48 protein-coding genes (1 of these 48 running past the window's edge) are annotated in these 57,671 nt (G+C 38.9%); 21 read left to right on the top strand and 27 right to left on the bottom strand.

What is annotated here, in order from left to right; genetic code table 11:
* The 4 genes from AC4IF5_RS05790 to rsfS form a co-directional block, all read right to left on the bottom strand.
* A protein-coding gene (locus tag AC4IF5_RS05790; RefSeq protein WP_490732540.1) for a phosphatidate cytidylyltransferase crosses the window boundary here: on the bottom strand, positions 1-10 show its 5' end (the start). 863 nt of this gene lie to the left of the window's left edge; only the first 10 of its 873 coding nucleotides appear in the window; its start codon is at positions 8-10; the stop codon falls past the left edge of the window.
* A gap of 24 nt (positions 11-34) precedes the next feature.
* Entirely contained in the window at positions 35-616 is a 582-nt protein-coding gene (locus tag AC4IF5_RS05785; protein WP_490732538.1) for an LUD domain-containing protein, read from the bottom strand.
* Between the two features lie 136 nt (positions 617-752).
* Positions 753-2,774, bottom strand: coding sequence for an ATP-dependent zinc metalloprotease FtsH (gene ftsH / locus AC4IF5_RS05780; protein WP_490732536.1), 2,022 nt, complete (start codon positions 2,772-2,774; stop codon positions 753-755).
* Positions 2,775-2,791: 17 nt separating this feature from the next.
* Positions 2,792-3,160 (bottom strand): ribosome silencing factor, encoded by a 369-nt coding sequence (gene rsfS / locus AC4IF5_RS05775; RefSeq protein ID WP_490732534.1) that lies wholly within the window; start codon positions 3,158-3,160, stop codon positions 2,792-2,794.
* 87 nt (positions 3,161-3,247) lie between these two features.
* Between rsfS and AC4IF5_RS05770 the strand changes: the two genes are divergently transcribed.
* A complete protein-coding gene (locus AC4IF5_RS05770) occupies positions 3,248-3,964 on the top strand; it encodes a biotin--[acetyl-CoA-carboxylase] ligase (RefSeq protein ID WP_490732532.1) in 717 nt (238 codons plus the stop codon).
* On the opposite strand, the gene AC4IF5_RS05765 is transcribed toward AC4IF5_RS05770, so the two are convergent.
* The 4 genes from AC4IF5_RS05765 to AC4IF5_RS05750 all read right to left on the bottom strand — a co-directional run bounded on the left by AC4IF5_RS05765 (position 3,958) and on the right by AC4IF5_RS05750 (position 7,364).
* On the bottom strand, positions 3,958-5,070 hold the full coding sequence (locus tag AC4IF5_RS05765; protein WP_490732530.1) for an LptF/LptG family permease: 1,113 nt from the start codon (positions 5,068-5,070) through the stop codon (positions 3,958-3,960). The genes AC4IF5_RS05770 and AC4IF5_RS05765 overlap by 7 nt on opposite strands.
* A gap of 7 nt (positions 5,071-5,077) precedes the next feature.
* Complete coding sequence (gene tgt / locus AC4IF5_RS05760; RefSeq protein ID WP_490732528.1) at positions 5,078-6,208, bottom strand: tRNA guanosine(34) transglycosylase Tgt; 1,131 nt, start codon at positions 6,206-6,208, stop codon at positions 5,078-5,080.
* Positions 6,209-6,276: 68 nt separating this feature from the next.
* Positions 6,277-6,645 (bottom strand): DUF4296 domain-containing protein, encoded by a 369-nt coding sequence (locus AC4IF5_RS05755; protein ID WP_490732526.1) that lies wholly within the window; start codon positions 6,643-6,645, stop codon positions 6,277-6,279.
* A gap of 2 nt (positions 6,646-6,647) precedes the next feature.
* Positions 6,648-7,364 (bottom strand): polyprenol monophosphomannose synthase, encoded by a 717-nt coding sequence (locus AC4IF5_RS05750; RefSeq protein WP_490732524.1) that lies wholly within the window; start codon positions 7,362-7,364, stop codon positions 6,648-6,650.
* A 242-nt stretch (positions 7,365-7,606) separates the two neighbouring features.
* Between AC4IF5_RS05750 and AC4IF5_RS05745 the strand changes: the two genes are divergently transcribed.
* From AC4IF5_RS05745 to AC4IF5_RS05710, 8 genes are all read left to right on the top strand, one after another.
* The gene (locus AC4IF5_RS05745) at positions 7,607-8,275 is read left to right on the top strand and encodes a DUF4271 domain-containing protein (RefSeq protein WP_490732522.1); all 669 of its coding nucleotides are present in this window, start codon (positions 7,607-7,609) and stop codon (positions 8,273-8,275) included.
* Positions 8,276-8,287: 12 nt separating this feature from the next.
* Entirely contained in the window at positions 8,288-9,028 is a 741-nt protein-coding gene (locus AC4IF5_RS05740; protein ID WP_490733019.1) for a uroporphyrinogen-III synthase, read from the top strand.
* Positions 9,029-9,200: 172 nt separating this feature from the next.
* Positions 9,201-10,340 carry a T9SS type A sorting domain-containing protein gene (locus AC4IF5_RS05735; protein WP_490732520.1) on the top strand — a complete coding sequence of 380 codons (1,140 nt, stop codon included), beginning with the start codon at positions 9,201-9,203 and terminating at the stop codon, positions 10,338-10,340.
* Between the two features lie 126 nt (positions 10,341-10,466).
* Positions 10,467-12,515: a S9 family peptidase gene (locus AC4IF5_RS05730; protein ID WP_490732518.1), complete on the top strand. Its 2,049-nt coding sequence runs from the start codon at positions 10,467-10,469 to the stop codon at positions 12,513-12,515.
* Positions 12,516-12,652: 137 nt separating this feature from the next.
* A complete protein-coding gene (locus tag AC4IF5_RS05725; protein ID WP_047097439.1) occupies positions 12,653-12,994 on the top strand; it encodes a hypothetical protein in 342 nt (113 codons plus the stop codon).
* A 557-nt stretch (positions 12,995-13,551) separates the two neighbouring features.
* The gene (locus AC4IF5_RS05720) at positions 13,552-14,436 is read left to right on the top strand and encodes a hypothetical protein (protein ID WP_490732516.1); all 885 of its coding nucleotides are present in this window, start codon (positions 13,552-13,554) and stop codon (positions 14,434-14,436) included.
* Between the two features lies 1 nt (position 14,437).
* Positions 14,438-15,280 carry a phage tail-like protein gene (locus AC4IF5_RS05715; RefSeq protein WP_490732514.1) on the top strand — a complete coding sequence of 281 codons (843 nt, stop codon included), beginning with the start codon at positions 14,438-14,440 and terminating at the stop codon, positions 15,278-15,280.
* Position 15,281: 1 nt separating this feature from the next.
* Positions 15,282-16,109 (top strand): hypothetical protein, encoded by an 828-nt coding sequence (locus AC4IF5_RS05710; RefSeq protein ID WP_490732512.1) that lies wholly within the window; start codon positions 15,282-15,284, stop codon positions 16,107-16,109.
* Between the two features lie 111 nt (positions 16,110-16,220).
* On the opposite strand, the gene AC4IF5_RS05705 is transcribed toward AC4IF5_RS05710, so the two are convergent.
* Positions 16,221-16,718: an SRPBCC family protein gene (locus tag AC4IF5_RS05705; protein ID WP_490732510.1), complete on the bottom strand. Its 498-nt coding sequence runs from the start codon at positions 16,716-16,718 to the stop codon at positions 16,221-16,223.
* A gap of 199 nt (positions 16,719-16,917) precedes the next feature.
* On the opposite strand from AC4IF5_RS05705, the gene AC4IF5_RS05700 reads away from it, so the two are divergent.
* The 5 genes from AC4IF5_RS05700 (at position 16,918) to AC4IF5_RS05680 (ending at position 23,179) form a co-directional block, all read left to right on the top strand.
* A complete protein-coding gene (locus AC4IF5_RS05700) occupies positions 16,918-18,462 on the top strand; it encodes a sensor histidine kinase (RefSeq protein ID WP_490732509.1) in 1,545 nt (514 codons plus the stop codon).
* Positions 18,463-18,622: 160 nt separating this feature from the next.
* Positions 18,623-19,309, top strand: coding sequence for a response regulator transcription factor (locus AC4IF5_RS05695; RefSeq protein WP_002982671.1), 687 nt, complete (start codon positions 18,623-18,625; stop codon positions 19,307-19,309).
* A 72-nt stretch (positions 19,310-19,381) separates the two neighbouring features.
* Positions 19,382-20,041: a hypothetical protein gene (locus AC4IF5_RS05690; RefSeq protein ID WP_490732503.1), complete on the top strand. Its 660-nt coding sequence runs from the start codon at positions 19,382-19,384 to the stop codon at positions 20,039-20,041.
* A 19-nt stretch (positions 20,042-20,060) separates the two neighbouring features.
* Entirely contained in the window at positions 20,061-20,417 is a 357-nt protein-coding gene (locus tag AC4IF5_RS05685; RefSeq protein WP_490732501.1) for a hypothetical protein, read from the top strand.
* 65 nt (positions 20,418-20,482) lie between these two features.
* Entirely contained in the window at positions 20,483-23,179 is a 2,697-nt protein-coding gene (locus AC4IF5_RS05680) for a TonB-dependent receptor domain-containing protein (protein ID WP_490732499.1), read from the top strand.
* 237 nt (positions 23,180-23,416) lie between these two features.
* Here the strand turns inward: AC4IF5_RS05680 and AC4IF5_RS05675 are convergent, their stop codons facing one another.
* The 13 genes from AC4IF5_RS05675 to AC4IF5_RS05615 all read right to left on the bottom strand — a co-directional run bounded on the left by AC4IF5_RS05675 (position 23,417) and on the right by AC4IF5_RS05615 (position 45,361).
* Positions 23,417-23,914: a cupin domain-containing protein gene (locus AC4IF5_RS05675; RefSeq protein WP_490732498.1), complete on the bottom strand. Its 498-nt coding sequence runs from the start codon at positions 23,912-23,914 to the stop codon at positions 23,417-23,419.
* Between the two features lie 18 nt (positions 23,915-23,932).
* Entirely contained in the window at positions 23,933-26,215 is a 2,283-nt protein-coding gene (locus AC4IF5_RS05670) for a GH92 family glycosyl hydrolase (RefSeq protein ID WP_490732496.1), read from the bottom strand.
* Between the two features lie 21 nt (positions 26,216-26,236).
* Positions 26,237-27,097: an ROK family protein gene (locus AC4IF5_RS05665; protein ID WP_490732494.1), complete on the bottom strand. Its 861-nt coding sequence runs from the start codon at positions 27,095-27,097 to the stop codon at positions 26,237-26,239.
* A 131-nt stretch (positions 27,098-27,228) separates the two neighbouring features.
* Entirely contained in the window at positions 27,229-29,637 is a 2,409-nt protein-coding gene (locus AC4IF5_RS05660; RefSeq protein WP_490732492.1) for an endo-beta-N-acetylglucosaminidase H, read from the bottom strand.
* A gap of 60 nt (positions 29,638-29,697) precedes the next feature.
* Positions 29,698-31,845: an endo-beta-N-acetylglucosaminidase H gene (locus AC4IF5_RS05655; RefSeq protein ID WP_490732490.1), complete on the bottom strand. Its 2,148-nt coding sequence runs from the start codon at positions 31,843-31,845 to the stop codon at positions 29,698-29,700.
* Between the two features lie 110 nt (positions 31,846-31,955).
* Entirely contained in the window at positions 31,956-33,383 is a 1,428-nt protein-coding gene (locus AC4IF5_RS05650; RefSeq protein ID WP_490732488.1) for a glycoside hydrolase family 125 protein, read from the bottom strand.
* Positions 33,384-33,415: 32 nt separating this feature from the next.
* Entirely contained in the window at positions 33,416-35,647 is a 2,232-nt protein-coding gene (locus tag AC4IF5_RS05645) for a GH92 family glycosyl hydrolase (RefSeq protein WP_490732487.1), read from the bottom strand.
* A 126-nt stretch (positions 35,648-35,773) separates the two neighbouring features.
* Positions 35,774-36,745, bottom strand: a complete 972-nt coding sequence (locus AC4IF5_RS05640) for a glycoside hydrolase family 130 protein (protein ID WP_490732485.1) — start codon at positions 36,743-36,745, stop codon at positions 35,774-35,776.
* A gap of 105 nt (positions 36,746-36,850) precedes the next feature.
* Positions 36,851-38,143, bottom strand: coding sequence for an MFS transporter (locus AC4IF5_RS05635; RefSeq protein ID WP_490732483.1), 1,293 nt, complete (start codon positions 38,141-38,143; stop codon positions 36,851-36,853).
* A 165-nt stretch (positions 38,144-38,308) separates the two neighbouring features.
* On the bottom strand, positions 38,309-39,934 hold the full coding sequence (locus AC4IF5_RS05630; RefSeq protein WP_490732481.1) for a SusD/RagB family nutrient-binding outer membrane lipoprotein: 1,626 nt from the start codon (positions 39,932-39,934) through the stop codon (positions 38,309-38,311).
* A 17-nt stretch (positions 39,935-39,951) separates the two neighbouring features.
* Positions 39,952-42,912, bottom strand: coding sequence for a SusC/RagA family TonB-linked outer membrane protein (locus AC4IF5_RS05625; protein ID WP_490732479.1), 2,961 nt, complete (start codon positions 42,910-42,912; stop codon positions 39,952-39,954).
* Positions 42,913-43,264: 352 nt separating this feature from the next.
* A complete protein-coding gene (locus AC4IF5_RS05620; protein WP_490732477.1) occupies positions 43,265-44,143 on the bottom strand; it encodes an AraC family transcriptional regulator in 879 nt (292 codons plus the stop codon).
* A 225-nt stretch (positions 44,144-44,368) separates the two neighbouring features.
* Positions 44,369-45,361 carry an EndoS/ChiA family endoglycosidase gene (locus AC4IF5_RS05615; protein WP_490732475.1) on the bottom strand — a complete coding sequence of 331 codons (993 nt, stop codon included), beginning with the start codon at positions 45,359-45,361 and terminating at the stop codon, positions 44,369-44,371.
* Positions 45,362-45,678: 317 nt separating this feature from the next.
* Between AC4IF5_RS05615 and AC4IF5_RS05610 the strand changes: the two genes are divergently transcribed.
* The 5 genes from AC4IF5_RS05610 (at position 45,679) to fabF (ending at position 50,478) form a co-directional block, all read left to right on the top strand.
* On the top strand, positions 45,679-46,545 hold the full coding sequence (locus AC4IF5_RS05610) for a helix-turn-helix domain-containing protein (RefSeq protein ID WP_490732473.1): 867 nt from the start codon (positions 45,679-45,681) through the stop codon (positions 46,543-46,545).
* Positions 46,546-46,631: 86 nt separating this feature from the next.
* Entirely contained in the window at positions 46,632-47,051 is a 420-nt protein-coding gene (locus AC4IF5_RS05605) for an OsmC family protein (protein ID WP_490732471.1), read from the top strand.
* Positions 47,052-47,170: 119 nt separating this feature from the next.
* Positions 47,171-47,776: a TetR/AcrR family transcriptional regulator gene (locus AC4IF5_RS05600; RefSeq protein WP_490732469.1), complete on the top strand. Its 606-nt coding sequence runs from the start codon at positions 47,171-47,173 to the stop codon at positions 47,774-47,776.
* 10 nt (positions 47,777-47,786) lie between these two features.
* Positions 47,787-49,055 carry an acetyl-CoA C-acetyltransferase gene (locus AC4IF5_RS05595; protein ID WP_490732467.1) on the top strand — a complete coding sequence of 423 codons (1,269 nt, stop codon included), beginning with the start codon at positions 47,787-47,789 and terminating at the stop codon, positions 49,053-49,055.
* 181 nt (positions 49,056-49,236) lie between these two features.
* Positions 49,237-50,478 carry a beta-ketoacyl-ACP synthase II gene (gene fabF / locus AC4IF5_RS05590; RefSeq protein WP_490732465.1) on the top strand — a complete coding sequence of 414 codons (1,242 nt, stop codon included), beginning with the start codon at positions 49,237-49,239 and terminating at the stop codon, positions 50,476-50,478.
* A 184-nt stretch (positions 50,479-50,662) separates the two neighbouring features.
* Here the strand turns inward: fabF and AC4IF5_RS05585 are convergent, their stop codons facing one another.
* Together AC4IF5_RS05585 and msrB are read right to left on the bottom strand one after the other, a co-directional pair.
* Complete coding sequence (locus AC4IF5_RS05585) at positions 50,663-51,421, bottom strand: murein L,D-transpeptidase catalytic domain family protein (protein ID WP_490732464.1); 759 nt, start codon at positions 51,419-51,421, stop codon at positions 50,663-50,665.
* Between the two features lie 127 nt (positions 51,422-51,548).
* The gene (msrB, locus tag AC4IF5_RS05580; RefSeq protein ID WP_490732462.1) at positions 51,549-51,995 is read right to left on the bottom strand and encodes a peptide-methionine (R)-S-oxide reductase MsrB; all 447 of its coding nucleotides are present in this window, start codon (positions 51,993-51,995) and stop codon (positions 51,549-51,551) included.
* 141 nt (positions 51,996-52,136) lie between these two features.
* On the opposite strand from msrB, the gene AC4IF5_RS05575 reads away from it, so the two are divergent.
* Both AC4IF5_RS05575 and AC4IF5_RS05570 read left to right on the top strand, forming a co-directional pair.
* Positions 52,137-53,381: a DUF445 domain-containing protein gene (locus tag AC4IF5_RS05575; RefSeq protein ID WP_490732460.1), complete on the top strand. Its 1,245-nt coding sequence runs from the start codon at positions 52,137-52,139 to the stop codon at positions 53,379-53,381.
* Positions 53,382-53,415: 34 nt separating this feature from the next.
* A complete protein-coding gene (locus AC4IF5_RS05570; RefSeq protein ID WP_490732458.1) occupies positions 53,416-54,297 on the top strand; it encodes a hypothetical protein in 882 nt (293 codons plus the stop codon).
* Between the two features lie 96 nt (positions 54,298-54,393).
* Here the strand turns inward: AC4IF5_RS05570 and AC4IF5_RS05565 are convergent, their stop codons facing one another.
* The 3 genes from AC4IF5_RS05565 to AC4IF5_RS05555 all read right to left on the bottom strand — a co-directional run bounded on the left by AC4IF5_RS05565 (position 54,394) and on the right by AC4IF5_RS05555 (position 57,473).
* Complete coding sequence (locus AC4IF5_RS05565; RefSeq protein ID WP_490732456.1) at positions 54,394-55,431, bottom strand: quinone-dependent dihydroorotate dehydrogenase; 1,038 nt, start codon at positions 55,429-55,431, stop codon at positions 54,394-54,396.
* A 266-nt stretch (positions 55,432-55,697) separates the two neighbouring features.
* Positions 55,698-56,393 carry a pseudouridine synthase gene (locus AC4IF5_RS05560; protein ID WP_490732454.1) on the bottom strand — a complete coding sequence of 232 codons (696 nt, stop codon included), beginning with the start codon at positions 56,391-56,393 and terminating at the stop codon, positions 55,698-55,700.
* Between the two features lie 24 nt (positions 56,394-56,417).
* Positions 56,418-57,473 carry an alpha/beta hydrolase gene (locus AC4IF5_RS05555; protein WP_490732452.1) on the bottom strand — a complete coding sequence of 352 codons (1,056 nt, stop codon included), beginning with the start codon at positions 57,471-57,473 and terminating at the stop codon, positions 56,418-56,420.
* Positions 57,474-57,671 lie beyond the last annotated feature (198 nt).

Here is a 57,671-nt window from a genome sequence, read left to right as displayed (position 1 = left end):
TTTTGTCCAAAATTTAAAATTTAGAAGTGGGTGCTTAATCTTCAAGCAGCAATAAAAACAGTTTTGTACTGGAATTGGAAGAACTGTCCATTTTAGACTGGCTTCCGCTGATGGAAGTAAGGTTCTTGATATTCCCGTTTCTTTTTATTTTCCCCATGGCATCATTCAGGTTATTGACAATCTGTGAAACATTGGCAATGATAATAATTTTATCTGGAAGCCTTGAAGAATGATAATGAAGAATATTATTGTGTGAAAGCATGATTCTGCCATCATAGGCGATCAGGTATTCACAGGTGATGAAAGCCGCATCATTAGACGGCTCCAATTCTGAAGTATAAGAAGTTTTCACAACGTTCAAAAAGTTCTGAAGTTCTTTGTCCCAGCAGAAAAGGTTGCCGATACCTTCTATTTTGATAATTTGATTTAAAGTTTGTAGAGCCTCCGCCTCATCTGCACAATAATTAAAAAATCCCCCTGAATGCGTAAATAATTGCGCAAACTTGTAGTCAAGATCCGCGTTTTTCAGCGAATCCCCAAGCTTCTCCAGGCTCTGTTTTTCTTCTTCCTCAGGCTGGTTGGTAAGTTTGCTTACAATCCTCTTGAATAAATTCAACTTAATCTATTTTTAGTCAACTTTATACAAAAATAGAAAATAAATTACAATCGAGTCTAAAATATCTCTTTAAATATGAAAAAACCTGACAATTTTGAAGTTGTCAGGTTTTATTTATACTGTTTTATGAAGGATCTTAAAGCTGCGTCGGGCTTTCTGGTGCCTGTATTTCGCTTTCTTCTTCTTTATCTTTGGTCTGAGGGGTTTCCAATACTTCCGGCTGATCTTTTTCAGGGATCGTATTGGTAACGGGCTTCTCTGTCAGTTCAGGATCCCATGCTCTTTTTCCGAAAATTTCCTCAAGGTCTTCACGGAAGATCACTTCTTTTTCCAAAAGCTTGTTGGCCAGAGCATCCAGCTTATCTTTATTTTCAGTCAGGATCTTGATCGCTCTGTCATATTGCTCGCTTACAAATCTTTTAATTTCATCATCAATGATCTCCGCTGTTTTTTCAGAATAAGGTTTTGAGAACGAATAATCAGACTGACCTGAGCTGTCATAATAAGAAACGTGTCCTACTTTATCACTCAAACCGTATATCGTAACCATTGAATTAGCTTGCTTATACGCTCTCTCCAGGTCATTCTGTGCTCCTGTTGAATAGTCACCCAACGCTACCTGTTCTGCTGCTCTTCCGCCTAAAAGGGAACACATTTCATCAAGCAACTGCTCAGTTGTTGTGATCTGTCTTTCTTCCGGCAAATACCATGCTGCTCCCAAAGAACGTCCTCTTGGCACAATCGTCACTTTTAACAGCGGTGATGCATGTTCTGTCAGCCAGGAAACCGTAGCGTGTCCTGCTTCATGGAATGCAATTCTTCTCTTTTCAGAAGGCTTGATCGCTTTGTTTTTCTTTTCAAGACCTCCGATGATTCTGTCTACAGCATCAAGGAAATCCTGCTTCACTACAAATTCATGACTGTTTCTTGCTGCAATAAGTGCTGCCTCATTACACAAATTAGCGATATCCGCACCACTGAAACCTGGTGTTTGTTTTGCTAAAAAGTCTCGGTCTACACTATCATCAAGTTTGATCTTCTTTAAGTGAACATCAAGGATCTGTCTTCTTTCATGTAATTCCGGAAGGTCTACATAAATTGAACGGTCAAAACGTCCTGCCCGCATCAAAGCTTTATCAAGGATATCCGCTCTGTTGGTAGCCGCCATTACGATAACATTCGTATCTGTTCCGAAACCATCCATTTCAGTAAGAAGCTGGTTCAGCGTATTTTCTCTTTCATCGTTTCCGCCGGAGAAATTGTTTTTCCCTCTTGCACGTCCGATGGCATCGATCTCATCGATAAAGATGATCGCAGGAGATTTTGCTTTTGCCTGGGCAAAAAGGTCTCTCACCCTTGAAGCTCCTACCCCCACAAACATTTCTACAAAATCAGAACCTGAAAGGGAGAAGAACGGAACCTTGGCTTCACCTGCAACAGCTTTTGCCAATAGGGTTTTACCGGTTCCCGGAGGCCCTACTAAAAGGACTCCTTTAGGAATTTTACCTCCCAGCTTCGTATATTTTTCAGAGTTTTTCAGGAAATCAACAACTTCCTGCACTTCTTCTTTAGCTCCTTCCAAACCGGCAACATCTTTAAATGTTACCTGAATTCTTTCTTTTTCATCAAAAAGCTTGGCTTTAGATTTTCCGATAGAGAAGATTTGTCCGCCAGGACCTCCACCACCACCCATCTTTCTGAAAAGAAGGAAGTAGAACAATCCTAAAATCGCAATCCAGATCAATGCGGACACTAAAATGTCCATGAACGGGCTTTTACCGGCTCCATAGTCTTTAGCAGTCTTAATTGCCGGATTTTCAGCTTTAATCTGCTCAAATTTCTGAAGGAAAAGCTGCAGATCTCCATATTTCACAGAATAATCTGCTTTAGGAGCCATTTCGAATGCGGAAAGGGGATTGTTTTCTTTGCCTGTTTTGGTAACCACTGCCGACTTTGCCTCTTTTGTAAGGAAAACATCAGCTTTTTCTATGTCTTTGTATATAATTATATTCTGGACTTTCCCCGCCTGCATTTCTCTAAAGAAACCATCTTCATCAATAGATTTTGCAGTATCGCCTCCAAGGAAGTTGGAGCCAAAGAATAGCAAAAGAGCTATGATTGCAATAGGAAAGAACCAGTTGAATCCTTTATTATTCATTTATACTTTTTAAAATTTTATAATTCATTTTCAATTTTGGTAATGACCGCGTCACCCCAAAGCTCTTCTATGTCATAGTACTCACGTACCTGTTTTTGAAATATATGAACCACCACTGAAACATAATCCACCAGTACCCACATCGCATTCTCAGTACCTTCCACATGCCAAGGTCTTTCTTTCAGATCATTTCGCACTTTCTTCTCCACACCTCCTGCCAATGCTGCAACATGTGTATTTGAGTTCCCGCTACATATCACGAATGTTTCTGCCACTGAGTTTTCGATGTTGGAAAGATCGAAGATCATAATATCTTCACCTTTTACATCCTGGATAGCTTCAACGATTTTATCTAATAATTCTTGTTTTTCTGTTGTTTTATTCATTAAAAAAATACTATAATCTGCAAATTTATTGTTTTTTCTTTACTTTAACCTTACTTTTACCCCCTTAATGTCTTAAAGTTTTCTTAAATGAGTCAACTCTTCTATCTGAAAGAATGTTCTTCTACTAATGACGAAATATCCAAGTTTTTACTTTACGAAAATTCAGATTTTATAGGATTGCATACTTTTAATCAAACCAAAGGTCGTGGTCAGTATGGAAATGTATGGACTCAGACTGCCGGAAAAAACCTGGCTTATACGCTGGCAGTGAATACGCAAAACATCCTGTGCTCCGACTTTATATTCAATTATTATACCGCAATGCTTGTCCGGGATTTCCTTGCCAATTTGGCTGACTCAGAAGTAAAAATCAAATGGCCGAATGATATTATCCTTAAAGGTAAAAAAATCGTCGGAATTTTAATAGAAAAGAAAAAAATTAATCAAAATAATTATTTTATAATCGGAACCGGCATAAACATCCTTCAGGAAAATTTTGAGGAAATATCCAACGCAGGTTCACTTCTGATGCAGACAGGGCTACGATTTGACATGGAAAACCTTGCGTTCAGCTTTCACGAATTCCTTTGTGAGCAATTGAAAAATATTCCGTCCGAACAGGAAATCCTGGACAGGTTCAATCAGCATCTTTTCAGAAAAGATCAGATATCGGTCTTTGAAATTGGAAAAGAGCGACAAAATGGCATCATCCGGAATGCGGACGATAAAGGCGAGCTTTGGATCGAGATGGAAAACGGCGGAATGCGCAATTTTTATCACAAAGAAGTAAAACTCCTTTATTGATTGGCTCTTTTAATATAAAGATAAAGGGTAAGCGGCAGGAAAACCAGATTGGGCAACCACATTGCCAGCGCAGGAGATAAGCTTTTATTCTCCGAAACCACCTTTAAAGCTTCAAATGAAAATACAAAAATAAAGGCCAATGAAATTCCTAACGCAAGGTTGATTCCCAGCCCCCCCCTTTTCTTTTGGGAAGAAAGTGAAAGCGCCAGAAAGGTAAGGATAATGATGGAAACAGGCATTGAAGTTCTTTGGTGAAGCTCATTCAGGTAAGAGTTCAGGTTACTGTTTCCTCTTTCTTTTTCTCTTTCGATGAATTTTAAAAGCTCAGGGGTCGTTTTATTTTGTCCCAAAAGCTCATTAGGGAAAAGTTCCTCCGGCGAATGTCCGTAGTTTTTCCTCAGTTCTATTCCGTTATTAAGCTTCTCAGAATTGTCCTTATTGATCGTTTTTTCAAAATAGTTATTCAAAACGAACTGTTTTTTTGCTTTATCCCAGTAGACATCACTGGCTTTCAGCTCATAAATCATCCTTCTCTCCTTATCAAATTTCTGATAGACAAAGCTGGAACCTCTTTTTTCCCTTTTATTCCATGAGTCTACGAAGATATACTCCGTTTTACTCAGCTGTGAAGAAGCCGGGGATGTTCCTAAGATCTTTTCTTTATTGGCGGCATTATAGGTATAGGCCTCCAGTTCATTTTTCTTGATATTGGCCCATGGCAGCACCATATGATACACCATAAACGCGATCAGTGCAATCAGGATCGAAGTATACAGATAAGGCTTTGAAAACCTGTGAAAACTTGCTCCACTGCTGATGATGGCTACAATTTCTGTATTATTCGCCATACGGGACGTAAAATAGATCACCGAAATAAACACCAGAATGGAAAGGAATGTCACCACAAGATTAATAATCCAGAAAGGATAAAAATGGATCAGGAAATACATCAGATCAAGCTTCGGATCTATGGCTTTCGCATTTTCTATCCTTGGTATCTTTTGCTGAACATCAATCACAAGCACCACTATAGACAACAGTACCAACATGAAACTGAAAGTTCCAAGGTATTTTTTGATGATATATCTGTCTACAATTTTAAGCATAATCTCCTTACAGTCTTTGTCTAAGAACCGGTACTACAGAGTTTTTCCACTCATAGAAATCGCCTGCAATAATATGTTCTCTGGCAACTTTTACCAAATCAAGATAAAATGCCAGATTATGAATCGAAGCGATCTGTTTCGCCAGATATTCTTTGGATACGAACAGGTGACGAAGATACGCTTTTGAATATTCATGGTCTACAAAACTGGTTCCAAATTCATCCAAAGGCGAAAAATCACGCTTCCATTTTTCATTTTTAAGGTTCATCACCCCCTGCCATGTGAAAAGCATTGCATTTCTTGCATTCCTTGTAGGCATTACGCAATCCATCATATCAATTCCCAAACCGATAGATTCCAGGATATTCCATGGGGTACCTACCCCCATAAGGTATCTCGGTTTCTCTTTTGGAAGAATATCCGTCACCTCATCAGTAATTCTGTACATTTCTTCTTCAGGCTCACCAACGGAAAGTCCTCCGATGGCATTTCCTTCGGCACCTGCTTCAGAAATAACTTCGGCAGAGATTTTTCTTAAATCGGAATAGGTAGATCCCTGAACGATCGGGAAAAGCCTCTGCTTATGTCCGTATAGCTCAGGGTTATTGCTCGTCCAGTCAATGCATCTTTTCAGCCAGCGATGCGTAAGCTCCATTGATGATTTTGCCTGGTTGTATTCGCATGGATAAGGGGTACATTCATCAAAAGCCATGAAAATATCAGCTCCGATCTGTCTCTGGATTTCCATTGATCTTTCCGGAGAGAACATATGATAGCTTCCGTCGATATGAGATTTGAATCTTGCCCCTTCCTCAGTCATTTTTCTGCTGCTTGCCAGGGAAAATACCTGAAAGCCCCCTGAATCGGTAAGAATAGGAAGGTCCCAGTTCATGAACTTATGTAATCCGCCTGCATCCTGCATCGTTTCCATTCCCGGACGAAGATAAAGGTGATAGGTATTCCCCAGAATGATCTGGGCTTTAATGTCTTCTTTTAATTCTCTCTGATGAACTGTTTTCACACTTGCTACAGTTCCCACAGGCATAAAGATGGGAGTCTGGATCTTCCCGTGGTCTGTGGTAATTTCCCCTGCTCTTGCTTTTCCTTCAGAGGTTTTCTCTATATTAAAAAATTTCATCTGTATACTTCTTTAAATTCACCGATTTTACCAGTGATCCTGCGTACGGAATATCTGCCGCCCTGTGATTATCTCACCATAACGGGCGAGGTTCCGTTCTGCTTGATTTTATCTTTTATGTATTGATCTGCTTTGGGATCTTTTTTCAATAATATTTCCTGTGCATTATTCGCTATCCCCTCCATTTTTTCTTTAATCACATAATATTTGAAGCTTTCCACAAAGTCATCAGGCTTTACATGATGAGATTTAAGGATAAATCTTGTACCGGCTTCCAGGTTCCTGTCCTGATACATGAAGATAGCCTGGTCATTGATCGCAAGATCGGCAATAATCTCTGCCATCACTTCCTCTCCGACCAGATTTTTAGGCTTATCAATGTAATCGCCGCACGAAAACAGCCCCAGCAAAACGAAAATGAAGATCAGTTTTTTCATATTCATAATCTGTTAATGATGGATTTCCATTTTAAGTTTAAAACTCCAAATACCGCTTCATGAATAATGCCTCCGTTCATTTTGCTTTCTCCTAAGATCCTATTTGTAAATATGATAGGTACTTCTACAATGCTGAACCCTTTTTTGTAGGCTCTGAATTTCATTTCTATCTGAAACCCGTAACCTTTCAGCTTCACATTATCCAATCCGATCTCTTCCAGCACTTTTCTTGAAAAGCAGACAAATCCTGCTGTAGTGTCATGAATCGGAAGTCCTAAAACGAACCTTACATATTTTGAGGCAAAATAGGACAGCAATACTCTTCCCATAGGCCAGTTGACCACATTTACTCCTTTTGAATACCTGGATCCGATAGCCATATCAGCTTTCACACAGGCTTCAAAAAGTCTGGGCAGGTCATTGGGGTTATGTGAAAAATCCGCATCCATTTCAAAAATGTAATCGTATTTGTTTTCGATAGCCCATTTGAATCCATGAATATAGGCCTTCCCCAGCCCGTCCTTTATATGTCTTACAGACAGATGCAGGTAATGCGGATATTTCTTCTGCAACTCTCTTACTACTTCTGCTGTTCCGTCAGGAGAAGAGTCATCCACTACTAAAATATGAAAGTCGTCTCCCAATGCAAAAACTGCGGAAATAATATTTTCAATATTTTCCTTTTCGTTGTAGGTTGGGATGATGACGAGTTTTTTCATTTCAGTTTGCAAAGATAGTTTATTTAACCTTTTTATTTTATACAAAATAATCTATAATTTTGCAAAAATATTTCTCATGGATTAAGTAAATGATGCAGAAACTTTTATCCAATGGATCTGGGTCTGCTATAAGATCAGCGGGAGTAAATATTTAAACTGCAGTTTTCACAGTTCTGGCAATAAAAAATTCTATGCCATCCTGTGTTTTTTGAAGTTAAATAAAATATAAAAAAAATTAAATTTTGCCGTCATTACCAAACTACATCAATCATGTAAGAATACCTGAGAACAATGACTGGGTAATCTTTATACTCGTAGGCTGTATCTTTTTATATGTTTTTATGATGAATATTATAGAAAGGGATGCCAGTCTTAAAGATTTTCTGCTTCAGAAATATTTTGATGCAAGCAATAACCTTCCGAGCTGGATCATCACCTCATGTGTGACGATACTTACCTTATCCGTTTTGATTTCACAATATATTCCTGTTGTACCTAAATATATTGCCGACCTGCAGCTTTTCGGGTATCAGCTCAACAAATTTGGCTATACTTTGCTGGCCGTTGTATTTTTTTACCTGACAAGATCTGCATTAGGGTTTTTATTTTATCAAAGTATAGGAGATGGAAAAAAATGGTCTATTTTTTATTTCACCTCCACCAAATTTTATTTTATTCTGTCTTTTTTGTTAATAATTCTGTGTGTAACCCATTATTACTTCCCTATAGACAGAAATAAAATGTTTTTATATTATTTCTTCTTCTTTGCTTTTGTGTTCATTTTCAAAGTCTTTTTCTATTTATTTCACAAGAACAAGATTCTTCCGGAAAAATGGTATTATAAATTTTTGTATATTTGCACCCTCCAAATCGCACCATTATTATTGCTTTGGAAGCTGTTATTTTTTTAATAAATGTCAATGATGAGAATAAAGTCTATATTGGTTTCTCAACCAGCGCCTAGTGAGTCTTCTCCATATCTGGATATAGCGAAGAAGGAAAAAATAAAGATTGATTTCCGTCCATTTATCCACGTCGAAGGGGTTGACAATAAAGAACTCAGAACTCAGAAAATAGATCTGACACAGTATACCGGTATTATTTTTACCAGTAAGAATGCAATTGACCATTACTTCAGGCTTGCGGAAGAACTGCGTTTTTCCGTTCCGGATACAATGAGATACATCTGTCAGTCGGAAGCAATTGCCAACTATCTTCAAAAGCATATCGTGTACAGAAAAAGAAAGATCAGCTTTGGGGAGAAAAACTTCTCAGACCTGCTTCCTCTTTTCAAAAAATTCCCAACTGAAAAATATCTGCTGCCATCTTCAGATGTTTTGAGTCCGGATATCGTAAAAACTTTAGATTCTGCCAATGTAGAATGGACAAGAGCGATCATGTACCGTACCGTATGCAGTGACCTTACCGATATCAACATCAAAGATTATGACATGCTGATTTTCTTCAGCCCACAGGGAATCAAATCCCTGCAACAGAATTTCCCGGAATTCAAACAGGAAGAAACAAAAATCGGAGTTTTCGGAAACACGACTTTAGCCGCAGCAGAAGAAGCAGGATTAAAAGTAGATTTAATGGCTCCTACGAAGGAAACCCCTTCTATGACAATGGCTCTTGAAAAATACGTCAAGGCCCTTCATAAATAGTCTTTACGATAAACAATATAATCAACCATCTTTTCAGATTGAAAGGATGGTTTTTTTATGTCAAAACACAATTTCAAACTAATATTTTTTCGCTAACTATCAAATAGTTAGAATATTATTTATTTTATCACATTGTGGTGATTTTTTATCTATATTTAAACAAAATTTTAGCATGAGAAAATTACTACTTTGTCTATTCTTATTCATAATTTCATTTGCAAATGCACAAAATGACGATTGCTTGGGAGCAATACCGCTAACTGTTGGAACAGATTTTACTTCCGGAGCAATTACTTCCAGTAATGAAGGAGCTACTACTGACGGGCCTTCTCCTTCATGCAATCCGGATGCTGTTGATAACGTATGGTTCACAGTATTGGTACCCCAAAGCGGCAACCTTAAAATAGAAACCCGGGAAGCTTCCGGCTCTTATTTTGATGACAGCGTGATTACTGTTTACAGCGGAACATGCGGATCATTAACTGAAATTGACTGTAATGACGATGATGGTCAAGGTTATTTTTCATTGGTATCATTAACCGGACAAATCCCTGGTACTACATTGTATATAAATGTCTGGAAATATGATTCAGATACGGATGGCGGTGAGTTCCGGATCTCAGCTTATGATCCTATTCCTCCTGCCAATGATGATTGCTCACAGGCAACACCATTAACGGTAGGAACAGACTTCAATTCAGGAGCAATTACTTCCAGTAATGAGGGAGCAACGACTGACAGTTCTCCACCTATATGCAATGATGATGCTATGGAAAATGTGTGGTTTACAGTTGTGGTACCGCAAAGTGGAAACCTCAAGATAGAAACCCAGGAAGCTTCCGGTTCTTATTTTGACGACACCGTGCTTACTGTTTATAGCGGAACATGCGGATCATTAACTGAAATTGACTGTAATGACGATGATGATCAAGGTTATTTTTCATTGGTATCATTAACCGGACAAGCCCCTGGTACTACATTGTATATAAGTGTATGGAAATATGATTCAGATACGGATAGCGGGGAGTTCCGGATCTCAGCTTATGATGATACCGCATTATCAACGCATGAAGTTTCCGGAAACAAAAAGAAAATCCAGGTATACCCAAATCCTTTCAGTGATGTGCTCACCATTTCTGATACATCCGGTGTAAAATCTGTTTCTATTACCGACACTTCGGGAAGATTGGTCAGAATGATTGAAAGACCTTCATCTTCACTTTATCTGAAGGATTTAAAAGAAGGGCTTTATTTCATTACTTTAAAAATGAATGACGGGAGTATAGAAACAATTAAAACAATTAAAAAATAACCCTATTATCCAATATTAATGAAAAGGCTATCAAAAATTTGGTAGCCTTTCTTATATTTGAACAAGAATTAACATTGAAATAACGTCCCTGCAAATATTCAGGGCGTAAACAACTAAAAATATAGGATGAAAGCTCCACAAGCAAAAAAAATAGAGAAAATATTAGAAACTCACGGTGACAGAAGAATTGACAATTACTTTTGGCTCAATGAAAGGGAAAATCCTGAAGTCATCAAATATCTTGAGGAGGAAAATGCTTACGAAGAATTCATCATGAAAGATACCGAAGCTCTGCAGGAAGAGCTTTTCGAAGAGATGAAAGCCCGCTACAAAAAAGACGATGAATCCCTCCCTTACATATTTAATGGATATTGGTATATCGTAAGATATGAAGAGGGTAAAGAATATCCGATCTTCTGCAGAAAGTATAAAAGTCTCGACAATCAGGAAGAAATTGTACTTGACGTCAACATACTAGCTGAAGGCGAAAATTTCTTTGAAGTGGGCAGTGTCGCTGTAAGCCCTAATAACGCACTGGCCTCTTTTTCTTCAGATAATGTGGGACGAAGAATTTATACATTAAACTTCAAAAATTTAAAGACCGGAGAAATTTTGCCGGATACGATTCCAAACACTACAGGTAAAGCGGTTTGGGCTAATGACAACCAACATGTTTTCTACATAAGGAAGGATAAAAACCTCCGTGCATTCCAGGTTTACCGGCACCAATTGGGTACGGATTCCGCTGAAGACGTGCTGATCTTCCATGAAAAGGATGAAACTTTTGATGTGAACGTTTTTAAAACAAAATCTTTACAATACATTTTCATTGCCAGTTCAAGCACGATCTCTGATGAGCACCGTTTTATCCCTTCTGATAATGTTTTTGCAGACTGGACCATAATACAGCCAAGAATAGACGACCTCGAATATTCCGTAGAGCATTATGAGGATGAATTCTATATCATCACGAATGCGGATGGCGCAACGAATTTCAAAATTGTAAAAACCAAGATCAGCAGCTGCGGCATGGAAAACTGGATCGATGTCATTCCTCACCGTGCCGAAGTTTTACTGGAAGGATTTGAGATCTTCAAAGATTACCTTGTGCTTGAGGAAAGAGAAAAGGGATTGCTTCAAATCAAGATCATTGATGAAAAAACACAGGAGTCTCATTACCTTCCGTTCTCCGATCCTACTTATACCAGCTATATTGGAATCAATCTTGAATTTGATACCGAGGTTTTGCGTTATGGCTATACTTCACTGACACAGCCAAGCTCCACATATGAATATAATATGAAGGAAAAAACGACCAGACTTCTGAAGCAACAGGAAGTACTGGGCGGAAAATTCTTTCCTGAAAACTATATTTCTGAAAGGATCTGGGCAGATTCCAGAGACGGAGAAACGAAAATTCCGATTTCCTTAGTATATCATAAAGACACAAAAAAGTCTGCTGATACGCCGCTTCTTTTATATGGATATGGAAGCTACGGACATACGGTAGATGCCAGCTTTTCAAATGTAAGGCTGTCGATCTTAGACAGAGGCTTTATTTATGCCATCGCCCATATCCGCGGAGGGGAATATCTGGGAAGGGAATGGTACGAAGACGGAAAAATGCTGTCTAAGAAAAACACCTTCTTTGACTTCATTGATGCCGGAAAGCACCTAGTAAAGGAAAATTATACTTCATCAAAGCATATGTATGCAATGGGAGGAAGTGCAGGAGGCCTTTTGGTAGGCGCAGTTGTAAATTATGAGCCACAGCTGTTTAACGGAATGGTAGCACAGGTTCCTTTCGTAGATGTTGTCACTACTATGCTGGATGACACCATTCCTTTAACAACCGGGGAATATGATGAATGGGGAAATCCGAATGATGATGAATATTATCATTACATGAAGGAATATTCTCCTTATGATAATGTAGAAGCCAAAGATTATCCTCATATGCTGATCACAACAGGATTCCATGATTCCCAGGTACAGTATTGGGAACCCGCAAAATGGACGGCAAAACTGAGAGAATTAAAAACCGATAATAATATTTTAATCTTTAAAACCGATATGAGCTCCGGACATGGAGGAGCAAGCGGCAGATTTGAATCTTTGAAAGAAGACGCATTGGAATACGCGTTTCTTTTAAAGATAGATGAAACTTCCGCATAACGAAGCTTACCTGTTATAAAATATTTTAAAAGATATAAAAATTAAAACTGAAGAAATACTAACAACAACTTCATGTAAAAAAATGCCAAAGGATTGATTGTATCATTTGGCAACTATTATTCATCATTTATAAAGTTATGATCAACGAGTCTGAATATTGGAAAAAAATAGAACAGTTTTTTGAAGACAACTTCCAAACTGAAAAGAATCCGCCTATTGAAACACTTTTGTTTTTAATAGGACTACAGGAACTGGGAAGCGGTCAGCAGAAATATACAAAAGATGACAAGGTAAATCTCATTCACATTGCAGTTTGCAGATTGCTGGAACCATTCGGATATTATAAATTCACACATTATGAAGACGGATGGCCGCAGTTTGAGAAATTGGAGGATCTTCCGGAATTGAAGCCGAATGAGCAGACCTTGCTGATGAAAAAGGCGATTATTCAGTATTTTCAGGAAGAAGAACTGATTTAATTTGACAATGAGCTGATTTGAAAATCTGACAATCAAATAAGGCAATAATTATCAAAAACAACCCCATAAAGACACTTTATTAGTAAAATAGAGGCAAGTTTCAGCTTGCCTCTATTTTTTTTCAAATAAAACCCAACAGTTAATTAAAAATATATTTAAAATTTAATAAAATAATTAATTTTTTAAACCATTTCATTATCAAATCGTTATCAATTTATTATTCTAAAACCAAGTATAATTCATATAATATTTCACATTTTGATTGGTACATACCACATTAGATTTGTATTTTAGTAACATACAGACCACATTCTTTTGACCCTTTATCCGGGTCAATTTCCCTCAGAATATTTTGGTCAATTTCTTCAGATTTATAATGGAATATAAGTCTGGATAAAACGACAGAACAAATGATCAACCCATTTCATGATATGAACCGGGAAGGATAAAGATTTGATAAAAACTTAACACAAGCCAAAAAAACTGAAAAACTATGTATTTCGAGAAAAATTATTCTTCTGGATAAACAGATTAAAAATTTAAATAGAAATCAGACCATGAAAAAAATTAACACTTCTTTGATGTTGCTCATTGTTAGTCTGGCTTTTTCGCAAGTAGGGATTTCAAAAAACCAGACAGTTGAAATTCACAGCAAAGCCATTTTACAGGTAGATGGAAAACATGAAGGGAAGAATTTCGGCATGATGCTTCCTGAAGTCTCTTCACCGGATCATCTTCCGTTGTATAATTCTCCTGCTGACCCTGACATGACAGGAATGATGATGTTTGAAAAAACACATGCTACCTTTTACTCTTATGACGGAGTAAGATGGAATAATGAACCTACAGCTACCGATTTTAAGATGAAGCAATCCCGGTTTTTATCTACCGAAAATGAGGAAACAAGCGTAGTCTGCGTTCTTCTTGGATGCGGAAGACATGTGGGAATTGGATTCAGCGCACCTGTTGACGGCCAGCAATCCTATAACAATCTTAACATCACAAGAGAAGCCGCAGTAGTTCCGGGAGGAGGACTTTATGGGGATAAAAGCTTTGATAATGCCAAATTCGTTATCAATGAACCGGGTGTTTATGATATCTACCTGAATATTCCCTCAAAAACAGGAGGAGCCGTTTCATTGACCAGCGGACCGCAGTATCAGCTGAGAGCGTACCTGAAACAGACTAGCGGAAGCTACAATGAAGTTAAACTTACCACATTCTTCCCTGATTACTATGGGATTTTAGGAATTGGGGGTGATACCAATACCGCCGCATTTACCAGTACCAGGATTCGTCTGAATCAGGGAGATTATATTGTATCCAGAATACACTCTCCTCTTGCAACAGTGTCTGTGATCGTTACCCTGACAGCAGCGGCAAACGCCAACATCGCCAAATACTATCCAAGAGAAATAATGTTTACCAAAGTAAGTGATTAAGATGATTAGAAAAACGATTACACTCAAGCTCCTCTTTATTTTAGCAGCCACAGGAAACCCGGGATATGCTCAGGTAAAAATCGGTAACAACCCTGAAACAGTACATCCAAGAGCTGTTTTACAGGTAGAGAGCAGCACAAAAGGAATCATGCTGCCCGTAGTGGAAAATCATACAGAGCTCCCTAATTATAATGCCGCCCATCCGGATCTGTATGAAAATAAACCGGAAGACAACGGACTCGTATTTTACAACAAAGAAATAAGGGATGTGGTAAAATATGACGGATACAGATGGATTGCAGCTACAGAAAGGAGCATTAAAAACTATAAGAATCTGAGTATTCTGGGATCTGACGCTCCCAATCAGTCAGTTGCCAATGTATTAGGAATCACGGCACGCCCAACCCTTCAGTTTAATATTTTAAATGATATTGACCGTAACAATGTAAATAATTTAGGATTGACTGTAAACGCCAACGGAGAGATCACCATCCCGGCAGACGGATTTTACAGAATCAACCCTTCTGTAAAAACAAGCAGTGCAGGAGGTCTTTCTGTGGGAAATGCCGCTACCATCATTTCTCTGCAAGCCCTCTATGCCAATGCTGCCGGAGACGGATGGCAGAAAATTCATGAAAACAGTTTCCTGCTGTCCGGATTGCTTGTAACCGCAGGCAGTGCCAATTCCGTAAACAGCTTCTCCACCACGAAATATCTGCATGCCGGCGACCAGATCCGTTTAAGAGGCGGAATCCAGGCCGACACCGGATTGAACGTAGGAACAGGAGTGAATTTTAAAATGAATGATAAGGATACCTTTTTATATATTGAAAAACTGAACTGATATGAGACAGAAAATATATATCACAGCATTTCTGCTTGCAGCTAAGATGGCATTTTCTCAAGTCATTATAGGTAGTGATGCCAATCCAAGCCCCAACTCTATGCTCAGTGTTGTCAATAAGGAAGACCATGCTGCCGGATCCAGGGGAATGATGATTCCAACCGTGAACAACGAGACCGAATTGCCGTTGTATCATATCAGTCAGCCAGACCGCTTTGGCAATGATCCCGACATGCAGGGAATGATCCTATACAGAAAAGACATAAAAAGAGTGGTGGTTTATGATGGTGAAAAATGGAAGCCAACTTTTTATGAAAATGGAGGAAGGACAACACGGGTTAGTATGAATCCCACGACCCCTGAAGCAGAGTTTCCTTCTGTAGCCTGTGTACTTATCGGCTGCGGAGAAAAAGATGTTCCTTTCGGGCTCTATAACAGCACACAGGATGAAGACAAGCTGGGTATTATTGATCCCCAGGGAGCTATCAATAATGATTTCAGCAATTTCACATTCAAGGAATCCGGGTTTTACAGGGTCCTGATCAGCTTAAAAGTAAAAACTTCAGGAATACATGTAAGCCCGCCAACGATTTCTTTCCGGGCATTGAAAAACGGTAATGTGCTTGCAAGAAACGATGTTTCTTTAAATGAAGCAATCTTAGTTACGGCAGGAGCCAACAGAGTCGGAACGATGGAATTCCTATCCATGTTTGATAAAGGAGACAAACTTAAAGTGCAGGTTTCAGGTGGCGTTTCCATCCTGACTGTAGCGGATGTTTACAAAATAGTCCCTACAGACGGAACCTTCATCAGTATAGAAAAGCTGTAATAGAGTTTTGAAACTGTAAGAAACAATAAAATAGAGTGCTCCGGTGGAGCACTCTATTTTTTATAATGCAAAATGAATCCGCCGTTGTTTCTTTCCTCATTTTTCAAATTATCACATTTTCAAATTTGCCAAGATTTCCTCCAGCTGGTTCAGCCCCATTGTAAAACCTTCTTCAAATCCCATATCAAACATCTTTTTCATTGCTTCTGAAGACTGGTAATGAATATTGACGGTTACCTTCGCTCCCTCTTCCACTCCCGTAAAGCCGATCAGCCATTTTGACTGTGGAAAATCTTCATTTACATTTCCATTCTCATCACAGAAGGCGCTCATCCAGTCAAAACTTCTATGCTCGATGATCTCTCCATATCTGGATTGGGAATACGTTTTTTCGCCATTGGGTCCTACCATTGCATATAGCCAGACTCCTCCTTCTTTAAAATCCTGACTGACCGTTTCGCATTTCCAGGGTTTCGGCCCCCACCACTGATCCAGTAGTTCGGATTGGGTAAAACAGCTCCATACTTTTGAAACATCAGCATCATAAATTTTCATGATGTAAGCAGTGTTTGAATCAAAATCTTTGTTAAAAATGATGTTAGAGTCCATAATAATTATTTTTAATAAAGTTAGCCTTTTATTTTCTGGCAGGACTTTTCATAGGACAAGTAAAAGATAATTCATAAATAATTGTTAAAAAACACTCTTTTAAGAAAAAAAAAACAATTTTTTGGCTCGTTTTTTGTTTAGCTAGTCTTAAAACAATTAATTTTAACATTCATTTTTCCAAAACATATATAATTAAATAATGAATAACAAATTCATCCCAATAATTTCGGTGTTTATGACAATCTCACTGATTGTCTTCGTGACGCTCCAATTTTATTGGTTGAAAGGATATTACGGCGTATTGGAACAGGATTTTTCGAACAAGGTTTATGCTGTTTTGGAAAGTACTGCAAAAACTATTGAAGAAATTGAGGCCGATAAGTATTTGAATCAGGATTATAAAGATTTCAGAAAGAATATTATTGCCAACAGCAAACAGCCCTCTCTGACCACCATCCAGCAGGTGGAAGATTCCGGAACACAAAGACAGATTATTTATTCTAAAAATATCATCGAAAAAACACAGCTTCCGATTTCTAAAAAAGGAGATTCTATAAAACTTACCACCCTATATACTGACGAAGCGGCCTACAAAATAAAGAGGGATACCACCAACCGTGAACTTCTTACCACAGATATCAATCAGGATATTGAAACAGGCGACTACTCTATGAAAGAGTTTGTAAAAGTATATGGAAACAATCTTCCTATTACCAAAAGAGTAGATCCTAAAGCGCTTGACTCCGTTATCACTAAAGAGCTCAAAATGCGAGGGATATCGGCAAAATTCGGGTACGGAGTTATTGACAAGGACAATAAGCTTACCAGCGTTGCGAATAAAGCCTATAAAGAGAAAAAAGACAGCAATACCTATAGCTATCCGCTGTTTACAGATAAAAAAAATACATTATACAGCCTCGCTTTGGTTTTCCCCAAAAAGGAATATTCTCTGGCGATGAACAACTGGCCGATGCTTTTGGGAACGTTTCTTTCCCTTCTTACCATTCTTGGAATCTATATCATATCCATCAATTATATGATGAGACAAAAGAAACTGGCAGAAGTGAAAACAGACTTCATCAACAACATGTCCCATGAATTCAAAACCCCGTTAGCAACCATTTCAGTAGCAACGGATTCTTTGGCGAATGACAAGATCGCAACAAATCCTGATAAGGTAAAATATTATTCAGAACTGATCAAACAGGAAAATTTAAGGATGAAAAAGCAGGTGGAAAATGTCCTTAATATGTCTAAACTTGAGCGGAATGAAGTTGAGCTATTCTTAAAGGAAACCAATGTAAGAGAGCTCATCAAAAAAACGACAGAATCTTTCAATCTGATCGTGCAACAAAGAAACGGAAGCCTTACACAGAAGTTCAATGCAACCCATTATAATTTTAAAATAGACGAGTTCCACATCTCGAATATGCTGGTGAATTTACTGGACAATGCCAATAAATATTCTCCGGAAGCACCGGAAATCCATGTGGAAACCAGAAATGAGGGCCATTGGTATGTGATTGAAATTTCCGATAAAGGAATGGGAATGGAAACCCACAATAAAACCAAAATTTTTGAAAAATTCTTCAGGGAGGAAACCGGAAATATTCACAATGTAAAAGGACAGGGATTAGGTCTTTCCTACGTTAAGAAAATTGTAGAGCTGCACAAAGGACAGATCATCGTAGACTCTCATAAAGGAAAAGGAAGTACGTTTACGATAAAGCTGCCGATGGGATAAAGGGATGAATGATAAATGATCATTGATTAATGGAAAAAAGAGTGAGTTCACACCCATTATCAGATCATCAAGCAATGATAAATATAAAACCAAATAACAAAATATAGAAGATAGAGTGAGTAAGTTCATTCTTAATTGTTAATTATTAATTACTAAAGTTATGAGCAACAGAATATTATTAGTAGAGGACGATCAGAGTTTCGGGGCGGTGCTTAAAGATTATTTGACGATCAATAATTTTGAAGTGACTCTTGCGACTGACGGGGAGCAGGGACTTAAAGAATTCACAGAAAATGAATTCGACATCTGCATATTTGATGTAATGATGCCTAAAAAGGACGGGTTTTCACTGGCTGAAGATGTGAAGAAGATTGATAAAAATACACCGATCATTTTCCTTACAGCCAGAAACATGAGAGAAGATATTTTGAAAGGGTATCAGCTGGGAGCGGATGATTATATCACAAAACCTTTTGATACTGAACTTCTTTTATACAAGATAAAGGCTATTCTTCAAAGAAGCTCTACACTGGAAAATGAAGAGCAGGAACAGTTCAAGATCAGCAATATCTTTTTCGATTCTATGCTGAGACAGCTGAAAGTAGGTGATAAGGAATACAAGCTTTCCCCTAAGGAAAATGAATTATTGAAACTTCTCTGCATCCACAGAAACGACTTTATGCCAAGAGACCTTGCTTTGAGAAAGATCTGGAAAAAGGAAAATTACTTTACAGCAAGAAGTATGGACGTTTATATCGCCAAGCTTCGTAAATTATTAAAAGACGACGAAGGATTGGAAATCATCAACGTTCACGGAGAAGGATTCAGACTTTTGGTGAAAAATTAAGGCAAAAATCTTATTATAAATATAAAATTAGCAAAACAATTGAAAATGTTTTGCTAATTTTGTTTCATACCCATGGATATGAAGAATACATTTATAGGTTTGATCACCATATCAATATTAGCTGCATCCTGTAAAAAGGATGAAAGAGCCACTTATTTAAAAGAAGAAGCAGGTTCCGCGCAACCCAATGTAGCATTGACCAGTGCCACTTCCAAAACCTCACTGATGAACCAGGCAGGAATACAATCCAGCGCTAGTCCCGCTCCTATGGCTACAGCTCCCGGCATGAATCCTCCACACGGACAGCCGGGCCATCGATGTGATATTCCGGTAGGGCAGCCTTTAAACAGTAAGCCAACTGCCGACGCCACTCCTGTATCACAAAACATAAGTGTAGACGGGAATAATGCTATTCAAATTGATCCTAACGCAGTATCTCCAGGAAAAATTGTCCTTGACAATAACGGAAAACAGGGAAAAACCGCTCCCGGTATGAATCCTCCTCACGGACAGCCGGGACACCGATGTGATATTCCGGTAGGACAGCCTTTAAGCAGCAAACCGGCTCCGGCTCCACAACCTGTTCAAAATACAGTACAAGCCACCCCCGCTCCGGTTGCCACAGCTCCTGCGGAACAAAACCTGGCTATGGGTGATAAACCCAAAGTAAACCCGGCACACGGTGAGCCCTGGCATAACTGCTCAGTAAAAGTTGGTGATCCTTTGCCATAAATTTCTTATTTTTGCAGATATGAAGCTGTTTCACCTACTTGCCATAGTATTCTGTTTAGGAATTTTTCTGATTCCTAAGGATAATTTCTATGCGCAAGCGCAGGATACATGCTGTAAGGCAGAGTCTAAGAAAAGCGACTGCTGCAAAAACCATTCTTCAGAAAAAGAAAGCAAAGACGGTACACAGTCGTCCTGCAATGATGACTGCTGCTCATCATGTATTACCTGCTATACTTTTATTGAAACTCCTTTTTCAAAAAATCTACGTTTGGAACTATCTTATTACAAAGCGAATAAGAATCCTCAGTTTCAATATTCAGCTCCTTATCTTTCAGACCGTTTAAAGGAAATCTGGCAGCCACCTAAGATAGGTTAATTAAAATAGGGTACGTTCTTCAGGTATTTGATGAACGGTTTTTAATTAATCTAAACTTTAAAAAAATGAAATTATATATTTCCAGGTTGATACTTGGTACACTATTTTTATTGACACAGTTCATATCTGCTCAGACACTTTCAAGAAATCAGTTCAAGGTAAAAGGGAACTGCGAAATGTGCAAAACAAGAATTGAAAATGCGGCTAAAAAAGCAGGGGCAAAAACAGCCGTCTATTCTATAGACCTCCAAATTTTAACGATAGAAACAGACAGTGTTTCTCCGGATGAGATTTTAAAAAAAGTGGCTGAAGAAGGTCATGATAACGAAAAATTCAAAGCTTCCAATAAGACCTATGAAGGACTTCCCGGCTGCTGTCACTACGACAGAGATCTACAGCCTGCTTCGGCAGAGGCACATCATGAGCATCATACCTATGCTAAAAAGGAAAACGAATTCTATGTAAGAGGAAACTGTGCTTCGTGTAAGGCCAGAATTGAAAAAGCCGCAAAAGGAGCCGGTGCAGATGCTGCGGAATGGAATGCAGAAAAGCAAACCGTTATGCTGGACTTTAACTCGTCAAAAACCTCATCAGATAAAATTTTAAAGACTATTGCTGACGCAGGCCATGACAATGAAAAGTACAAGGCTTCCGATGCTGTTTACAATGGTCTTCCAGGATGTTGTCTGTATGACAGGGATTTTACTTTTGGAGAAGCCAACCCAAAAGTTCATTATGAAGAAGAGGCGACAAAGCACGAAGATCACAAAGAGCATCAGGTACAGCCGGCTGATGGCTCTCACGGCAAACATGAAAAAGGCATTGACGGTGTAGTCGTTACAGGATCAAAGGCTGCCACAGCTTTAAGTAAGAAAGAGACAGGACTTGTTTTTAATATTGACAAGAAAGAGCTATTGAAAGCGGCATGCTGTAACCTGTCTGAGAGCTTTGAAACCAATGCTACAGTAGATGTTTCTTTCAGCAATGCCGTTACAGGAACAAAACAGCTTAAAATGCTTGGCTTGGATCAAAAATACACCAGCTTAACGAAGGAACTCCTGCCTGAAATCAGAGGACTGGCTTCTGCCTATGGATTAAACTTTATCCCGGGAAGATGGATTGAAAGCATCCAGCTGACCAAAGGCGGAAGTACCGTAACGAACGGATATGAAAGTATTACAGGGCAGATCAATACTGAGCTTTTAAAAAATGCAAAGACGCCTGAAACCTCGCTGAATATTTTTTCTGATTTTAACGGAAGGGCTGAAATTAATATCACAAATGTAGCTCCTATTAATGACAAATGGTCTCAGACTTTTCTTCTTCACGGAAACGGAACTTTTGGGAATACGGATATGAATCATGACGGCTTTCTGGACAGACCGAAAGGAACTCAGATCAATGCAGCTTATTTGCTTAATTATAACGATCTCGAGAAGTCAGGATTCGGGTCTCACTTCGGAATTAATTTTATCAGAGATGAGAGAACTGCAGGACAGATTGGTTTTGATAAAAAGCTGGCTCAGGATAAGCAACCTTTTTATGGTGTAGGAATCGATATTTCAAGGTTTCAGGTCTGGAATAAGACAGGTTATGTTTTCAAAGGAAAGCCTTATCAGAGTATTGGCTGGATGAACCAGTATGTATACCATCAGCAGGACAGCTTCTTCGGCTTGAGAAATTATGCAGGACAGCAGCACACCTATTATTCCAATTTAATCTTCGAAAGCATTATAGGAAATACCAACCATAAATATAAAGCAGGGGCAAGCTTTTTATATGACGGTTATCAAGAAACATATTTAACGGATGATCTGAGAAGAAATGAAATCGTTCCTGGTATTTTTGCAGAATATACTTTAACGGGGTTAAAATATACTTTAGTAGCAGGAACCAGACTAGATTTTCATAATCTGGCCGGGACACAGTTTACGCCGAGAGTGAATTTTAAATATGACTTCACCCCTCAGACCATTGTAAGACTTTCTGCGGGAAGAGGATTCAGGACAGCGAATATTTTTGCGGAAAGCCAGCAGTATTTTGCATCAAACAGAGCCATTGCTATTGTACCGAACGGAGGAAATATTTATGGTTTAAAGCCCGAAATTGCCTGGAACTACGGAGCCAGTTTACAGCAGGAATTCAAGCTTTTCGGAAGAAAATCAAGCATCATTGCCGACTTCTTCAGAACAGATTTCCAGGATCAGGTTTTAGTAGATTTAGACAGATCTCCACAGCAGCTGACATTCTATAACCTGGATGGAAAATCATTTGCCAACTCTTTCCAGACACAATGGGATTTTATGCCTGCCAAAAACCTTGAGGTAAGACTGGCTTATAAGTATTACGATGTACAGGCAGATTATATCGGAGGAAGGCGAGAAGTTCCCTTTATGGCCAAGCACAGAGGATTTGTCAACCTAGCCTATTCAACCCATAAAAATGAGAAGGGAGGATTCTGGAGCTTTGATACTACGTTAAATTGGGTAGGCAAGCAAAGGCTGCCGGATACTTCAGATAATCCTGCAGAGTTTCAGCTGCCGTCATATTCTGAATCTTACGCAGTTCTGAATGCGCAGATCTCAAGACACTTCAACAAAAAGATCAGAGCCTATTTAGGCGGAGAAAATCTGACTTCTTACTACCAAAAGAATGCGATCGTGGATTTTAAGAACCCTTTTGGAAATTATTTTGACGGCGGAATGGTATACGCTCCGATTATGAAAGCGAATTTCTATGTGGGATTGGATGTGACATTTTAAAGTAGGGAGCTGGAAGATGGAAACTGGAAATATTTTTTATCGGTTAGCTTCCTGATTTGGGCTTAATAAAAGTAATAAATAAAACCCTATAGTTTTATTTTTGTCTGCTAAATTTTAGTTGAAGCATAAATTTAATAGTTGAAATAATCCTTTTGAAAATCTCCAATAACTTTCTTCTCCCCGCTTCAGACTTCCTTCAAAATAAAAACAGCATCCATTCGATGCTGTTTTTTTATTTTATCTTCCAAAGTCATCCTGGACTCTTACGATATCATCTTCATCTGAAGGATTGGATGCGTCGGTATGCTGCCAGATTTCGGCTACGATACCCCAGTCTTTCAGGCCGATCAGCCTGTGTCTTTCTCCTTGCTGAAGCTTTACCTGATCTTTGGGACCGTATTCTCCAACGTCTCCTTCCTCATCCGTATTGCTTCTCTTAATTCCTACGATTCCTTCCACGATCTGCCAGATCTCAGCTCTTCTATGGTGATACTGCCAGCTTAATCTCGCTTCAGGGGCAACGATAAGGATCTTCGGGCTTAGCTTCCCTCCTATTCTCAGATTCTCTACATCAATCCCATCAAAATACTGGTTGGCAAAATCCTGTGCCTGATTCTCATCAATGACAAAAAATCCTCCCCAGGGTCTTGTCTCATCTTTTGCTGCAATAGTAAAACCTTGTGTCTGCAACATATTTTCCACTCTATCGAATATTTCTTTTTTTTCTGTACTCATACAGCTTGTATTTATAAATTATTTACTTGATCCTTCTTTTGACATTGAATACGGGAAATCTTTTTCCAGTGATCCTCTTTCTTTATTGGGCTTACTATCCATTTTAAAGTCCAGGACAGCTCCTTTTATAAGCTCTTTGTGACTCAGCCAGTTCTTTGAATAAGGTTGCTGGTTTACATTCAATGATCTTACATATAAATTATCTGCACTGTTTTCCGGTGCTTTTATTTCAATTTTCTTACCATTTTCAAGATGGATAGTTGCTTCTCTGAATAATGGCGCCCCCAATACGTATTGGTCTGTTGCAGGTGTCACCGGATAAAATCCAAGGGCTGAGAAAATATACCAGGCAGAAGTCTGCCCGTTGTCTTCATCTCCACAATAGCCGTCAGGTGTAGCATGATATAGCTTATCCATCACCTGTCTTGCCCAATACTGTGTTTTGTAAGGTGCTCCGGCATAATTGTACAGATAGATCATATGCTGAATAGGCTGGTTTCCATGGGCATACTGTCCCATATTCATGATCTGCATCTCTCTGATCTCATGGATCACTCCTCCGTAATAGCTGTCATCAAACACCGGCGGCAATGAGAACACCTCATCCAGCTTTGCTTCAAACTTCTTTTTTCCACCCATAAGTTCTGCCAGGCCGTCAATATCCTGGAAAACAGACCAGGTATAATGCCAGCTGTTTCCTTCGGTAAAAGCATCCCCCCATTTGAAAGGATTAAAAGGTTTCTGAAAGTTGCCATCTTTATTTTTACCACGCATCAATCCGAATTCCTTATCAAACAGATTTTTATAATTATAGGCTCTCTTTTTATAAATATCAATTTCAGAAGCCGGTTTTCCCAATGCCTTCCCCAGCTGATAGATCGAAAAGTCATCGTAAGCATATTCCAATGTTCTGGCGGCATTTTCATTGATTTTCACATCGTAAGGAACGTATCCTAAAGTATTATAGTATTCGACTCCCCTACGGCCAACAGCATCCATAGGACCTTCATGATTTGCGCCATGCTTTACTGCTTTCCACAGTGTTTCTATATCATATCCACGAAGTCCTTTGATATAAGCGTCAGCCACTACAGATGCGGAATTGTTACCAATCATGATATTAGAATACCCCGGGCTGCTCCATTCCGGCAGGAACCCTCCTTCTTTGTATGCATTCGCCAATCCTTCCTGCATTTCTACATTGATACCTGGATAAACCAGGTTGAGAAAAGGGTATAATGCACGGAAAGTATCCCAGAAGCCTGTTCCTGCAAACATTCTTCCGCCTTCAATTTTACCGTTGTAAGGGCTCCAGTGCTTTATTTTGTTCTGAGCATCGATTTCATATAATTTCTGCGGAAAGAACAACGTTCTGTACAGAGAGGAATAAAAGGTTCTCATCTGCTGATCTGTTCCTCCTTTTACTTCTATTTTTCCTAATGTTTTGTTCCAGATATTTTTAGCATCTGCTTTTACCTGTTCAAAGTTTCTGTTTCCGATCTCTCTTTTCAGATTCACTTCAGCCTGTTCAAAGCTTATGAATGAAGAAGCTACCTTAGCATAAACCGTTTCTTTATTTTTCAGCTTAAAACCTACTATAGCACCTGTATGATCGCTGGTGATTTCCAGCTGATCACTGACGAATTTATCATCTTTCCAGGTCTTTGTCAGTTCAAAATCTTTATCAAACTGAATGACAAAATAGTTTTTAAAGTTTTCGTATTTCCCTGTAGAATATCGTGTCGTATAGCCCAGAATTTTTCTTTCCTTAGGTAAGATCTTAATGTATGAACCTTTATTCAATGCATCAATGACTACATAGGCGCTGTCTGTTTCAGGAAAATCGAATTTGAAAAAAGAAGCTCTTTCTGTAGGGGTAAATTCAGTAGTTACATTGATGTCAGCAAGGTATACACTATAGAAATAAGGGGTTGCCACCTCAGCTTTATGACTGAACCAACTCGCCCTGTCATCTTCTTTGAATTTTAACTTACCGACTCCAGGCATGATGGAAAATGCTCCGTAATCGTTCATCCAGGGAGAGGGCTGATGGGTCTGCTTAAATCCTTTGATCTTATCTGCATCGTAGGTATATGCCCATCCGTCACCCATTTTACCGGTTTGCGGAGTCCAGATATTCATTCCCCACGGAAGTCCGACTGCCGGATAGGTATTTCCGTTGGATAATGAAGGTTTGGACTGAGTTCCCATCAACGGATTCACATAATCCACAGGAGACAAACTCTGACCGAAGGCCCATGCCTGTAATAAAAGTAAGCAGGTAGAAAATATAAACTTCATTGTATCGTTTCTTTTGTTAATTTATATAAGCTTTTTTAATGCATAGCTGGCTGCTCCCAGAATGGCAGCATCTTCAAAGATGGCAGAAATTTTGACCTGCAAGTTAATATTATTCTTTGTTACATTCTGAATAAATCTTTTCTCAAAATGAGGATAGGCTTTTGCTATATTTCCTCCTATAACTAAAACTTCCGGTTTATAATGATCCACATGCTTCACAATAAATTCAGAAAAGGAGTCAGCATATTCATCGAATATCTGCTTCTGTAGCTCTAAAGGCTTATCCAGCAAATCTTTGGTTCCTGAGATCTGCTCTCCTGTGAGCTCTTCATAACGTTTCACAAACCAGCGTGTTGCCAGGTAATCTTCAAAGATAGAATCTTTAAAAGGGGAATCCCACAGATCCTCATCAGTAGCAAACTCTCCATTATAAAAAGTTGTTCCCAGCCCTGTACCAAGAGTCACTCCAAAAATCCTTCTGAATCCCTGTGCACAGCCTCCGAATACTTCCCCTTCCATAAACGCTGCCGCATCATTCACAAAATGAATCTGATTATGGGAAACAGAAAGCCTTCTGGCCAGCTCTTCTCTAATGTTTACCTGATAGATATCAATGAACTTCCCTTGCTGCATCAGTGATATTCCGTTTTCATAATCAAAAGGTCCCGGCATCGCAACACCTATTAAAAGTTGATCTTTAATAAGATCATGAGCCGCTTTTTCAATGGCGGAAACCCATGCAGAGAAAATAGTTTCCTTATCATCAAAGGAATTGACATGCTCCCTTACATATGTAGAAGAAATGATCTCCCGTTTTTCAGGATCTACCTGAGCCAACGTGATATGTGAACCTCCAATATCGATTCCTAATATATTCTGCATTATTTTTTATTTTAAATTCAAGCCATTCTCTTTTACTGAAAAACAGACAAACAGGAATATGCAGCCTGTCCGCCTGTTTTACATTTCAGTCTTTATATTATTTTTCAGATAACGATCTTATTATCTGATTTTTACTTCACAATAATTTTCCCGGATGATATTATTTTATTATTTCCGGAGGTAATTCTGTAAATATAAGTACCGCTGATCAAATCCTGTGTATTCACTGCGTTATTATTTTGATCGATATTCTGTTTTTTTAATAGTTTTCCAGAGGTATCATACAAAGATACTTCAGTTGCAGAGCGATCATGAATCGTAAAGTGAATATCACTTCCTCTTTTCACCGGATTCGGATAAGCAGCACTGTTATCTTTTACAGATTCAATATCTGCCACAGATAAAGAAGCTGTACAAGGAACATCTGTTCTCCAGTTGGCATCTGTCATATTCACAAGGGTAGCAAAGTGAGTATTTGAAGTGGCATCCAAAGCTCCGTTACCACTGCCTTCATCCATTTTCCAGTTGGCCTCCAGATCTGTAGAGCCCGCTGCAACGTTACATTTATTATCCAGAATTTCCTGAGCGGTCAATGCTCTTTTCCATACTCTGAACTCATCCAGGAAACCATTGATCGTACGGGAATTATCATAATTTCTTCCCAGATAAAGAATACCGTTTGCTGTAAAATTACCTGTAGCAGGTACACTTGCATCAAGAGTACCGTTGACATATATCTTCATCGCTGCTCCGTCATAAGTAGCTGCTACATGATACCATGTATTGGTATTAAATGTCGTATTGGTATTAAGCTTCACCTGAGACGATCCAAAGCTCAATATGAACTGAAGCTTGTTATTGGCCAGGTTTCCATCTCCAAATCTAAGCATTGCCGAATTATTATCTCCGACTTCAATACCCATTACTGATGAAATATATGGGAATGCTGCTTTAAATGAATTGACCTTTACCCAACCTTCAAACGTCAAAGCATTTCCACTCAGATTAAACTGCCCGGCATTAAGGTAGTTCGTACTTCCATTGAACGCAAGGGATCTTGGGCCGGGGCTTGTAACAGGTGCAAAGCCACTGTTGAATGATCCTTCTCCGGAATAAGCACTTGTGGCTCCTCCGCTACATGCTGCCTGTACTTTCCATACATAATTTGTATTCGGGGTCAGGTTTTGCAATGAATAGGTATTGGTTGTGATATTCGCGATTTCAGACCATGTTGAAGCGGCTGTTGTTTTATACTGCAATGTATAGGAAGATGCAGTTCCCGCATCCCACGATAATTGAGCAGTGTTTCCAAGGTAGCTTCCGGATACCAGCCCTGAAGGAGTAGCACATCCGTTTCCTGAATTGAATCTCGGGGCAAATAAATAAGTACTGGTCAGTGTCGAAGAGCAATTGGACTGTATTCTCCAGTCATAATCTGTATTCAGTGCCAGGTTATTGACCACCACGTTACTTCCTGAATAGTTGCTGGCTACATTGGTCCAGACTGTTGAATTGGCCGGTTTATAGTCGATATTGTAGGTTTGTGAGCCGTTGGATGTCCAGTTTAATTTCGCAGAAGTTCCTGTTACATTGGAAACTTCCAGTCCTAAAGGAGGATCACAGGTCTGTCCCTGAGACCATGAATAAAGCTGCCCGCTTAATAATGTATTTTCGTTATACAGAATATTGGAGCCTGTACTCAGATAGTTCGCTACGTTGGTTCCTCCTAAATCGTACCACATGAATACTCCGTAACCATCATTTTTTGTGTTGGTTGCCAAAGTGCTCAATACAGAAGCGGGGGTAGACTGAGGATTTGTATTCTGTATCCAGGTTGCCGCAGCAGAAAGCTTTGAGTTATTAAGCGGCGGTACATTTGGAGCACTGTAGGTTCCATAATAAGGATTCCAGCTATAGTCTATATAATTTCCTGCCTGATCTCCGTTATAGCTTTGTCTTGAAATAGCCGGACCATAATAATAGAATGTGATCAGTTTATCAGGCATTGCCGCTTTAAGCTCCTGCAAAAGCATGACAAAAGAGCTGTTATTAGGCTGTCCCGTCCCGTTATTTCCATATCCTGCATATTCATCATCCAGGTCTACTCCATCCAGCCCATAAGTATAGACAGTATGGGCAACCTGTAAAGCAAAATCTTTAGCGGCTTCACGATTAGGGAAATTGGAAATTCCTGCTCCCTGGTGGTTTCCCAAAATATCAAGCAATACCTTAATTCCTTTCTGCTGTAAAGGTTTTACGTAGGTATTTACATCGTTCAGTACTTTGGTAACATTGTTATTGTTCGAGATATATGCCCTACTTTTAGAAACATCATAATTGATATTGGCAGCAAAGATAATAGCAACATCAAAAAGCTGCCTGCCGGTATTCTGCAAGGTATAAGAACCGGTATTCAGCATATTATTGTTATTCACTTCCACATAGCAGACTCCTAAAGGATTAAGCTGCTGGGCTTTGAGCTGAGAGCCCGCATGTAGCATCAGGGCCATCAGGGGAATAAAAAAGGATTTTTTTTTCATTGTATATTAATTTTTCATTGTTAGGAAAGTCATTGGGCCGGAGCCCAATGACTGATTTTTTTATTTTACCATTAATTTCTCGGTATGTTTCAATTTAGCATTCTCAGATTCAAACTGAAGAATATAATTTCCTGCTGAAAGCTTCGGCAATTCATATGAATTATCTCCTGCTGTCAGCGATTTCGTGTCTAAGAGTCTTCCGTTAAAATCATACACTGTTAATTTTCCTCTGCTGTATTCATCAGGAACAGAAATGGTAAGGGATGAAGATCTGCTTACCGGATTAGGGTACAGCTTTATTGGGTTCTTCACGCTTATTTCTCCGGAGTTTATTGCTTTCTGATTTCCTGATAATTTTGAAGTACCTGTTGTACACGGTATATCTGTTCCCCAGTTGGAAGAATCCACTCCGGTTAATGTTAACGTAACACCATTTCCTGAGCTGTCCTGAACTGTAGAACCGCTTCCCTCGTTAAATTTCCAGTAAGCAGCAAGAGAAGAAGCAGGAACTGATACATTACACATATTCTGACTGATCTCAGTCTGGCTTAGTACTCTCTTCCACACTCTGACTTCATCTATTTTACCGTTGAAATTTCTGGAAGTATTATACAGATATCCTACATTGAACGCTCCGTTAGAGCTGATGTTGCCGGTTTGTGCTTTGCTCGCATTCAAAACACCATTGATGTAAAGCTTCATAGTAGCACCATCATATGTTGCTGCAACATGATACCATGTATTGGCATTCAATGTTGTGGTTGAAGCCAGCTTCTGTTGTACATTATTGATGCTTAACACAAACTGAACTTTATTATTGGCCAGGCCGGCATCTCCTAATCGTAAAAACGCTGAATTACCGTCACTAACTTCTGTTCCCATAATTGATGAGATGTACGGAGACGCTGATTTGAAAGACGAAGGCTTGATCCAGCCTTCAAAAGACAATGCAGAACCGCTCAGATTGAGATTTCCGGCAGCTCCCGATTCACTGCTTCCATCCAGAGAAAGGGCATAGGAACCTGTAGGGTTTGTCGTACCTGATCCGCTGTTGAATCTTGGAGCAAACATATAAGCACTTTTCACACTGCAGTTTGTTCTGATTCTCCAGTCATACTCGGTATTGGCAGTCAATCCTGAAACAGTCACGGAAGTTCCGTTAAGTGATGACGCCACATTCGTCCATGTTGTGGAAGAAGCAGGCTTATAATCCACATCATAGGTATTCGTTCCTACTGCTGACCAGTTTAGTTTAACGCTGGTCCCTGTCAGATTACTGGTGTATAATCCGATAGGGGCGTCACAATTGGTTCCCTGCGTCCATGATTGTAAAGTACCGCTTAAAACTGTTGGCTGTCCATATAAAGTCTGGGTACCTGCTGAAAGCTGTGCCGTTTCATTGGTCCCGTGAAGATCATACCACATGAATACTCCGTAGCCACCATTTTTAGTTTGGGTAGCGAGACTGGTCGTTGTGGAATTGGAAGTATTTCCCATCCACACTGCCGCAGGGGAAATCTGTGCTTTGGTAAGCGGAGGGACGTTCGGGGCAGAAAATGTTCCGTACATGGCATTCCAGCTGTAATTGACATAATCTCCCACTCTGGATCCGTTCCATGAAAGTCTTGAAGCTGCAGGACCATAATAATAGAATGATATGATTTTATCCGGCAGCAATGCTTTCAGTTCCTGCACAAGCATTACAAAAGAGCTGTCATTGGGCTGTCCTGTACCGTTTTTTCCATATTCTGAGTACTCATCATCAAAATCAATTCCATCCAGACCATAAGTATTCACTGTATTGGCAAGCTGTAGTGCAAAGTCTTTTGCTGCTTCACGGTTAGGAAAATTACATATCCCTGCGCCCTGGTGATTTCCCAGAATGGTCAGCACCACCTTCATTCCTTTTTGCTGGAGTGGCTTTATATAGGTATCCGCATTCGTAAGGACCTTGGTAACGTTATTATTGGAATACAGATAAGCCCTACCACGGCTGGTGTCATAATTAATATTAGCTGCAAAAATATTCACAACATTGAACAGGTAGCTGTTCGATGTCTGTAGTTTGTACGCTCCTGCATTCAGGATGTTGTTGTTATTCACTTCCACATAGCATATTCCCGTAGGATTAAGCTGTTGTGCATTCAACAGAGAACCGAACTGAAACATCACTGCAATCAGAGTGGTAAAGATGGATTTTTTTTTCATTGTATAATTTTTTTAAGGTGTGTTGGTGTCTGAATTTTATATAGCATTCCCCTGGTACCTTCTTTTTAAAGAAAGTGCCTCAGATCAATGGACCATATAAAAAGGAAGGGCTATGTCAGTAGCTCAGGATTTTCATTAAAGGTTTTCCATAATAATTCGCCAAATAGCGTATTTGCCCATGCAAACCATTCTCTGGTGAATTTTTTGTCATCGTCTTTATGGAAGGATTCATGCATAAAGCCTGTCCCGCCGTGCGTTTTCTGTAAGGTATCTATACACCATCTGATCTCACTTTTGTCTTTTGTAGTGAGCGCTTTCATAATGATACTCATCGGCCAGATCATGTCAAGTCCTATATGTGGACCTCCTATCCCCTCTGCCAGCTTTCCTTTGAAAAAGAACGGGTTATTTTCCGACCATACAAATTTTCTTGTATTCTGATAAACAGGGTCGTCAGCTTTCACCGCATCCAGATAAGGTAATCCCAGCAAGCTTGGACAGTTCGCATCATCCATCAAATTGTAACTTCCGAAACCATTAACTTCAAAAGCATATATTTTCCCAAATTCAGGATGATTGTAAATTCCGTATTTTTTGATGGCTGCATCTACCTCATCAGCCAGGCTGTTAAGCTGTTGAGCCAGCGTTTTTTCATTTTTAATCTGGGAAACCATTTCCGCAGCCTGACGTAAGCTTACCACTGCAAATAAATTGGAAGGAATCAGAAATCCATAGATCGTCGCATCATCACTCGGCCGGAACATGGAGCTGATAAGACCTACCGGTTTTGTAGGATAGCCGTATCCTCCCATAGGAACTCCATCGGTAGCCCAGGCTGTCGTACGTTCGAATTTGTAAGGGCCTAAGTCTTTTTTTCTCTGCTGTTCTGTAAAGGTTTGTAAAGTAAGCTTGATTCCCTTAAGCCAATTCGCATCGAAAGGTTTTGTATCTCCGGTTGTTTTCCAGAAATGATAAGCAAGACGGATAGGATAACACAGGGAATCTATTTCCCATTTTCTTTCATGGGTTCCAGGCTTCATATCGGTGTGATCATATTCTTTCCATTTGCTGATCTTCTGGTCATCATTGTAGAAAGCATTAGCGTAAGGGTCTTTCAGGATGAATGTTGTCTGCTTATGGATCACTCCCGAGATCAGTTTGTGAAGCTTCTCATCTTTCTTTGAGAACTGCAGATAGGGGAAAACCTGTGCAGAACTGTCACGAAGCCACATCGCATCAATATCTCCGGTAATCACATAAGTATCCGGTGTCCCGTTGGATTCACTATAAAAAACAGTAGTATCTAATGTATTGGGGAAACAGTTTTCAAAAAGCCAGCTCAGTTCTTTATTTTTCACTTTCTTTTTAAAAGCCGCAATAGCACTTTCTACGGATTCACTGGTAAAATGCCTTTTATCTTTAGGAACACGGACAACAGGGAAACCCTCTATGACCAGGTTTTTAGCAAAAACATTCTGAGTAAACAGCAATCCGGCTCCTGCCAGTGCACTTGTTTTAATAAAATCTCTCCTTTCCATTGATACTTTTGTTTCGTTTATTTTTATTAGTCTTATTTTACAGGTTTGCTTCCCATTACAAATCTCAGCTCACCGCCATTCATGATATCGCTATGGTTCAGCTCCCAACTTTTGTATTCTTTTCCGTTCAGGAATATTTTCTGTACATAGATATTTTTGTCCGATATCTTGTCTGCAATCACCGTGAACGTTTTACCGTTCTCCAGCTTTAAAGAAGCTTTCGGGAACTGAGGAGTACCAATAGCATAGACTGGTTTTCCCGGAGTCACAGGATAAAATCCTAATGAAGAGAAAATATACCATGCAGACATTTGTCCGCAGTCTTCGTTATTGACAATCCCGTCTGGTTTGGCGGCGTACATATTGTCACGAATGTATTTTACCATTTTCTGTGTCTTGTACGGGCTTCCCGCATAATTGTACAGGTACGGAACGTGATGCCCCGGCTCATCTCCAAATCCCAAAGATCCGATAAATCCTGAGATATCTACATGTTGTTCTCCCTGCATATTAAGCGATTCAGTAAAGGTTTTATCCAATTTCTCCTCAAATCCTTTTTTACCTCCATACAGATTCATCATTTCATCAATCTGATGCGGAACAAAGAAATCATAGGCCCAGATATTCCCGGAAACCCAATGTGGCTGAAGCTTTTTCCAGTCATTAAGAGGAAAGTCTTCTAAGAATTTTCCGTTTTTCTGTCTTGGCCAGAAATGGTTATTCTCTTTATTAAATGTATTCAGGAAATTCATGGAACGCTTTCTGTAGACTTCTGCTTCCTCTTTTTTACCTAATTTTTCTGCCAGCTGCTGAATGCACCAGTCATCATATGCGTATTCCAGGGTTGCAGAAACTGAAGCTCCGTTTTCAGATGGTGTATACCCTAGTTTGATGTAATCATTAAGGCCTCCGCCTCCATCACTGCTGCTCATTTTATCTGTCAGAGAAGCATCCTTCATGGCAGCAAATGCTTTCTCAGCATCAATACCCGGAACTCCTTTGGAAATAGCATCCCAGATTACCGATACACTGTGATAGCCCAGCATACAGAAGTTGTCGTATCCGCACAGCTCCCAGATCGGCATATGGTCTTTACGGTCCGTATATCTGCTGATCAGAGAGTTCGCGAATTCTTTGGTATGCTTCTGATCCATAATGGTCAGCAGCGGATGAGTAGCCCTGAATCCATCCCAGTAAGAATACGTACTGTAATTGGTAAACCACTTGGTATTCATATTTTCTTCAGCAGCCACATAGTCTCCGTTGACATCCATATAAAGATTAGGTGCAATGAATGTATGGTAAACTCCTGTGTAGAAGATCTTTCTCTGATTATCCGTACCTCCTGTCACCTGGAATCTGCTGATAAGGTCTCTCCATGTCTTTTGTGCCGTTTCTCTGGCTTTTGCGAAATCTACATTCTTCGCTTCCGTATCGAAATTTTCCTGTGCATTCTCCGTGCTTACAGGGGATAAGGAAACTTTCACCTCAATGCTTTCGCTGTCTTCTGTAGAAAATCTTACAAAGGCTTTGGCATCTTTAGCAAGAGCAATCTTTTCGTTATTTTTTATTTTTCCTTCGGCATATACACCGTAAGATTTAAATGGTTTGGAAAACTCCATGACGAAATAAGCAAATCGTTTTCCTCCCCAGCCGTTGCTATAGCAATATCCTTTTATCTTGTTATTCCCTTCTACACTGACCAATGTATGGTAAATATTTCCGAAGATTTTATTCGTTGGATCAATAATGATATTGGCCTCGTCACTTTTCGGGAAGGTATATTTATGAAATCCGACTCTTGGAGAGGCGGTAAGCTCGGCTTTAATTCCATAGCTGTCCAGCATTACGGAATAATATCCCGGAGATGCCGTTTCTTTATCATGACTGAATGTTGAACGGTAGCCCGTTTCCGGCTTATCTTCCGATCCCGGAACCATTTTTACCTGCCCTACGGTCGGCATAATAAGAATATCACCAAGATCCGCCCATCCGGTTCCGCTAAGGTGATTGTGGCTGAATCCCATGATCGTCTTACTGCTGTAGTGATATCCTGAGCACCAATCCCAGTCACCGCTTTTGGTATTCTGATCAGGACTTAGCTGTATCATTCCAAACGGCGTGGTAGCCCCCGGAAACGTATGTCCATGTCCTCCTGTTCCTATGAAAGGGTCTACCCAGGATAAAACATCATTTTTATTTTGCTGGGCATTTGTCACAGAAACCAAAGCTGTAAAAAAGCATATAAGCAGTTCTTTTTTCATGATAAAAGGTATCAGAGGATTTTTAATTTAAAAGTTGGTTTAAAAATATGAAAACCATAACAAAAATCCCAATAAACAAAGTGATTAAGCCGGCTATCCTATTTTCAAAATTTTATTATTCCTTATTTAAATTGAATTCTTTTTCATAAAATCAATAATTTCTGAGATATACCCAAAGGCAATCGCTACTACGGTATCAGCGGCACCGTAATATACTGTTACTTTATCTCCTTCCGTCAAAGCGGCACAAGGGAAAACCACATTCGGAACGTCTCCTGTCATTTCATACAGTTCAGCAGGAGCCAATAAGTAAGGTTTCGTTCTGTACAATACTTTTGAAGGATCTTCAAGGTCAAGCAGAGCGGCTCCCATTGAATACCGGAATCCTCTGCAGGTATTGATCACTCCATGGTAGAAGAGCAACCAACCTTCTTCTGTTTTGATAGGAACCGGCCCTCCCCCGATCTTTGTACATTGCCATGCACTGTCTTCGAAAGGGGTTACTTTCATCACACATCGGTGCTCACCCCAATATTTCATATCAGGACTGTAGCTGATATAAATATCCCCAAAAGGCGTATGTCCGTTGTCACTCGGACGGCTCAACATAGCATATTTACCATTGATTTTCTCAGGGAAAAGAACTCCGTTTCTGTTGAATGGCAAAAAGGCATTTTCACACTGAAAAAATTCTTTAAAGTCAAAAGTATACCCAATCCCGATCGTAGGACCATTATATCCGTTGCACCATGTGATCCAGTAACGGTCTTCTATAAAAGTGACGCGGGGATCATACTTGTAATCGGACTCGATCATATCGGTATTACCCTCCTTCATTTCTATAGGATCATGATTGATATCCCAACTGATCCCATCCTTACTGAATCCTGCAAAAATATTCATCTGTACCGCTTTGTTATCGCAACGGAACACACCTGCAAATCCGTCTTCAAAAGGGATCACCGCACTGTTGAATATACTGTTGGATGTTGGTATCGCATATCTGTTAATGATCGGGTTTTCGGAAAACCTCCACATAATATCATTGCAACCTTCCGGGCGATCCTGCCAGGGGATCATTACTGATTGAGCTGTCATAAAGTATTTTTACTTTTTATTTTTAATTGTTTTATTGATGATGTGGCAAACTTTTATTTAAACCTAACAGGTTTTAAAAACCTGTTAGGTTGAGTGCCAATTTATTTAATTATGTTCTTCTTTATTTTCTGAATAAGGGAACGGAACCAGTAAAGTCACTACAAATGCAGGAATCGTAGCCACCAGAACCCAGATAAAGAACATTTTATATCCGATCCAGTCACTGATCATTCCGCTGAACATTCCCGGAATCATCACGCCAAGGTTCATAATCCCTGTTGCAAATGCATAATGGGCCGTTTTGTGTTTCCCTGGGGCAATCTGCTGCATCATATACAGCATCAGGCCTACAAAACCAAACCCATAGCCGAAGTATTCCACTACAATAGCAACTCCTACCGGTAAAAGATCAACCGGCTGGTAATAAGCCAGTAACGCATATACCACAAAGGGAATATTGAATGCGCAGCACAACCATATCAGAGATTTTTTCAAGCCTCTGGCTGAAATAAAATATCCCGCCAGGACAGATCCTAAAATAAATGCTGCAGAACCATAGGTACCATAGATAAGGCCAATATCCGATGTAGATAGTCCCAGCCCTCCTGACGTTCTTGGCGCTTTAAAAAACAGGGGCGCAATTTTGATCGCGAAACCTTCTGCAAAACGGTACAGAATAATGAAGAGCACAGACCACAGGATATTCTTTTTGGTAAAGAAAGAGGTAATAACCTCCAGCAATTCTTTACGGACATTTCCGGCTGTTTTTTCATTTTTCTGCACTTCCCGGTGTTCTTTCGGTAAAATCAGATAATGATAAACGGCTAATGCAAAGAACAACAATGCATAGATGCCCATAATGATCATCCAGGCATGAGTTACTCCCTTTGTTTTTTCCAAAACTCCGGCAAAATACACCAATGCCCCACTGCTGATAATCTTGGCAAGATTGTAAAAAGCACCCTGCCATCCGATATATTGAGCCTGTTCTTTATTGGTCAGGAAACCAATATACGTTCCGTCTGCCACCACATCATGGGTGGCTCCACAAAATGCAACTACTGCAAAAAGAGCAATACTGTATTTGAAAAAGTCGTGCAAAGGCAGACTTAATGCGATCAACGCAAACAGAATCCCTATGGCAAACTGGGTAGAAACAACGAAGAATTTTTTGGTCTTATAGATCTCCAGAAAAGGACTCCAAAGAGGCTTTAAGGTCCAGGAAAACATAATAAGGGCCGTCCAGAACGTGATCTGTGAATCCGAAACTCCCATGTCTTTGTACATGATCCCTGAAACCGCATTAATGGTTATAAAGGGAACACCCATTGCAAAATACAATGTGGATATCCAAAGAATCGGCTGAATCCGATGGGTTCCGGAGTTGTTTTTTCCCATATTTAAAATAAATTCTACATAAAAAGAGAACATCTCAAAAAGCTCATTCCGGCTAAAACGAAACTATAAATTTGGAGATCCTACTCTACTCTCCTGCCTGAAATGAATCAAATAAAAATCTGATTTTGAGATGCCTCTGTATTGTTGAGTGATTCTGATTACTTATTATTTTTTATCCCACCATAACTTCGTTCCTCCGGTATCCGGTCCGTTAAGCATCTGAGATGCCTGCTGGTAATTATAAAGTGAAGTTTTGGTATCGATAGTAAAAGGAATTCTTCTAATCATCGCTTCTGTACTGATTGCTCCTCCACTATCATTTTTTCTTACCTTGAAAAGGATAGGATATCCTGTTCTTCTCTGCTCTGCCCATGCTTCGGGTCCGTTCGGATAAAGGGACAACCATTTCTGGGTAATAATCCTTTCTAATTTTCTTTCGTTGGTATCACTGTTATTCCAAGCAATAGTGATGGTACTTAGCTGAGGATTTCCGGCAAGTACATTATTGTCTGCATTTTTAGGATCAATATAAGGCGCTTCCATAGATGTTGTATCGGCAAGATAAGTGCCCACATCTGCACTTTTACCCCATTCACCGAAAGACTGCTGAACACCCGTTTCATAATTGCTCTGAACATCACCGGCGCCAGCATATCCCCTTAAGGCAGCTTCAGCTTTCAGGAACCAGGTTTCTGCAGCAGTGAATAGTTTCATTTTACCGTCAGTAGCTGAAAAATAATCGCCATTTGCCGATTTCGCTTGTGGTTGTGAGAAAGCGCCATAGGTTGATTTACCATTTAATAAATCAATCCCCTGACGTATTCCTATATATTTCCCCTCAACTTCTGTATCTTTTGCAGGAATAGCATATGCAGGAAGTCTTGGGTCATTATATCCGTTCATATAAGCCATCAAAGGTGCCCCTATCAAACAGTCTCCCCAGGAATAGATGATAAAGCTCAGTTCAGACTGTCCCACACTGATCAATGCATTATCCGCGTTATCCGTGATCAATCCTGCTGACGAAGCTAATGCCTCTTCTGCATATTGTTTTGATTTGGCGGGGTCAGCATAGCTCATTCTCATGGCTAGTCTAAGCTTAAGTGAATTAGCCAGTTTCGCCCATTGCGCCATATTTCCGCCATATACCAAATCAGCATTTGTCAATGAACTTTTATCTTCTACATTCTGTGTCGCCGGAGTAGCCATTACTTTCTGTAAATCTGTAATAGCTGAAGTAAGATCAGCGATAAAATAATTGTAGGCTTCCTCCTGGGAATCAAAATCGGTAACTCCATTAGGATTCGGCTTTTCATATTTGCTGTATACTACAGGGCCATGATTGTCTGAAACTCTTGCTGCTGTAATAACTTTCAGAATTTTTTTCACAGCGAATGTTCCGGTAAAATCTACTCCCGGATAATTATTTTTAGCTGCGTTATCAATAATGATTGAGTAATTGAAAATATCCTGCTGCCTGGCAATAATCCTGTTATTCCATCCATCCATCATAGAGTAGGTAAGATTATTTACCCCACCGTTGAATGGAGTTGCCGTACTGAACATTCCACTGTACATGTCCGCACTAAGGTTGGGATAGAGCTGATAGTCTGCCTGCAGCCCTCTCTGTATAGATTTCATAGGGTTAACAACAGCGATAAAGTCTGCATAGAAATTTTCAGGACCACCAAGTTTTTCCTGATTATACTGGTCAAAATCATCGGTACATCCTGTTGCGGAAAGCATTAATACAGCTCCGAATACTAATATTTTAATATTATTGATTTTCATTTTTGTAATTGTAAAAGTTAGAAGTTAGCTTTTAATGATAATCCGATAGATCGGGTAACCGGTAGTCCGAATGAGTCTACTCCTACTCCACCAGGTGTGTTGCCTGATACCTGTTCAGGGTCAAATGGTGCTTTTTTATAGAAGAAAAATAAATTGGTTCCTACTAAGCTCACCGTTGCATTCTTCATATATTTTGAATTGATATCAAATGTATATGCAATGGAAGCCTGACGTAAACGTACTGTTGTAGCACTGTACAGATAAGCTTCGTCAATTCCTTTTCCATAACCTTCTGTAGTACCCACTGTCTTATAATAATCTTTTGGATTCGTCAAACCGGTATAAGCCTGTCCTTCATTAGGAGTTCCAGGTGCATATACAGCATTAGGAATGGATATTCCCCCGGCATCTCTTGCATCAGCGGAAGCCTGGCTGACGCCATACTGATCATTGGCCTTTTCAGTAAGAGAAAGCACCTTACCTCCAAACTTACCGTCAATAAGGAAAGAAATTCCCAGTTTACCAATATTAAATGCATTATTGAAACCCAGAATAAACTTAGGGTTCGGGTTCCCAAGGTAAGTAGGAATATTATCTGCTAATGGAACTCCTTTTTCGTTCACTAAAATACGTCCCTGATCATCTCTTTTGAACTTAATTCCGTAAAGATCTCCAAAAGACCCTCCCAGCTTAAGTCTCGTATACTCACCTCCTCCTGTCAATGAGAATAGCTGTTCTTCCGGAATGCTCAAGCTTGGTGGAAATAGCTCAACTATTTTATTTTTGTTAGCTGATGCATTCACGGTAGCAGTCCATCCGAATTTTTCTAAATCAAAGATTTTATAAGACAGGGAAGACTCAAAACCTGTATTTCGGATTTTTCCGGCATTGAGGTAATATGATCCCGGAGCTAACCCTCCTAAGTTTGAATAGACTGTTGTTTCCAGCAATTGATTACTTGTATTGGAATTATAATAGGTAATATCAAAATTTAACCTGTTATTCAATAACCTTAGCTCAGTACCGGCTTCAAAAGTTTTATTAAGCTCCGGTCTTGGAAGTAATGCTTCAAAACCAGGACCTGTAGCAAAAGAACTTTTAGGGTATACAATTGTTCCAGCATCTACTCCATAAGTATATCCTTTATTGTATTCAACCATTGCATTGGAAATATTGGTTGGTAATCCCAATCCTACAGTTGCATAAGATCCTCTTATTTTCCAGAAATTGATAACTTCCGGAAGTTTGAATATGGAAGATAATATGGCATTGGCTCCTACAGATTCATAGTCAAATCCGGTTCTTCCGGTTAAAGCTAAGGTAGAATCCCAGTCGTTTCTAAAGGTCATGTCTATATAGAACATATTTTTGTATCCTACAGAAGCGCTTGCAAAAACAGACTGCACCTGTTTTTTCATATTTGTATAGGTATGGTGATATCCGTCTCCAGGCGCTCTGTTTATATTCCACTGAAGGTTATTTAAAGTGAAAAGATTTGGATTGGCCAGATAAGCGTTATCAATCTGTGTTATCTTGTTTCTTGTAGTATTGATACTCCCTCCTATCGTAAAATCTAAAGAGATAGATTCACTCAGCTTAGGACTACCAACAAGCAAAACATCACCATAAGTAGAGGAATTTTCATAAATATTCTTAAGAATTCTGCCATTAGTACCATTAGCCAGTAAACTAGGCGCTGAAAAAGCGGCTATGTCACGCTGACTATCTGATATATTCCAGCTATAGTTTCCTCTTACTCTTGCAGACAACCACGGATTGATCTGATAAGACAAAGAAAGAGCTCCATATACATTCTTATTGCTCACAGTAACCGGATTTCTGTTTAAAATCCAATAAGGATTCTGCGTCACCGGATTTCCTTTGAAGCTTCCATCCGGGTTAACCTCCCACCAATTCTGAGCAGGCAAAAACCTTGTTTTATCTAAATAAGAATAGCTATTAGGTCCATACTGGTCAAAATCTACCCCTCTTGGTAGCCAATACAAACTTGTCAAAGGAGAAAAAGAGGCTCCCGGAGTCTGTCTGTTCTTACTTTCCTGTAAGGAACCGATAAAGTTTGCATCTAATGTTAATTTATCATCCAGGAATTTACTTGAATTCCTGAAAGAGACATTATACTGATCAAAATAAGACATAGGAACCACTCCCTTATTGGTTGTATTTCCAATAGAGAAATAACTGGTTGATTTTTCGTTCCCTGACTGGAAGGAAAGACTGTTTACCCAGGTAGTCCCTGTTTGCAGAAAATCTTTAAGATAATCCTTTGATTCCCCTTTAGCTCCCCAGCTGTCAACAGACTGTCCAGGCTGCTGACCCGGAACAGATGGATCATAAGACAAATAACTGTGTTGCAACTTTGGAAGGCTGTATGCTCTGTCCACTGTAAGACTGCTGCTGTAAGTAATTGAGCTTTTACCTGCTCGTCCTTTTTTAGTTGTAATCAGAATAGCTCCGTTTCCTCCTGCAGAACCATATAACGCAGAAGCAGAAGCTCCCTTCAGAAAATTGATACTTTCAATATCATCAGGATTGATCGAGCTCAATACATCTCCGGGATCCGGCATATTGGAGTATTGTCCGATATCTGCTGATTTTCCCGTTCCATTGATGATAGGAATTCCATCGATTACATATAATGGCTGGGTGTTGTTTACAGATTTATTACCTCTCATGATCACCCTTACGGAGCTTCCTACACCATTAGTTCTGTTGATCTGCACATTGGAAACTTTTCCGTTGATCGAGTTTAAAAGATTGGGCGTTTTCACTTCGGTCAGCTCATCTCCTCCAATCTGCTGACTGGAATACGTCAGAGAGCGGGCCTGCCTTTTGATCCCCAAAGAGGTGACTACGACCTCCTGAATATTGGTTGTCTTAGTAGTGTCAGCCGCTTTTTGCTCCTGTGCATTCGCAGAAAGTGAAAAAACGAACAGAACTGGTATAACTGCTTTTCTCATAAGGTTTAGATTCGTTAGATTTAATTGAGAATCAATTACATTACTTTATTTTCCAATACAAAAAAATTATTGTTTTTTAAGCAACATTTTGTCGTTTATGTATTAAATTATTTAAAGTTTGTTAAGATTTAATTCACATTAACAAATCTAAATTTTGTAACCAGTCAGATATAATACTATTTTATCATAAAACGATATTATTTTTTCAGTAATTTAATTTAAAAGCAAATAAAACACTGTATACCAATACAATACACCCTTATTTAAACGATTCAAAAATGAGGATATATCTGATATATATGTAAGATGAAGAAAGAAAATGATGAAAGAGAACATCAGCTTCCAACAAATACTATTCGATCTTTTTCACTCCTTTAAACTGTTCTTTAAATTCTGTAGGCGTTGTTTTTTTGATCGCTTTAAATACTTTGTTGAAATTGGCAATATTATTAAAACCGGCTTCAAAGGCTATTTCAAAAACGGTAAGATTTTTTTCCATCAGCCAACGGGCTGCATAGCTGATCCGTATTTCATTAAGATAGTTGATAAAAGTTTTGCCGGTTCTTTTTTTAATGAATCTGTTGAAGGTCACGTTGCTCATATTCACCAGTGATGCGACCTTATCCAGTGTTATCTTATTTTCAAAGTTATTATGTACAAAATCATGAACGATCTTCATTTTATCATTGTCCGCAAAGGTCTCAAGTTCTATGCTGTAGGATGACAACAGGGTTTTATCTTCTGCGATGGCCAGTTCATTCAAAATTTTCATAATTTCTATGAAGGACTCGAAACTGTTCATCTTTGACAGATTAAGAAACGAATCTTTTAGTTTTTCAGCGGTCTCTGTAGAAAACAGAATGCCTCTGATGGAATCTTTCATCAGATTATTGATCGGTTTCAGGATATTTTTCTGCATCATCGACTGGTTAAAGAAATCCTGATTAAACTGTATAGTGATTTCGTGAGTCTTCCTGTTTTTACATCTGTAATTAGCCCAACAATGTGGCAAATTGGGACCCACCAGCACCAATTCCAAATTTCCGATCTCGCCGGTATGGTCGCCTATCATCCTGCGGTAGCCTTTTCCTTTGTAGACGAAATTAATTTCAATTTCCGGGTGATAATGATAAGGAAAATCAAACGATGCTTTGATCCTGTCAAACACAAGGAAGCTGTCTTCAGGAGATAGTGGAGTTATTTCTCTCAGAATATTTTCTAATTCGCTCATGCAGACAGTTTTGAAAAAATTAAATGGAAGTAATCTATAATATTCAAGTAATTGAATTACTAAATTACAGTTATTTTTATAAAAACAATTATTACAGTATTATATTGTACTTTTATTTATAGAAACAAAGCCGCTTCACAAAATTTGTAAAACGGCTTTCATATTGAGTTTATGTTTTAGATTTTCAACTCAATATTGTGCAATAGAACTAACCATTATTTGTCCTTAATAAGTTTTAAGTTTTGTTATCATTTCCTCATAATACTTATAATTCAATTTCTTGTCAAAGTTAAAACCATAAGCTCCATAGCCACCTGCTTTCGATTGATATTTTTGGGAAGTATAATATTGTTTCAAACGCAACGGTCCCTGACTGGCATCAGTAGAAGAATAAGCCTCTTCAAAGTCTGCGGAGATCAGCATGATCCGCTCTTTTGGGAAGCCCGCCTGTAAATAGCCATCAATTTTATTGTCAGTATAAGTTTCGCTACCCCAATAATCCTGAATATACAGCAGATTAATTTTTGTAAGTGTTTCTTTTGATAGTTTCAATTCTGAAAATCCCACATTAGTATCAATAATCAGCAGTTTACCCGATTTAGATTTTGGACCGAAATATTTAGCAAAGGCCTGTACATACCGCTCTAAATCACCATCATTGAATCCTGTCACAGAGTATCCAGGCTCTATATCCAGGTCTATTCCGTCGAATCCCCATTGGCTTAAAGAATCAGATACCATTTTGGCATAAGCATCATAATCTTCCGGAGTATTTTGAAACTTCACAGTTTTCCTGGCATCTTTGTAGTTTTCGAAAATCTCATTGGCAAACTGAGTTTGAACCACAATTTTACTATTTGATTTCAGGTATTTAATATCATTTATAATCTCAGTCAGGGTTTTGGCATCTTCACCCGCTGCCCCCGGAGCTCTGTCTCCTCTCTTTAAATTACAGAGTCCTGAAAAACGATGAAACAGGTTTACAATATCCACACCATCAGGAATATCTCTCAGATTATAATAATCAGGAGTCATCCCTCCTCTCGTTAGTCCATTGAAATATCCAACCACTTTAAATTTTTTATTACTGATAGCTTCAAGCGGATCCTGTTGCTGTGGGTCAACTTCATTACCTCCTCCTGTACAAGATGTGAAATTGAAAGAGATTAGAAGCAGTAACAGCAGGTTCAAAAAAGAAATTTTAATTTTACTTTTCATAATTTAGTATTTTTTTTTACTGTTTTTAAATTCATTGAATAAGTTTTACTTATTTTAATTAAATAATATTTAATACATACAATGAATAATTAAAAATTTGTTAAGACTTAATTCATATTAACAAATCTAAATTTTGCAAATAACAGGAGATAATATTATTTTATCATTCAACAATATTATTTTTCACATTTCCAAATAATCTGTTTAAATAAGCAATCTATAGCCGTTATAAAATTTAAAGCCATACTTCATAAGCTTTAATAATTTAATGCATTCCGAAACCACGCTTTTTTGTATCTTTAAGCTAAAGTTAAAGTATGCCGCAACCGCTTATTTTTGAAGATCATTATAAAAGACTCGGACTGGAAATATTTTCGGAAGAGGATATGGAGAACTTCAACGGGAATCAGTTCAGAACAGACATCAAAGTTTTCTTTATCCCTTCAGGCTATGAACTTACAGTAGACTTTAATCATTACAAAACCGGGAAACCCTCCCTGTTTTTTCTCACCAACCAGCACATGACCCTGGAAAAAGGAAAGGAAGAATCCATGCTTCTTCACTATAACCGTGATTTCTACTGTATTCAGATTCACGATAAGGAAGTAGCCTGTGACGGACTTCTCTTCCATAATGTATTTGAAATTCCTTTCGTTGAGTTGAACCCTGCGGAAACAGCTCTTATAAAAGACCTTTTTCAGAACATCAGAGATGAACTTGAATGGAAAGATTCGTCTGCGGAAGAAATGATCAGAACCTATGTGAAACAGATCATCATCAGAGCAACAAGAATGTGGAAAAAGCAGAATCTGGATCATGATACGATAAAAATACCCGGCAGTGAACTTGATATCTTCAGGGATTTCAGCAGACATCTGGAAATCCATTTCAGGAAGAAACATAATGTTGCGGATTATGCGGAGCTGCTTCACATTGCTCCTAAAACCTTAACCCATAAGTTTAAAAATTTAAATCTGGATTCCCCCAATCAGTTTATCATCAACAGGATTTTATTAGAAGCCAAAAGATTGCTTTTCTATACAGATAAACCTGTCAAAGAAATCGCCTATGATCTCGGATATGAAGATCCCGCTTACTTCAACAGGCTTTTTACCCATAAAACAGGAAGTACTCCTGCCAATTTTAAGAAAAATTACTCTTCGGGAAAAAAGTACAATATTTAAGTCTTTTTATCTATTGAATCCGTCTTCCCGCTGATCTATCTTTGTAACATCAAAATCAATCAATATTAACAAAAAAAACAAACATTATGAGACGTAACGCAACTGCCGTTTGGAACGGTACTATCAAAGAAGGTAAAGGACACTTAACGACTCAAAGCACGACTTTAAACCAAACGCAATATTCTTTCAACAGTCGTTTTGCTGATGGTGTGGGGACAAATCCTGAAGAATTGCTGGCTGCAGCCCATGCCGGATGTTTCACTATGAAATTAGATGCAGAACTCTCCCAGGCCGGTTATAATCCTGAAGAGCTAAAGACTACATCTGTGATTACCCTTGATCCCAACATCGGAAAAATCACAAAATCAGAATTGACCTTAACGGCTAAGATTCCGGGAATATCAGAAGAAGAATTCCAGAAATATGCCAAAATAGCAGAGGAAGGATGCCCTGTAAGTGCAGCATTCAACTTTGAAATTACATTGAATGCCACTTTAGAACAATAATTTTTTTAAAGTTTATGACCTATTAAATCTGAGTTCCGTTATTGCTCAGATTTAATTTTCAAATAAAATATACCGATTGGTATATTTTTATATCTTTGTATTATCATTTAATACTTAAAATGTCAAAGGCAGAAAAAACAAAACAGTTCATTATTGAGAAGACAGCGGCTTTGTTCAACACCAAGGGCTACCTATCAACCTCACTGTCAGACATCACACAAGCAACAGGTCTGACCAAAGGCAGTATCTACGGAAATTTTGAAAACAAAGATCAGGTTGCCATTGAAGCGTATAAATACAATGCCGGCCAATTGAGCAAAATCATGAGCCGCTCTTTTGGTGATCATTATCCGACCACCGTAGAAAAACTTTATGCTTTGGTGGATTTTTACAGAAACAACTGGCACTCCGTCTTTTCAAATGGAGGATGCCCGCTGATGAATGCGGCAACAGAAGCTGATGATTCTTTTCCGGTTCTTAAAAATCAGGTACAAAGATCTTTTGAACTGTGGACTGCAAAAATAACAGCAGTCATTCAGCAAGGTCAGGAAAATGAAGAAGTGAAAAAGAACATTAATGCGGAAGAGTACGCGTCACTTTTTGTGATGCTTATCGAAGGGGGAATTCTACTTTCAAAAACCATGGATGATGAAAAATTCCTGAATCAGGCATTAGATAAGATCAGAAGTATGATCGACAACGAATTAATTATTCTTCCATCATAAATTTTATAATATGGAAACAAAAAGAGTGGCTATCGTAGGATACAACAGAATCCCTTTTGCCAGAATGAACACCGCTTATACAGAACAGGGAAACCAGGACCTTTTACTTGCTTCTCTGAACGGACTGATAGATCGTTACCATTTAAAAGGAAAACTACTGGGAGAAGTTGCCGGCGGTGCGGTTATCAAGCATATTTCTGAAAGTAACCTCATCAGAGAGACCGTTATGAATACGGCACTTGATCCCGCTACCCCTGCATGTGATCTTCAGCAGGCTTGTGATACGGGAATTGAAGCGGCTATTTACATCGGAAATAAGATTACCTTAGGACAGATCGAAAGTGGTATAGCCTGCGGAGTAGAAGCCATGAGCAATATTCCTTTTGAGTCTTCACCACGATTAAGAAAAGCACTTCTGAACGCCAATAAAGAAAAATCTGCTTTCGGAAAATTAAAACACCTTCTAAGTCCCAGGCTGAAAGACTGGATGCCCATTCCTTACAAAGGACAGGAGCCTAAGACAGGCCTGATGATGGGGGAACATACAGAAATCACGGCAAAATATTATAAAATTTCCAGAGAAGAGCAGGATGAACTGGCACTCAAAAGCCACCAGAACATGGCAAGAGCTTATGAAGAAGGTTTCTTTGATGATATGATCTCCTCTGCTTTCGGTCTGGATAAAGACAATAACCTGAGACGTGATACCAGTCTGGAAAAATTATCACAGCTGAAGCCTGCATTTGATAAACTGAACGGCACTTTAACGGCAGGCAACTCCACTCCTTTTACAGATGGTGCTTCAGCTGTTTTGCTAGCAAGTGAAGAATGGGCAAGAGCCAATGATCTGCCTGTTCTGGCCTATATCACTTTTTCAGAATTAGCAGGAATAGAATATGTGGAAAATCAACAGAATCTTCTTCTTGCCCCTGCTTTTGCAGCAGAAAGAATGCTCAAAAAGGCAGGCATGAAGCTGGAAGATTTTGATTATTATGAAATTCATGAAGCTTTTGCTGCACAGGTATTAGCTACCATAAAAATCTGGGAAAACGATGATCTGGCAAAAAGTTTCGGGTTAGAAAAAGCCCTTGGAGCAATAGACAGAAATAAGCTGAATGTGAAAGGAGGAAGTCTTGCAGCCGCCCATCCCTTTGCAGCCACAGGAGGAAGAATTATTGCAACCTTGGCAAAGCTGCTGCATGAAAAGGGAAGCGGGAAAGGTTTTATTTCGATCTGCGCAGCCCGTGGACAGGGAGTTACTATGATTTTAGAAAAGTAGTATGATAGCCGTAAAATTTTTTTAGACAAAATTATTTTTATTATGCCATAAATAATATGAGCAAATATTCGTCTTCAGCGAAAGAAAATCGATAATATTGCAAGCGAAAAGCAAAAATTGAGCATGGATAAATCCGATTTACTCCATGAAAATCTAATCTATTTAAAATTAATAACTAAATATGAAGAGAGTTGTCATTACAGGATTAGGCGCTGTGACGCCTTTGGGAAATAATGTTGAAGAATTTTGGCAAAACAGCATTAAAGGAGTCAGCGGAGCGGGATTGATCACCCATTTTGATACAGAAAAGTTTAAGGTACATTTTGCCTGTGAGGTAAAGAATTTCGATCCTAAAGTTCATCTGAATCATAACGAAATAAAAAGAAGCGACCTGTTTACACAATATGCGATGTATGCATCTTCCGAAGCCATTCAGGATTCCGGATTGGAGCTGGAAAAAATGGATCCGTTCGACACGGGAGTAATCTGGGGTACCGGACAGGGAGGCATGTGGACCTTTGAAAAAGAGGTAATGGATTTCTCTCAGGGCGACGGTACACCACGTTTCAACCCGTTCTTTGTTCCGAAGTTCATTGCCAATATGGCTTCAGGAATGATTTCCATGAAATATGGTCTTCAGGGAATCAATTATACAACTGTTTCCGCATGTGCCACGGGAAATACGGCATTGATGGATGCTTTCAATTACATCCGTCTCGGGAAAGCCAAAGTCATTATCAGCGGAGGCTCTGAAGCGGCAATTACTCCTGCTTCCATTGGCGGTTTCTCTATTATGAAGGCAATGTCTACGAGAAATGATGATTTTGCTACAGCAAGCCGTCCTTACGATGCAGAGAGAGACGGATTTGTAATGGGTGAAGGCGCAGGTGCTTTGGTGCTGGAAGAATATGAGCATGCTAAAGCAAGAGGTGCAAAAATCTATGCAGAATTAGCTGGTGCAGCCATGACGGCAGATGCTTACCATATGACCGCACCTCATCCTGAAGGAGCCGGGGCCATCAAAGCCATGCAATTGGCCGTAAAAGAAGCGGGAGCCAATATAGAAGACATCGATTATATCAACCCACATGCGACTTCCACCCCCTTGGGAGACCTTATTGAATTAAAGGCGATCAACAATGCATTTAAAGGAAGCAAGAACATTGATATCAGTGCTACAAAATCCATGACAGGCCACTTATTGGGTGCTGCGGGAGCTGTTGAAGCGATCCTTTCTATCAAAGCTATTCAAAACGGTATCATTCCACCAACCATCAATCTTCACAGCATTGATGAGCGTATCCCGAAGGATATCAATATTGTCTTTGGGGAAGCGAAAGAAAAGGAAATCAACTTTGCACTGAGTAATGCCTTCGGGTTTGGAGGCCACAACGCAACTGTAGTTTTCAAGAAGTTCAGCTAAGATCATTAATAAAATAAATTTTTACATCTCTGTATGAATATCATACAGAGATTTTTTATTTTCCCGCAGATAGTGCAGATTTATTTTTAACCACAGATTTTCGCAGATTAACACAGATGTTTTGCGCTTTATTTATTACCTCTGGTCTATAAATAAAAAAGCAGTCCGATTGGACTGCTTTTTCTTATGCTTTTAACCATTCTGAAGAGGAAAGATAGTTCTGATCCGGATAGTAAATGAACAGAAGGTTCCTTCCTTTTATCGTATTGATGATGGGTTGGGTAAGCTCTCGCGGTACAGCAGGACATCCCCAGCTTCTTCCGATTCTTTTGTGCATTGTGGCAAATTCATCACTTACATAATTGGCTCCATGCATTACAATAGCTCTTCTATATGCCGCATCATTGAATCCTTTATCCATTCCAAGCAGCTTCAGAGAATATCCGTTGTCCCCCTGATAAGTCGCATCCGTGATATAAAATCCTAAGCTGCTCTGCAACGAACTTTCCCTGTTAGAAAAATTCGTCGCAAATTCTTCGCCTGTATTTTTGCCGTGGGCAACCAACGAGTTGAACAGAACTTTTTTGTCTTCAAGATCAATTACCCAAAGTCTTTTGGTATTAGAAGACATAGAAAAATCGCAGATAGTTAATAAATGCGAATCCTGGTTAAGCAATCCTGCTTTCTTTAAATTTTCAAATCCCGTCAATGCTTTTGAGAATACTTCATATTTCAATTCATGTTCCGGCTCAAATACAATTGACTGGTATAATGCTTCTGATGAAGATACCGCTGTTGCATTCTTCTCAGATTTCGTGTCGTAAGCTACTTTTTCAATTTTTGTTGTATTGACATTTTCATTCTTTACCGCCACTCCCGGAGAAATGTAAAATGATGTCGTAACCATGTAAACAAGGCCTAATACGCTATAAAATCCTTTCATTCAATACTATATTAATTCCAAATTAGTGAAGCAAAATTATAAAAACATCATTACCTGCCTGCCAAAAACAAAAAAAGTTTAACGCTATTTAAGAAACTTTAACTTCCTGATTCTGTGAATTAAAAGATTATTTTTCGGCATCCGCCACAAACTCCAAACTTATAGAATTCATACAATACCTCAGCCCTGTAGGTTTTGGGCCATCATCAAAAACATGTCCCAGATGAGAATCGCATCTTTTACAAAGCACCTCTACTCTATCCATTCCATAGGATTGGTCTCTTTTATAATAAACTCCTTCTTTATCGGCTTCGAAAAAACTTGGCCAGCCACAGCTGCTTGCAAATTTTGAAGTGGAGCGGAAAAGGTGATTTCCACAAACAGCGCAGTAATAGTCCCCTACCTCGTCAAATTCGTTATATTTCCCGGTAAAAGCCCTTTCTGTAGCGGCTTCTCTGGATATCGCATAAAGATCCGGAGCAAGTATTTTTCTCCATTCATCATTAGAAACATTCAGTTTTGTTGTATCAGTTCTCGAGTAGTATGGATTGTTTTTTGCTTCTGTATTTTCCATAGGAGAGGTTTTAATGGGTTGATGTTTCTGCGTACATGCCTGCAGAATTGTTAATAAGGTTATTGAAACTAAAAATTTCATCGTAAATTTCAATCATTAACCACAAATGGTTTCATAACCAAATTTAGTAAATTTGAGAATATGAATGACGAAGCAAAAAGAAAACAGCTCAGAAAATATAAAGCATTCGCCACGGGATTATTTGTCCTGATGGCTCTTATTTTTATTGTGACTACAATTTTACAGAAGTCCAACAGTTCCCATTGGATCGGCTATGTACGGGCTTTTGCCGAAGCAGCAATGGTAGGTGCTCTGGCAGACTGGTTTGCTGTAACAGCACTTTTCCGCCATCCCCTCGGGCTTCCGATTCCCCATACCAATCTGATTGAAAACAGCAAAGAGAGATTAGGAGATAACCTGGGCAGTTTTGTGGTCAGCAATTTTCTTTCTCCTCAGAACATACGTCCCTATATTCAAAAGCTCAGGATTTCCAATTTTGTTGGGGAATGGCTGGGTAAAGAGAAAAATCAGGACATTCTGATTAAAAACCTTTCAGATATTGTTCTGGACATCCTGAATAAACTTGATGATTCCACGGTAAGCCAGTTTATCAGCAAAAAGGTCTCTGAAATGACGGGTGATCTCAAGCTCAACAAAGTGGTAGGAAACGGAATCGGCTACATCCTGGAAAAGAACGATCATCAAAGGATCATTACCAATCTTTCAAAGCAGATTAAGGACTATATTATTGAAAATGATGAGATGATCAAAGACCGGGTAAAGAAGGGCAGCTATTCATTTATTCCTTCATTTGTAGATAATAAAATTGCAGATAAAATTGCAGACGGTCTGTCTGATTTTTTCAAAGAAATAGAAGAGGATCCGCAACATGCAGTCAGAGAACTTATTACTCAAAAGATTCATGAATTCTCTGTTGATCTGAAAGAAGATCCCAAATGGGAAGATGAGTTTAAAACCATTAAAAACGGGCTTCTGAAAAATGATAAGCTGGATGAATATTCCAATGACATCTGGGTTTCTATCAAAAGGACGCTGATGAAAGAATTGCAGGAAGATCATTCCGCGTTGAAAAATTATCTTTCTAAAAACCTGAATGAATTTTCGCAGAATTTAAAAACCGATGAAAGCCTTCAGCATAAAATTGATCACTGGGTTCGGGTAACGGCTTATAAATATATCCTTAAAAATACCCATCAGTTCGGAAACCTCATCAGCACAACGGTCGGAAACTGGCAGGGAAAAGAGCTGAGTGAAAAGCTGGAGCTGGAAGTAGGTAAAGACCTTCAGTTCATCCGGGTAAACGGAACCCTTGTAGGAGGACTGGTAGGACTGATCATCTACACCGTTGCTCACTTTTTTATCTAAAAACTAAACCAACGATACACCAGCCATGAAACAAATGTTCACCCTATTATTTTCTTTCAGCTTTGCTTTTTTTCTCTGCCAGAAAGTTGAATTAAAGAAAGTAACTGATTCTTCACAGGTTTTCAAAGGAGAAATTGCAGGGGTACCCATCACCATTCAACTCAATTATACAGGAATTATAGACTGCGACCAGTATCAGCATTACGTAGATGGATGGTACTATTATGACAAATACCAAAAGAAAATTCCCTTAACCGGAATTTATGATTTTTATGGTAATCTTTCATTATACAACTTTGGAGCTAAGCAAAAACAGAACACCAAAAGTTTTAAAGAGGAAATCACTTCCCGACAGAAAGTAGAAAGAGCTAATGAAATAGTGCAGAAATTAACTCCTCAAGAGTCCATTATATTTGAACGACCTGATCCTAAAAAAAATACAATTTCAGGTTATTTTTATCTGAATAAAAAAGCCCAGCCTGCAAAGCTCTTCACAGGTAATAATATGATTTACCGTTACAACAATTATCTGATTCTGCCCAATAACAAAAAGATCAATACCTACGATTTCATTAATAAAGCTGGTGGCAATGAATTGGTTTCATACACATCCGGAGAAAATGGAAACAGAGTGTTACTTTATTTTGAGGAAGTTTCGAATTTTAATTTCTGTGGAATGTGTGGCGCCAGTGATGGAGAAAAGGGATATCGTGTTTTATATTTTACCAAAGACTGGAATTATAAAAATTATGAAGAATTTCTTACCGAAAGCTGTCGGGAGAACATCTATGACACTACACAAGTAAAATCAAAGGATGGTAAAACAATACAGTATAAAGTAAAAAAATCGGATTTTTCTCCGGCTTATACGCTTACTGTGAATATACAACATGCATCTGTGGTAAAGTCAAAATAAAAGTATTCACTCAAATTTTTCTTGCTACAAATACACAAATAAGAAATTCGTGCATCCGTGGCTAAAACAAAAAAGAGACCATCTGGTCTCTCTATATTATCTCGGTAATCTGCCTGCTCTTTTCAGAAGCTCCTGATTGATTTCATTGATCAGTTCCGGGCCTTCGTAGATAAATCCGGTATACAGCTGTATTAAACTTGCACCGGCGTCTAATTTTTCAATCGCATCTTTTGCGGAATGTATTCCTCCTACTCCGATGATGGGAAATGCCCTGTTGCTCTTTTCAGAAAGGTATCTGATCATTTTTGTACTTCTCTCACGGATAGGTTTTCCACTCAAACCTCCATTTCCTATTTGTGCTAAAACCTCCGGTGAAGTTTGTAAGCCTTCTCTGTTTACGGACGTATTGGAAACAATCACTCCATCTATTTTTGTCTCTGCAATCAGTTCGATAATTTCGTCCAGTTGATTATTATTAAGATCCGGAGCAATTTTCAGCAATATTGGTTTCTGTACAGGTTTTGACTGATTGATTTTCTTCACTTCTGTGATTAGCTCACGCAGATATTCCACATCTTCGAGCTTGGCATGGCTACCTACATTCGGGCAGCTTACATTCAGTACAAAATAATCTACATGAGGATGAAGCCCTTCAAAACATTCCAGATAATCCTGGGTATAATTTTCGGGACTTGTATTGGTGTTTTTTCCGATGTTTCCACCGATGATTATTTTGCCTTTATTGCCTTTCAGTTTTTCAATGGCCGCTTCAAGCCCATCGTTGTTGAATCCCATTCTGTTGATAATTCCGCCATCTTCTATCAAACGGAACAGTCTTTTCTTAGGATTTCCTGTCTGAGCTTTTGGTGTTACTGTTCCGATTTCTACAAATCCGAAACCCAGATCCCCCAATTCGTTAAACAAAACGGCATTTTTATCGAAACCGGCAGCCAGCCCTACAGGATTTTTAAATTTCAATCCGAAAACTTCTCTTTCCAGACGCTTGTCTTCAATAGGTTTTGGAAAAAACAGTCTGGTAAGAAATCCAAAATTTTTAAGCATTGAAAATGTAAAATGATGAACTTCCTCGGGATCAAATTTGAAAAGGATTGGACGAATGAGCGATCTGTACATTGAAAAAAAGTTTTACAAAATTACTCATTTTAAAATTAATCCCGGATTAACCTATGATATTTTATTAAAAAACATGTAAATAACCTTAAACGCTAAGATCGCAAAAGATTTATAACATTTGGAAATATTTTCATTCGCAAAGATGCTTCACTCAGCTAACCCCGCAATTTACCTTTTGCTGAACAGAATGCCTCATCGAACAGAAAAATAAAATTCCTCTTTTTAATACGGCTTTGCGAGCATTGCGTTAAAAAAAGAAATAATAGTTAAGAATACGAGCTCAAATCGAAATTCAAAATATCACCTACTCTTTTGAATTCTTCGTTTACCGTTGCATTCAGCATAATTCTTTCGTTGGTAATCGGATGGTTAAAAATCAATTGATGCGCATGAAGCATCATTTTTGTCATATTGAAAGCTTCCAGCCACAATTTATTTTGTTTATTGCAGCCATGTTTGCGACAGCCTAAAATCGGATGTAGAATATGTTTAAAATGTTTTCTCAACTGGTGCATCCTTCCTGTTTCAGGAATAGCTTCTACTAAACAATATCTCGAAGTCTGATGTTTTAAAAAAGGTAAATCGATTTCTGATTTTTGCAAAAGATGATAATACGTCACTGCATTTTGCCTGACTTCATTTTCATTAATCAAGTCGTAATCGATTGTTTCTTCTTCTCTCGTCCAGCCTCGCAGAATGGCGATATACTTTTTCTCCACTTCTCTGGCAGCAAAACGGTCGCTCATTATTCTAAGCGTATCTTTATCTAAAGTGAACAACAAAACACCTGAAGTTTTTCGGTCTAACCGATGTACAGGATAAACATACTGCCCAATCTGGTCTCTTAATTCCTGAATGGCATAGGTATCTGCTTCTCCCGCATAAAAGGATTTATGAACCAATAATCCGCTTGGTTTATTGATGGCAATAAGATGCTCGTCACGATAAAGAATTTCTAACATGGGGCAAAAATAGAAGTTTTCTTATTATTCCTCAAACTTCAGATGCTCATTAAAAAAAGGTAACATTTGATTTTCAATTCTTCCATTTTCTTTGCTGACCTCACTTCCGTGGGTTCCGATATATTCTTCGGCTTCGTGTTTTATTTTTAGCATTTCAAGGTTTTTGCTCAGATTCATACAACTTACAGGAATATGTTTTAATTCATCATTCCTTCCCCAGTCAAATTTTATAGCCTTCAGTTTTTTGATATTTTCGAAATGTGAAAAAATCAATTCAGAGGTGGAGTTTTTCTTCAATTCCTGCACAACAGAAGCATTAACTTTCAAATCATCTCCATCAAAAGAATAAGGAAAATCAGCATAAAAAGGAGGTTTATTTTCATTTCCGTTATAAGCTCTCGCTATCGCGAAAATAATATTGATCCCTGCATTTTCTCGTTTTGAAAGGTCCGGGATATTTTTAATGTTCTCAATATTTTTATACAAATCAATTTCATTGAGTGTAAAAAACTGAGCATCAAGAATTCCCGGAGAAAGCGCATAAACGGAAGAAAAGACGTCAGGATGCAGAAAAGCATTCCGCAGCGCGCCATTTCCTCCCATCGAATGCCCGGTAATTCCACGGCTGTTTTTATCAGCAATGGTTCTGTAGTTTTTATCAATAAAATCTACCAGCTCAATCGAAGTAAAATCTGACCAGCTTCCCGAAGATTTTGAATTGGCATAAAAGCTTCCTTTGAAAACCGTGCTTTCATCAGGCATCACCATAATGACAGGTTTTATTTTTTTCAAATTAATAGCACGGTCAATAATGTGGTTCATCTTATCACTGCTCACCAACAAGCTGTCGTTCCAGAAAAAACCATGCAGGAAATAAATAACAGGATATCTTTTTGAAGATTTTTCATAATCCGGCGGAAGATATACTGACACTCTGCGTTTAGGGTTTTCTCCGGCTTTATTCTGTAAAGTTTTGGCCGTAATATAGGTTGTAACGATTTTTCCTTCAGGAATTTTTTGGCCCCATACAAGCGGAGCCATCAAAACAAATAGTAAAATGACTAATCCGGATTTTTTCATTGTAAGATTTTAGTAGGTCAAATTTCGATAAATCGTCTCAAAATAAGATAATAATACACGAATTTTATCTTCTTTTACGATTTAGCCCTGATTGAGCGGTATGTCTGAGCTCTTTTCGGAGTTTTGGGGGGGGGGGGGGGGGGGGGGGGGGGGGGGGGGGGGGGGGGGGGGGGGGGGGGGGGGGGGGGGGGGGGGGGG

It is taken from the genome of Chryseobacterium sp. UF-290 (assembly GCF_058245615.1).
Note: the sequence above shows the minus strand (reverse complement) of the source record. Positions and strands in the feature narration are given on the sequence as shown.

Coding starts and splice junctions, on each gene's coding strand:
- ftsH (WP_490732536.1), bottom strand. CDS start 2,774: ATGAATAATAAAGGATTCAACTGGTTCTTTCCTATTGCAATCATAGCT.
- rsfS (WP_490732534.1), bottom strand. CDS start 3,160: ATGAATAAAACAACAGAAAAACAAGAATTATTAGATAAAATCGTTGAA.
- AC4IF5_RS05770 (WP_490732532.1), top strand. CDS start 3,248: ATGAGTCAACTCTTCTATCTGAAAGAATGTTCTTCTACTAATGACGAA.
- AC4IF5_RS05765 (WP_490732530.1), bottom strand. CDS start 5,070: ATGCTTAAAATTGTAGACAGATATATCATCAAAAAATACCTTGGAACT.
- tgt (WP_490732528.1), bottom strand. CDS start 6,208: ATGAAATTTTTTAATATAGAGAAAACCTCTGAAGGAAAAGCAAGAGCA.
- AC4IF5_RS05755 (WP_490732526.1), bottom strand. CDS start 6,645: ATGAAAAAACTGATCTTCATTTTCGTTTTGCTGGGGCTGTTTTCGTGC.
- AC4IF5_RS05750 (WP_490732524.1), bottom strand. CDS start 7,364: ATGAAAAAACTCGTCATCATCCCAACCTACAACGAAAAGGAAAATATT.
- AC4IF5_RS05740 (WP_490733019.1), top strand. CDS start 8,288: ATGAGAATAAAGTCTATATTGGTTTCTCAACCAGCGCCTAGTGAGTCT.
- AC4IF5_RS05735 (WP_490732520.1), top strand. CDS start 9,201: ATGAGAAAATTACTACTTTGTCTATTCTTATTCATAATTTCATTTGCA.
- AC4IF5_RS05730 (WP_490732518.1), top strand. CDS start 10,467: ATGAAAGCTCCACAAGCAAAAAAAATAGAGAAAATATTAGAAACTCAC.
- AC4IF5_RS05725 (WP_047097439.1), top strand. CDS start 12,653: ATGATCAACGAGTCTGAATATTGGAAAAAAATAGAACAGTTTTTTGAA.
- AC4IF5_RS05720 (WP_490732516.1), top strand. CDS start 13,552: ATGAAAAAAATTAACACTTCTTTGATGTTGCTCATTGTTAGTCTGGCT.
- AC4IF5_RS05715 (WP_490732514.1), top strand. CDS start 14,438: ATGATTAGAAAAACGATTACACTCAAGCTCCTCTTTATTTTAGCAGCC.
- AC4IF5_RS05710 (WP_490732512.1), top strand. CDS start 15,282: ATGAGACAGAAAATATATATCACAGCATTTCTGCTTGCAGCTAAGATG.
- AC4IF5_RS05705 (WP_490732510.1), bottom strand. CDS start 16,718: ATGGACTCTAACATCATTTTTAACAAAGATTTTGATTCAAACACTGCT.
- AC4IF5_RS05700 (WP_490732509.1), top strand. CDS start 16,918: ATGAATAACAAATTCATCCCAATAATTTCGGTGTTTATGACAATCTCA.
- AC4IF5_RS05695 (WP_002982671.1), top strand. CDS start 18,623: ATGAGCAACAGAATATTATTAGTAGAGGACGATCAGAGTTTCGGGGCG.
- AC4IF5_RS05690 (WP_490732503.1), top strand. CDS start 19,382: ATGGATATGAAGAATACATTTATAGGTTTGATCACCATATCAATATTA.
- AC4IF5_RS05685 (WP_490732501.1), top strand. CDS start 20,061: ATGAAGCTGTTTCACCTACTTGCCATAGTATTCTGTTTAGGAATTTTT.
- AC4IF5_RS05680 (WP_490732499.1), top strand. CDS start 20,483: ATGAAATTATATATTTCCAGGTTGATACTTGGTACACTATTTTTATTG.
- AC4IF5_RS05675 (WP_490732498.1), bottom strand. CDS start 23,914: ATGAGTACAGAAAAAAAAGAAATATTCGATAGAGTGGAAAATATGTTG.
- AC4IF5_RS05670 (WP_490732496.1), bottom strand. CDS start 26,215: ATGAAGTTTATATTTTCTACCTGCTTACTTTTATTACAGGCATGGGCC.
- AC4IF5_RS05665 (WP_490732494.1), bottom strand. CDS start 27,097: ATGCAGAATATATTAGGAATCGATATTGGAGGTTCACATATCACGTTG.
- AC4IF5_RS05660 (WP_490732492.1), bottom strand. CDS start 29,637: ATGAAAAAAAAATCCTTTTTTATTCCCCTGATGGCCCTGATGCTACAT.
- AC4IF5_RS05655 (WP_490732490.1), bottom strand. CDS start 31,845: ATGAAAAAAAAATCCATCTTTACCACTCTGATTGCAGTGATGTTTCAG.
- AC4IF5_RS05650 (WP_490732488.1), bottom strand. CDS start 33,383: ATGGAAAGGAGAGATTTTATTAAAACAAGTGCACTGGCAGGAGCCGGA.
- AC4IF5_RS05645 (WP_490732487.1), bottom strand. CDS start 35,647: ATGAAAAAAGAACTGCTTATATGCTTTTTTACAGCTTTGGTTTCTGTG.
- AC4IF5_RS05640 (WP_490732485.1), bottom strand. CDS start 36,745: ATGACAGCTCAATCAGTAATGATCCCCTGGCAGGATCGCCCGGAAGGT.
- AC4IF5_RS05635 (WP_490732483.1), bottom strand. CDS start 38,143: ATGGGAAAAAACAACTCCGGAACCCATCGGATTCAGCCGATTCTTTGG.
- AC4IF5_RS05630 (WP_490732481.1), bottom strand. CDS start 39,934: ATGAAAATCAATAATATTAAAATATTAGTATTCGGAGCTGTATTAATG.
- AC4IF5_RS05625 (WP_490732479.1), bottom strand. CDS start 42,912: ATGAGAAAAGCAGTTATACCAGTTCTGTTCGTTTTTTCACTTTCTGCG.
- AC4IF5_RS05620 (WP_490732477.1), bottom strand. CDS start 44,143: ATGAGCGAATTAGAAAATATTCTGAGAGAAATAACTCCACTATCTCCT.
- AC4IF5_RS05615 (WP_490732475.1), bottom strand. CDS start 45,361: ATGAAAAGTAAAATTAAAATTTCTTTTTTGAACCTGCTGTTACTGCTT.
- AC4IF5_RS05610 (WP_490732473.1), top strand. CDS start 45,679: ATGCCGCAACCGCTTATTTTTGAAGATCATTATAAAAGACTCGGACTG.
- AC4IF5_RS05605 (WP_490732471.1), top strand. CDS start 46,632: ATGAGACGTAACGCAACTGCCGTTTGGAACGGTACTATCAAAGAAGGT.
- AC4IF5_RS05600 (WP_490732469.1), top strand. CDS start 47,171: ATGTCAAAGGCAGAAAAAACAAAACAGTTCATTATTGAGAAGACAGCG.
- AC4IF5_RS05595 (WP_490732467.1), top strand. CDS start 47,787: ATGGAAACAAAAAGAGTGGCTATCGTAGGATACAACAGAATCCCTTTT.
- fabF (WP_490732465.1), top strand. CDS start 49,237: ATGAAGAGAGTTGTCATTACAGGATTAGGCGCTGTGACGCCTTTGGGA.
- AC4IF5_RS05585 (WP_490732464.1), bottom strand. CDS start 51,421: ATGAAAGGATTTTATAGCGTATTAGGCCTTGTTTACATGGTTACGACA.
- msrB (WP_490732462.1), bottom strand. CDS start 51,995: ATGGAAAATACAGAAGCAAAAAACAATCCATACTACTCGAGAACTGAT.
- AC4IF5_RS05575 (WP_490732460.1), top strand. CDS start 52,137: ATGAATGACGAAGCAAAAAGAAAACAGCTCAGAAAATATAAAGCATTC.
- AC4IF5_RS05570 (WP_490732458.1), top strand. CDS start 53,416: ATGTTCACCCTATTATTTTCTTTCAGCTTTGCTTTTTTTCTCTGCCAG.
- AC4IF5_RS05565 (WP_490732456.1), bottom strand. CDS start 55,431: ATGTACAGATCGCTCATTCGTCCAATCCTTTTCAAATTTGATCCCGAG.
- AC4IF5_RS05560 (WP_490732454.1), bottom strand. CDS start 56,393: ATGTTAGAAATTCTTTATCGTGACGAGCATCTTATTGCCATCAATAAA.
- AC4IF5_RS05555 (WP_490732452.1), bottom strand. CDS start 57,473: ATGAAAAAATCCGGATTAGTCATTTTACTATTTGTTTTGATGGCTCCG.